The 57,671-nt window shown below is 45.7% G+C and carries 52 protein-coding genes and 1 pseudogene; 29 read left to right on the forward strand and 24 right to left on the reverse strand.

Translation table 11 applies throughout. From position 1 onward, the window contains the following. The first annotated feature begins 52 nt into the window (after positions 1–52). Positions 53–250, forward strand: a complete 198-nt coding sequence (locus PEB0122_RS02010; protein WP_075869502.1) for a YgaP family membrane protein — start codon at positions 53–55, stop codon at positions 248–250. 43 nt (positions 251–293) lie between these two features. On the opposite strand, the gene PEB0122_RS02015 is transcribed toward PEB0122_RS02010, so the two are convergent. The 8 genes from PEB0122_RS02015 to PEB0122_RS02045 form a co-directional block, all read right to left on the reverse strand. Then, positions 294–872, reverse strand: coding sequence for a hypothetical protein (locus PEB0122_RS02015; RefSeq protein ID WP_075869501.1), 579 nt, complete (start codon positions 870–872; stop codon positions 294–296). A gap of 271 nt (positions 873–1,143) precedes the next feature. After that, positions 1,144–1,296, reverse strand: coding sequence for a hypothetical protein (locus PEB0122_RS11785; protein WP_178391763.1), 153 nt, complete (start codon positions 1,294–1,296; stop codon positions 1,144–1,146). A gap of 121 nt (positions 1,297–1,417) precedes the next feature. Then, positions 1,418–4,384, reverse strand: coding sequence for a DNA polymerase I (gene polA, locus PEB0122_RS02020; RefSeq protein WP_404801495.1), 2,967 nt, complete (start codon positions 4,382–4,384; stop codon positions 1,418–1,420). A gap of 619 nt (positions 4,385–5,003) precedes the next feature. Further along, positions 5,004–5,705, reverse strand: coding sequence for a DNA polymerase III subunit epsilon (gene dnaQ / locus PEB0122_RS02025; protein WP_075869500.1), 702 nt, complete (start codon positions 5,703–5,705; stop codon positions 5,004–5,006). 340 nt (positions 5,706–6,045) lie between these two features. Next, positions 6,046–6,633, reverse strand: a complete 588-nt coding sequence (gene coaE, locus PEB0122_RS02030) for a dephospho-CoA kinase (protein WP_075915358.1) — start codon at positions 6,631–6,633, stop codon at positions 6,046–6,048. After that, on the reverse strand, positions 6,634–7,491 hold the full coding sequence (locus tag PEB0122_RS02035; protein WP_075915359.1) for a shikimate dehydrogenase: 858 nt from the start codon (positions 7,489–7,491) through the stop codon (positions 6,634–6,636). It abuts the gene before it with no gap. A gap of 1 nt (position 7,492) precedes the next feature. After that, positions 7,493–8,089: a Maf family nucleotide pyrophosphatase gene (locus PEB0122_RS02040; protein WP_075915360.1), complete on the reverse strand. Its 597-nt coding sequence runs from the start codon at positions 8,087–8,089 to the stop codon at positions 7,493–7,495. A 20-nt stretch (positions 8,090–8,109) separates the two neighbouring features. Beyond that, a complete protein-coding gene (locus PEB0122_RS02045; RefSeq protein ID WP_075915687.1) occupies positions 8,110–8,931 on the reverse strand; it encodes a pyruvate, water dikinase regulatory protein in 822 nt (273 codons plus the stop codon). 413 nt (positions 8,932–9,344) lie between these two features. On the opposite strand from PEB0122_RS02045, the gene hemE reads away from it, so the two are divergent. From hemE to PEB0122_RS02085, 8 genes are all read left to right on the forward strand, one after another. Continuing rightward, on the forward strand, positions 9,345–10,370 hold the full coding sequence (hemE, locus tag PEB0122_RS02050; RefSeq protein WP_075915361.1) for a uroporphyrinogen decarboxylase: 1,026 nt from the start codon (positions 9,345–9,347) through the stop codon (positions 10,368–10,370). Continuing rightward, a complete protein-coding gene (hemJ, locus tag PEB0122_RS02055; protein WP_075915362.1) occupies positions 10,367–10,912 on the forward strand; it encodes a protoporphyrinogen oxidase HemJ in 546 nt (181 codons plus the stop codon). Before hemE ends, hemJ begins: the two co-directional genes overlap by 4 nt. A 142-nt stretch (positions 10,913–11,054) precedes the next feature. Continuing rightward, positions 11,055–12,320 carry a transcription termination factor Rho gene (gene rho / locus PEB0122_RS02060; RefSeq protein WP_075869915.1) on the forward strand — a complete coding sequence of 422 codons (1,266 nt, stop codon included), beginning with the start codon at positions 11,055–11,057 and terminating at the stop codon, positions 12,318–12,320. Positions 12,321–12,635: 315 nt separating this feature from the next. Beyond that, a complete protein-coding gene (gene mnmE, locus PEB0122_RS02065) occupies positions 12,636–13,943 on the forward strand; it encodes a tRNA uridine-5-carboxymethylaminomethyl(34) synthesis GTPase MnmE (RefSeq protein ID WP_075915363.1) in 1,308 nt (435 codons plus the stop codon). 229 nt (positions 13,944–14,172) lie between these two features. After that, positions 14,173–16,044 carry a tRNA uridine-5-carboxymethylaminomethyl(34) synthesis enzyme MnmG gene (gene mnmG, locus PEB0122_RS02070; RefSeq protein ID WP_075915689.1) on the forward strand — a complete coding sequence of 624 codons (1,872 nt, stop codon included), beginning with the start codon at positions 14,173–14,175 and terminating at the stop codon, positions 16,042–16,044. Next, positions 16,044–16,691, forward strand: a complete 648-nt coding sequence (gene rsmG, locus PEB0122_RS02075; protein ID WP_075915364.1) for a 16S rRNA (guanine(527)-N(7))-methyltransferase RsmG — start codon at positions 16,044–16,046, stop codon at positions 16,689–16,691. The genes mnmG and rsmG overlap by 1 nt, the downstream gene beginning before the upstream one ends. A 5-nt stretch (positions 16,692–16,696) precedes the next feature. Beyond that, on the forward strand, positions 16,697–17,491 hold the full coding sequence (locus PEB0122_RS02080; RefSeq protein ID WP_075915365.1) for a ParA family protein: 795 nt from the start codon (positions 16,697–16,699) through the stop codon (positions 17,489–17,491). A 35-nt stretch (positions 17,492–17,526) separates the two neighbouring features. Further along, positions 17,527–18,402: a ParB/RepB/Spo0J family partition protein gene (locus PEB0122_RS02085; RefSeq protein ID WP_075869491.1), complete on the forward strand. Its 876-nt coding sequence runs from the start codon at positions 17,527–17,529 to the stop codon at positions 18,400–18,402. A 508-nt stretch (positions 18,403–18,910) separates the two neighbouring features. Here the strand turns inward: PEB0122_RS02085 and PEB0122_RS02090 are convergent. The 6 genes and pseudogenes from PEB0122_RS02090 to dapF form a co-directional block, all read right to left on the reverse strand. Then, positions 18,911–19,396: a hypothetical protein gene (locus PEB0122_RS02090; RefSeq protein WP_075915366.1), complete on the reverse strand. Its 486-nt coding sequence runs from the start codon at positions 19,394–19,396 to the stop codon at positions 18,911–18,913. Continuing rightward, a complete protein-coding gene (gene gloB, locus PEB0122_RS02095) occupies positions 19,397–20,158 on the reverse strand; it encodes a hydroxyacylglutathione hydrolase (RefSeq protein WP_075915367.1) in 762 nt (253 codons plus the stop codon). A 34-nt stretch (positions 20,159–20,192) separates the two neighbouring features. After that, a complete protein-coding gene (locus PEB0122_RS02100; protein ID WP_075869488.1) occupies positions 20,193–20,867 on the reverse strand; it encodes a septation protein A in 675 nt (224 codons plus the stop codon). Next, positions 20,864–21,793 (reverse strand): annotated as a pseudogene (gene ftsY, locus PEB0122_RS02105) (signal recognition particle-docking protein FtsY); the annotation flags it as partial. The pseudogene ftsY and the gene PEB0122_RS02100, both read right to left, overlap by 4 nt. 432 nt (positions 21,794–22,225) lie before the next feature. Next, entirely contained in the window at positions 22,226–23,509 is a 1,284-nt protein-coding gene (mtaB, locus tag PEB0122_RS02110) for a tRNA (N(6)-L-threonylcarbamoyladenosine(37)-C(2))-methylthiotransferase MtaB (protein ID WP_075869486.1), read from the reverse strand. After that, positions 23,509–24,354 carry a diaminopimelate epimerase gene (dapF, locus tag PEB0122_RS02115; protein ID WP_075915692.1) on the reverse strand — a complete coding sequence of 282 codons (846 nt, stop codon included), beginning with the start codon at positions 24,352–24,354 and terminating at the stop codon, positions 23,509–23,511. Before dapF ends, mtaB begins: the two co-directional genes overlap by 1 nt. 499 nt (positions 24,355–24,853) lie before the next feature. Here dapF and PEB0122_RS02120 point away from each other — a divergent pair, with 499 nt between their 5' ends. The 10 genes from PEB0122_RS02120 to lpdA all read left to right on the forward strand — a co-directional run bounded on the left by PEB0122_RS02120 (position 24,854) and on the right by lpdA (position 36,997). Beyond that, positions 24,854–25,399 carry an AprI/Inh family metalloprotease inhibitor gene (locus PEB0122_RS02120; RefSeq protein ID WP_075869484.1) on the forward strand — a complete coding sequence of 182 codons (546 nt, stop codon included), beginning with the start codon at positions 24,854–24,856 and terminating at the stop codon, positions 25,397–25,399. Between the two features lie 67 nt (positions 25,400–25,466). Next, positions 25,467–26,609, forward strand: coding sequence for a cell division protein ZapE (gene zapE, locus PEB0122_RS02125; protein WP_075915369.1), 1,143 nt, complete (start codon positions 25,467–25,469; stop codon positions 26,607–26,609). A gap of 337 nt (positions 26,610–26,946) precedes the next feature. Next, positions 26,947–27,909, forward strand: a complete 963-nt coding sequence (mdh, locus tag PEB0122_RS02130) for a malate dehydrogenase (protein ID WP_075913772.1) — start codon at positions 26,947–26,949, stop codon at positions 27,907–27,909. 92 nt (positions 27,910–28,001) lie between these two features. After that, the gene (sucC, locus tag PEB0122_RS02135) at positions 28,002–29,198 is read left to right on the forward strand and encodes an ADP-forming succinate--CoA ligase subunit beta (protein ID WP_075869481.1); all 1,197 of its coding nucleotides are present in this window, start codon (positions 28,002–28,004) and stop codon (positions 29,196–29,198) included. A gap of 4 nt (positions 29,199–29,202) precedes the next feature. Beyond that, positions 29,203–30,105 (forward strand): succinate--CoA ligase subunit alpha, encoded by a 903-nt coding sequence (gene sucD / locus PEB0122_RS02140; protein WP_075869480.1) that lies wholly within the window; start codon positions 29,203–29,205, stop codon positions 30,103–30,105. A 134-nt stretch (positions 30,106–30,239) separates the two neighbouring features. Next, the gene (locus PEB0122_RS02145) at positions 30,240–33,236 is read left to right on the forward strand and encodes a 2-oxoglutarate dehydrogenase E1 component (protein ID WP_075915370.1); all 2,997 of its coding nucleotides are present in this window, start codon (positions 30,240–30,242) and stop codon (positions 33,234–33,236) included. Positions 33,237–33,269: 33 nt separating this feature from the next. Next, positions 33,270–34,490, forward strand: coding sequence for a 2-oxoglutarate dehydrogenase complex dihydrolipoyllysine-residue succinyltransferase (gene odhB / locus PEB0122_RS02150; RefSeq protein WP_075915371.1), 1,221 nt, complete (start codon positions 33,270–33,272; stop codon positions 34,488–34,490). A 16-nt stretch (positions 34,491–34,506) separates the two neighbouring features. Then, on the forward strand, positions 34,507–34,902 hold the full coding sequence (locus tag PEB0122_RS02155; RefSeq protein WP_075915372.1) for an MAPEG family protein: 396 nt from the start codon (positions 34,507–34,509) through the stop codon (positions 34,900–34,902). Positions 34,903–34,905: 3 nt separating this feature from the next. After that, positions 34,906–35,544, forward strand: a complete 639-nt coding sequence (locus PEB0122_RS02160; RefSeq protein ID WP_075915694.1) for a LysE family translocator — start codon at positions 34,906–34,908, stop codon at positions 35,542–35,544. 46 nt (positions 35,545–35,590) lie between these two features. Then, positions 35,591–36,997 carry a dihydrolipoyl dehydrogenase gene (lpdA, locus tag PEB0122_RS02165; RefSeq protein ID WP_075915373.1) on the forward strand — a complete coding sequence of 469 codons (1,407 nt, stop codon included), beginning with the start codon at positions 35,591–35,593 and terminating at the stop codon, positions 36,995–36,997. 376 nt (positions 36,998–37,373) lie between these two features. Here lpdA and PEB0122_RS02170 read toward each other — a convergent pair whose 3' ends face one another. From PEB0122_RS02170 to PEB0122_RS02180, 3 genes are read right to left on the reverse strand one after another with little or no spacing between them, the layout of a single operon-like run. Beyond that, a complete protein-coding gene (locus tag PEB0122_RS02170) occupies positions 37,374–38,498 on the reverse strand; it encodes a TraB/GumN family protein (RefSeq protein ID WP_143238781.1) in 1,125 nt (374 codons plus the stop codon). Between the two features lie 40 nt (positions 38,499–38,538). After that, positions 38,539–39,777, reverse strand: coding sequence for a saccharopine dehydrogenase family protein (locus PEB0122_RS02175; protein ID WP_075915375.1), 1,239 nt, complete (start codon positions 39,775–39,777; stop codon positions 38,539–38,541). Between the two features lie 57 nt (positions 39,778–39,834). Next, the gene (locus PEB0122_RS02180; RefSeq protein ID WP_075915376.1) at positions 39,835–40,932 is read right to left on the reverse strand and encodes a carboxynorspermidine decarboxylase; all 1,098 of its coding nucleotides are present in this window, start codon (positions 40,930–40,932) and stop codon (positions 39,835–39,837) included. Positions 40,933–41,107: 175 nt separating this feature from the next. Between PEB0122_RS02180 and PEB0122_RS02185 the strand changes: the two genes are divergently transcribed. The 7 genes from PEB0122_RS02185 to mnhG all read left to right on the forward strand — a co-directional run bounded on the left by PEB0122_RS02185 (position 41,108) and on the right by mnhG (position 47,898). After that, a complete protein-coding gene (locus PEB0122_RS02185) occupies positions 41,108–41,566 on the forward strand; it encodes a BA14K family protein (protein WP_075915377.1) in 459 nt (152 codons plus the stop codon). Between the two features lie 214 nt (positions 41,567–41,780). Beyond that, entirely contained in the window at positions 41,781–44,702 is a 2,922-nt protein-coding gene (locus PEB0122_RS02190; RefSeq protein ID WP_075915696.1) for a monovalent cation/H+ antiporter subunit A, read from the forward strand. Then, the gene (locus tag PEB0122_RS02195; RefSeq protein WP_075869471.1) at positions 44,702–45,043 is read left to right on the forward strand and encodes a Na+/H+ antiporter subunit C; all 342 of its coding nucleotides are present in this window, start codon (positions 44,702–44,704) and stop codon (positions 45,041–45,043) included. Before PEB0122_RS02190 ends, PEB0122_RS02195 begins: the two co-directional genes overlap by 1 nt. Further along, complete coding sequence (locus tag PEB0122_RS02200; RefSeq protein WP_075915698.1) at positions 45,043–46,719, forward strand: monovalent cation/H+ antiporter subunit D; 1,677 nt, start codon at positions 45,043–45,045, stop codon at positions 46,717–46,719. Before PEB0122_RS02195 ends, PEB0122_RS02200 begins: the two co-directional genes overlap by 1 nt. Then, positions 46,716–47,207, forward strand: coding sequence for a Na+/H+ antiporter subunit E (locus PEB0122_RS02205; protein WP_075915378.1), 492 nt, complete (start codon positions 46,716–46,718; stop codon positions 47,205–47,207). Before PEB0122_RS02200 ends, PEB0122_RS02205 begins: the two co-directional genes overlap by 4 nt. After that, positions 47,204–47,485 carry a K+/H+ antiporter subunit F gene (locus PEB0122_RS02210; RefSeq protein WP_075869469.1) on the forward strand — a complete coding sequence of 94 codons (282 nt, stop codon included), beginning with the start codon at positions 47,204–47,206 and terminating at the stop codon, positions 47,483–47,485. Before PEB0122_RS02205 ends, PEB0122_RS02210 begins: the two co-directional genes overlap by 4 nt. Then, positions 47,482–47,898 (forward strand): monovalent cation/H(+) antiporter subunit G, encoded by a 417-nt coding sequence (gene mnhG, locus PEB0122_RS02215; RefSeq protein ID WP_075869468.1) that lies wholly within the window; start codon positions 47,482–47,484, stop codon positions 47,896–47,898. Before PEB0122_RS02210 ends, mnhG begins: the two co-directional genes overlap by 4 nt. 286 nt (positions 47,899–48,184) lie before the next feature. Here the strand turns inward: mnhG and PEB0122_RS02220 are convergent, their stop codons facing one another. Together PEB0122_RS02220 and hisC are read right to left on the reverse strand one after the other, a co-directional pair. Further along, positions 48,185–49,129 (reverse strand): prephenate/arogenate dehydrogenase family protein, encoded by a 945-nt coding sequence (locus tag PEB0122_RS02220; RefSeq protein WP_075869467.1) that lies wholly within the window; start codon positions 49,127–49,129, stop codon positions 48,185–48,187. A gap of 4 nt (positions 49,130–49,133) precedes the next feature. Continuing rightward, positions 49,134–50,240 carry a histidinol-phosphate transaminase gene (gene hisC, locus PEB0122_RS02225; protein WP_075869466.1) on the reverse strand — a complete coding sequence of 369 codons (1,107 nt, stop codon included), beginning with the start codon at positions 50,238–50,240 and terminating at the stop codon, positions 49,134–49,136. Between the two features lie 133 nt (positions 50,241–50,373). Here hisC and metX point away from each other — a divergent pair, with 133 nt between their 5' ends. The 3 genes from metX to PEB0122_RS02240 are packed head-to-tail and all read left to right on the forward strand — an operon-like array spanning position 50,374 to position 53,179. Next, entirely contained in the window at positions 50,374–51,558 is a 1,185-nt protein-coding gene (metX, locus tag PEB0122_RS02230; protein ID WP_075915379.1) for a homoserine O-acetyltransferase MetX, read from the forward strand. Next, positions 51,555–52,187 carry a methionine biosynthesis protein MetW gene (metW, locus tag PEB0122_RS02235; RefSeq protein WP_075915380.1) on the forward strand — a complete coding sequence of 211 codons (633 nt, stop codon included), beginning with the start codon at positions 51,555–51,557 and terminating at the stop codon, positions 52,185–52,187. Before metX ends, metW begins: the two co-directional genes overlap by 4 nt. After that, positions 52,184–53,179, forward strand: a complete 996-nt coding sequence (locus PEB0122_RS02240) for a phosphotransferase enzyme family protein (protein WP_083650167.1) — start codon at positions 52,184–52,186, stop codon at positions 53,177–53,179. Before metW ends, PEB0122_RS02240 begins: the two co-directional genes overlap by 4 nt. On the opposite strand, the gene modC is transcribed toward PEB0122_RS02240, so the two are convergent. The 5 genes from modC to PEB0122_RS02265 form a co-directional block, all read right to left on the reverse strand. Then, a complete protein-coding gene (gene modC, locus PEB0122_RS02245) occupies positions 53,142–54,233 on the reverse strand; it encodes a molybdenum ABC transporter ATP-binding protein (RefSeq protein WP_075915381.1) in 1,092 nt (363 codons plus the stop codon). The two genes, PEB0122_RS02240 and modC, sit on opposite strands and share 38 nt — an antisense overlap. Further along, complete coding sequence (gene modB / locus PEB0122_RS02250) at positions 54,230–54,916, reverse strand: molybdate ABC transporter permease subunit (RefSeq protein WP_075869462.1); 687 nt, start codon at positions 54,914–54,916, stop codon at positions 54,230–54,232. Before modB ends, modC begins: the two co-directional genes overlap by 4 nt. Before the next feature lie 5 nt (positions 54,917–54,921). Continuing rightward, entirely contained in the window at positions 54,922–55,671 is a 750-nt protein-coding gene (gene modA / locus PEB0122_RS02255) for a molybdate ABC transporter substrate-binding protein (protein WP_075915382.1), read from the reverse strand. Between the two features lie 9 nt (positions 55,672–55,680). After that, positions 55,681–56,472, reverse strand: a complete 792-nt coding sequence (locus tag PEB0122_RS02260; protein WP_075915383.1) for a TOBE domain-containing protein — start codon at positions 56,470–56,472, stop codon at positions 55,681–55,683. A 133-nt stretch (positions 56,473–56,605) separates the two neighbouring features. Next, positions 56,606–57,550 carry a 2-hydroxyacid dehydrogenase gene (locus PEB0122_RS02265; RefSeq protein WP_075915384.1) on the reverse strand — a complete coding sequence of 315 codons (945 nt, stop codon included), beginning with the start codon at positions 57,548–57,550 and terminating at the stop codon, positions 56,606–56,608. Positions 57,551–57,671: the final 121 nt, after the last annotated feature.

A 57,671-nucleotide genomic window follows, 5' to 3' on the forward strand; every position in this document is an offset into this window, starting at 1 on the left:
TCCTTATGCAGGCCTAAATCTACAAAAGAACTAAATTGGAAAGGCTTCTCGGATGGCACAAAATCTTGGTAGCGTTGATCGCATTATCCGTATCATTATCGGTATTGTTCTACTTTCTCTTATTTTCTTTCTTGATAGCGGCGCACGCTGGTTTGGCTTGATCGGCCTTATTCCACTTATCACCGCAATTATCGGTTTTTGCCCGCTTTACAAGATATTCGGCCTATCAAGCTGCCCATTGAAACACTGAGATTTCTTTAAATAAGCAAGATTGGACCGGAAACTTCTCACCCTCAACGGGTCTCATGTTCCAAAAGAGCGGGCATTTGGTCAAGGCTCGGATAAGTAATCAACATCATTCCGGCAATAAAGCTTAACGCGAAAATAAGTGTTGCAACGATGATACCTGTTGCACCATTCATGAATGCCGGCGTGCCAAGCGGGTTCCGGCTGATCTTTTTTTCTTCTCTGTCTTCCGGATTATCATCAAGCGTGACAATGAATAAACCGAGATTGAGAAGCGGTATAACCAGAAGCCAGGCAGCGCCTTTTTTCCCGAATCCGTCACGCGCGCGGGACACAGAAAGATACATCGTAAGATAGCCGAACAGGAAAGGCGCCACGGCTGCGAATAAAGCCATAAATACCGGTGGCAATGCACCGTTCAATCTGAACAATACCAAATTGATTGCATAACTTAACAAAACATAGCCCAAGAAAGCACATGCAAACATAAAAAGATAAGGAATACGATAAAGCGTTTTGGGGCTGATATTGGTAAAATAGGCAAGCACAGCACCAAACAGGAAAGCAAGCACGAGTCCTTGCAAAGAAAGAACGAATCCTTGAATAGAAAAAACGTAGCTCAACATTTCTATCACTTCTTTCTTCTGTGATACTTTGTGAAATAATCAAACTCTGCCGGATTTACGTGGCTTTCAAATTCCTGTTCAATTGAAGAAGCGCCTTGCTTCTTGAAAAACCAGAATGCGAGAAAGGCATATCTGCACTATTCCACGCAATTTTCCCACATAAAAAATTTGCCTGAACAAAGAGGTTGTAACCATAAAACTTATTATGGTTACAAAACATAATCGTCTTACGCTTTAAAAATCAATAAATGCTTTTGCGTTGCTCCTGATATTAATGACGATCGACCGAAACGCCATTTTTATCAATTGTCATTTCGACGCCGGATGGTTTTTGCTGTTGTTTCTGTTGGTAAGTTTTATAACCCAAGCCCGCAACAACAACGATAAGCACGCCGATAATAAGAAAAAGGAAATTCCGATTCATAAAATTGCTCCCTACTCAAAGTAATAGGGAGCAATATGGAGCAATAATTTCCATTTCAAGTGCAGCATAATTCGGTTTTCAATTCAGAATAACCTGAATAACACTTTCATTGAAGCTTCTTTTAATGTGCTTCGTCCCAATTTTTAGCAGCGCGCGCATCGACTTTAAGAGGCACAGATAAGGACAGAGCTGGCATAGTCGCATTCTCCATCACATTTTTTACAAGAGCGGTGGTTTTTTCAACTTCGTTTTCAGGCAATTCGAAAATCAGTTCATCATGAACCTGCAATAACATTTTAGCCGACAAGCCGGCTTCCTTCAGCGCGTCATCCATTTTTATCATCGCACGGCGGATAATATCGGCGGCGGCCCCCTGAATTGGTGCGTTGATTGCAGCTCTCTCGTTGAAAGCCCGCACTTGTGCGCTTTTGGAATTGATATCCGGATAATGTGCACGCCGTCCGAAAATTGTCTCTACAAAACCATGCTCGTGCGCAAAAGCTTTGGTCTTTTCCATATAATCTTTAATGCCCGGAAAACGTTCGAAATAGGTGCGGATATATTGGGCTGCCTCCTCGCGCGGAATCGATAATTGGTTGGCAAGTCCGAAGGCGGAAATGCCATAGATAATGCCGAAATTGATCGCTTTGGCACGGCGGCGAACTTCCGGTGGCATACCCTCGATCGGCACACCGAACATTTCCGATGCCGTCATTGCATGAATATCAAGGCCGTCTGCAAATGCTTTTTTCAAAGCTTTGATATCGGCGACATGGGCAAGAACACGCAGCTCAATCTGACTGTAATCGGCAGACAGTAGCAAATTTCCGGGACCGGCTATAAAAGCCGCACGGATTTTTCTTCCCTCCGGTGTGCGAACCGGAATATTTTGCAAATTCGGGTCTGACGAGGCAAGTCGCCCGGTTGACGTTGCAGCCATTGAATAATTCGTATGAACGCGCCCCGTATTAGGTAAAATATAATTCGGAAGTGCATCGGTATAAGTCGATTTCAATTTTGTGAGCTGGCGCCAATCAACAATCTTGCGGGGTAATTCATGCCCCTCTGCTGCCAGATCTTCAAGAACCTGAGCCGATGTTGACCATTGGCCGGTTTTGGTTTTCGAGCCTCCGGGCAAACCCATTTTGCCGAATAAAATTTCTCCCAGTTGCTTGGGCGACCCGATATTGAATTTTTCTCCGGCAAGTTGATAGATTTCATCTTCCAAAGCGGCTGCCGATTGGGCAAGCTCACCGGATAATCGTGACAATAATTGCCGGTCAACCAGAACGCCGCGTTCTTCCATGCGGGCAAGAACGGTCACCAAAGGCCGCTCCAGACGCTCATAAACGCGGGTAACACCGCGGGCGACAATTTGTGGTTTTAAAACCCGCCAAAGTCGCAATGTAACATCCGCATCCTCGGCTGCATACTGCGTTGCCCGCTTCAAATCGACGGCAGCAAAACCGGTTGCCGTTTTTCCACTTCCGGCAACCTCTTTGAATGTAATCGGCTTGTGCCCCAACCAGCGCTCGGAAAGTGCGTCCATTCCATGGGTCAATGTTCCTGCATCCAGAACATAGGAAAGCAACATCGTATCGTCGAATGACCGTATTGTGATATGATACTGTCGCATCACCAGCCAATCATATTTCATATTTTGCGCAATTTTAAGAATCGCGGGATTTTCCAATACCGGTTTCAATAAAGCGACCGCTTTTTGTGTATCAATTTGTCCCTTAAGGCGGCCGCCACCCAATAAATCATTGCCACCATCGACATGATTAAGTGGCACATAGGCCGCTTCACCGGGATTAAGACCAATAGAAAAGCCGACAAGTTCCGCTTGCATCGGGTCAAGCGAGGTCGTTTCGGTATCGAATGCAAAGAACCCTTGCCCCTTTGCCCGGTCGAGCCATTGTTTCAGTTCGGCTTCGTCCGTTATCGTGTGATAAGCGGTCGTATCTATTTTTTCTGTGAGTGCTTCTTTTTTACGTTTTTCTGCCAGAAGCTGCGGGGTGTTTTCCGCTTGTGAATCATCAGAATCACTTTCTTGTTCTTGTCGAGCATTACCACCAACTTCCGGCGCTCCGCCAACATCGGAACCTTCCTCAAGATCCGGTCCATGGGCACTTTTGCCCCATTCGACATCAAGCTCCACCGGCTCGATCAAAGCCGCATCACAATTGGTCGCTTCTGCAACACGACGCGTCAAAGAATTGAATTCCATTGCCTTTAAAAAGCCGATAAGGCGCGGTCCATCAGTTGGTTCCAACAGGAGACCGTCAAGACCGATTTCAAGCGGAACATCGGTTTTTAATGTTACAAGCTGACGCGCCAATCTCGCCTGATCGGCAAACTCGATAATATTTTCACGACGTTTTTTTTGTTTGATATCGCCGGCATGAGCCAACAGCGTATCGAGATCACCAAATTCTCCAAGGAGCTGTGCTGCCGTTTTCGGGCCAATACCCGGCACACCGGGGACATTATCGGTGGAATCACCGGTAAGCGATTGCAAATCAATCATCTTTTCAGGTGGAACGCCCCATTTTTCAATAACTTCCGCAATGCCGATCGGGCGGTCTTTCATACCATCATACATCCCGACCTGTTGATTGACGAGTTGCATGAGATCCTTGTCGGAAGAAATGATTGTCGTTTTCGCACCGCTTCGGGTGGCCGCAGAAGCATAGGTTGCAATAATATCATCTGCCTCATAACCCTCTTTTTCAATGCATGGCAGATTGAAAGCGCGGGTAGCCTGCCTGATAAGGCTGAATTGGGGAATAAGATCATCAGGTGGGGTAGGGCGGTTTGCTTTATATTCGGGATATATCTTTTTACGAAATGTTTCCGACGAATAATCAAAAATCACAGCAAAATGCGTGGGCACGACGCCAACTGCAGTATCACGCGCATCGCACAACAATTTCCAGAGCATATTGCAAAAACCGGCCAGTGCGCCAACCGGTAAACCGTCTTTTTTTCGTGTTAATGGCGGCAAAGCGTGATAGGCGCGAAAAATATAACTTGAACCGTCAACGAGAAAAAGGTGATCATTTTTTTGCATCGTCAATCCTGACATCGAATTTTGAAAACATTATATAAGTTAAAAAGCACATTGAACACGAAAAGCCCATCAGCAAACAATAGAAAATGTGGTGCGAGCAAAATTTATCGTTAGGCTCTTATAGGTTCTTTTCACGCATTTGTTACAAAATGTTAATATAGTTGCCCTTGAAAAGCCATTTTTAAATTCTTTTATATGATCTATCGACACTGCGTCGATATGTCCGGTGTTCCGGCTTTGTCCCCCGCCGTTTACCGGATACAACAGTCTACTTTCCCTCTCCGGACTGTTGAGTGAGTGCAGTAAAAAAGGCCGTTGTGGTTTCCCCCTCTCCACAACGGTCTATTTTTAAAAAAACTTCCCGAAGATAAATTCCGAAGACATTGATCAAATCGACTTGCAATGAAGCGCAATTCTACGAGGGGATGCATTTAAAAATCATCATCCGAGTTTGAATGTCGAGTTTAAAGTCGAAATCTACTTTTTCCCAGATTTTTAAACACGATATCCCTCAATCATGAACCCCAAATAGTCCTAATGTCGGGTATATTCTTCATTGAAGATTTTACGAAAACCAACCCGTTTGGCTACAGGATGTTTCAGTTTATCCCATCGTCCGATTTTTCCCGTTGGTTCAATTTTTGATGTGGCTCCACATGGCTTTTTCGCCAATTTTTGCAAGCAAAGCATCATGGGCCGCTTTATCTTCTTCGCTCAAACGGCTTGGCAATGGTTCAGGGCGAGCTTTGAGAACAATTTTCTTCTGATCCTCGTTTTCATTGGATTTGCTATCGGTATTAGCTCCGTCAAATCCCAGAGCACCCTGTTTGCCGCCGATAAGTTCGATATAAACATCGGCGAGAATTTCAGAGTCAAGCAAAGCTCCATGCAGCGTCCTGCGTGAATTATCAATGCCGAAGCGTTTGCACAAAGCATCCAGAGAATTCGGGCCCATCGGAAATTTCCGACGAGCCATCGCCAATGTATCGATAATACGATCAACACTGATAAGCGGTTTATGAATACGCCCCAATTCCGCATTCAAAAAACCAAGGTCGAAGTTTGCATTGTGGGCAATCAATGTTGCGCCTTCGATAAAGGAGAGAAAATCATCGGCTATTTCTTCAAATTTCGGCTCGTCCTTGAGGCGCTCATTGGTAAGTCCGTGAACTGCTACAACCTCATCAGGGATGATTACGCCTTGCGGATTGAGATAGACGTGAAAAGTTTTATCGGTAAGATAGCGATCAACCATCTCCACACAACCAATTTCGACAATACGGTCTGTTTCTTTGTGAAGGCCTGTTGTTTCAGTATCAAAAATAATTTCTCTCATAAAAATTTGCTCTCATCTACTCTTTAACGTGCATTAATTTGCATTGGCCTTTTTTAAACGAATGGTCACTTCAAACCGGATTGTTTCATATTTTTCTAGCGTTTCGGGGAGACAATAAACAACAAATAACGTTTCCAATGACTATATTCGCTCACCTCTCCGGAAGAGTGGCAATCCAAAATAATCGACGCAAAAAACATTTTGATGACTCTTACATCTTATATCTGAAAGAAATTATGGATAATCCGGATATAACGGCGCAAAAATCCGCCGATAACCTCGTCATTTCAATTTTACAAAAACTCACCAAAAAATACTATTATTTTTATGGACAGGCGGTCTACTTGCCAATCAAACGGGAAATCAGATGTTTTACCTGTTGTCTGGCATCATCAAGACTCTTGCCCGTATCAATAATGAAATCCGCACGCCGACGCTTTTCTTCATCTGATATCTGGCGTGACAAAATACGGTCGAGCTTCTCATCATCCCAGCCGCTGCGGGCAAGTACACGTTGCCGCTGGATTCCGGTTGGTGCCGAAACAACTGCTATCTTGTCAACCCGTCCTTGAGGCCCTTTTTCAAATAATAAAGGAATATCGAGAACCACCAGCGGATCACCCCGATCGCGGTGCATTTTTACAAAATCTTTTTCTTTTTTGCGTACCAGCGGGTGAATAAACTTTTCCAAAAGGACAAGTTTTGCCGGATCCCTGACAATTGTTTTCGATAATTTTGAACGATCTATCCGGCCATCTGTCAAACAATCGGGGAAAATACGGCTTAAATTTTCAATAACCTCTTTATTTTCGTAAAGTTCATGGACAGCCCTATCAGCATTATAAACAGGAATGCCGGCTTCCTCGAAAAAGCCGGCTGTCGTCGTTTTTCCCATGCCGATAGAACCTGTAAGCCCGAGGATAATCATTTAATGGCCCATTCTACCCAGAATTTCTTGTCGTAATTCGTTGTCAACAACAGGTCTTATTCCAAACCACCGTTCAAACCCCGGTACAGCCTGATGAAGCAACATTCCGATTCCATCGACATAATTGAGGTTTCTAGCTTTGGCTTCCAAGAGAATCGGCGTCATCAAAGGAGTATAAACAATATCTGTCACCAGGACCGACGGCTTTGCCTGATCAAGGTGAATAAACGGTTCGCTGTCTTTCACTACAAGATTATTTGTCATTCCCAAAGATGTCGTATTGACGATTAAATCCGCCAGAGGAACGAGATCATCTATTTCGCTCCAATTGCGTGCTTTTACCTGATTGCCAAAATAACCGGCAAGCTTGTCGGCACGGGATTTCGTCCGGTTTACAAGATAAATGTTCTCAAAACCGCGTTGTTCAAGCGTATAAATAATTGCGCGCGCTGCACCTCCGGCGCCGATGACAAGCGCCGCATTTCCACCCCAACCGGGAGCAAAATCGTTAAGATTGGCTTCAAAACCATAACCATCGGTATTGCTTGCACAAAGTGTGTTATTCTCGAACCATAATGTATTGGCGGCTCCTATCCTTGTTGCAGCGTGATCTTTTTTTTCAGAAAGGCGAAAGGCTTCTTCCTTATGAGGAAGGGTAACATTGCCGCCGCAAAAACCTTTTTTTTGCAGCGAACTGATAAATGTTTCAAAATTTTCCGGCTTTACCTCGACTGCATCATAAGTTCCGGCCAAGTTATATTTTTTGAGCCAAAAGCGATGAATTTGCGGTGAAAGCGAATGTCCGACCGGATAACCGGTTACAAAAGCATGGGGTATTTCTGTTGTTATGTTTTTCATCTTATCGAATGATGATTCCTGTCTCGCGTAATTTCTGCAACAATAATAAGAGGGGTAAACCGATAATGGTAAAATAATCACCATCTATTTTATCAAATAGCTGGATACCCAAGCCTTCAACCTGATAGGCACCGACACTTGATTGAACATCTTCTCCTGCTTTATCGATATAATAATCAATAAATTCGGGAGATAATGACCGGACTGTCATTTTTGTCGTTGAAAGCCCGACCCAATCGGCTTTACCAGCTTTTGCCAGAGCGATGCCGCTATGGAGATAATGTGTTTTACTTGATAAAGAGAAAAGACGATCACGCACTCCCTCAAGATTTGCCACTTTATGAAGTGCATTTCCTTCAAGCTCCAGTGTTTGATCGCATCCGATAACAAGCGCATCCGGAAACCGGCTGGAAACATCTTCAGCCTTTTTCATTGCCAGTTTTTTAGCAAGTTCCTGAGGCGTGATTTTACCTAAAGTTTTTTCGAGCTCGCGCTCATCTATTTTTGCTCCTTCAACATCGAATTCGAGGCCGGCATTTTCCAAAATCGATTTTCTGAATGGGCTTAAAGATGCGAGAATAAGCGGTTTATGAGACATAGTTTTTCTTTTTATGAAGTTCAGATTTGATGATCGCGCAGGTAAAGTTCGAGAATCGCAGTTGCTGTTTCTTCAATAGAACGGCGTGTAACATCAATAACCGGCCAATTGTTGCGCTGAAAAATCTGTTTTGCATTATTGAGTTCCTGCGTGATGCTTGCCCTGTCAATATAGCTTTCGATTGTGAGACCCCCGCCAATATTGCGACTTTGCCGCACCTGACTTATCCTGTCAGCAGAAGCAATAAGACCGACAATCAATGGCTTTTTTGATAGGAAAAGCTCACTTGGCGGTGAAACACCGGGAACCAATGGAACATTGGCTGTTTTGATACCACGATTGGCAAGATAAATACTTGTCGGCGTTTTTGATGTTCTCGAAACCCCGACGAGAATCACATCGGCATCTTGTAGCCCATCGGGTAGTTGGCCGTCATCATGTTCCATTGTGTAATCCAGTGCCTCGATGCGTTTGAAATAATTTGCATTAAGCTCGTGCTGGGCACTGGCGCGCCGGTTTGCCGGCAATCGCAAAAATGAATGGAACGCTTTGAAAACCGGATCAAGAACAGAAACTGAAGGAACATCCATTTTTTCACATGCCGAATGCAGTAGATGCGCCATTTTTTCGTCGACAATTGTGTAAAGCACAATTCCAGGTTCCCGATTGATCTGGCCGATCACTTCCTGCAACTGGGCTTCGTTGCGAATAAGTGGATAGACGTGTTCGATAGCGTTAGCTTCGACATATTGAGAGGCGACTGCACGCCCTGCCGAGAGGAGAGTCTCTCCGGTTGCATCAGAAATCATATATAAATGAAAGTCCAATTTTTGTTTTGCCACAGGATTCACAGGCCCTTGTTGATAGATGTGCAAAGAAACGAGCATTTTGTGCACACCAAAAAAATCAGAGGATAAGTCTATAATGTTATACACAAGCCAATGCGTTGTGGGAAATTCAAATTCAGACTTATGAATTATGGGGAAAACTCTTATTCATTTAAATTGAACGGGTTTTTGACAATTCATCATAAAAACCGCGAATCCATTTGATTCTATAAATCATTTTTTATCTTTTACGATGAATAGACGGGCGTTGGAAAACGCCATTTCCTGATTTTAAAAAATATCGCCAAATCTGTGGATAAAATAAGGTTAATAAATAATTAACAGAAAACACAGACTCTAAGAATCAGAATCCCGATTCAAAATAATTTCTTTCTTGAAACCTCCCTTTGGAAAAGCCAACATAAGCCATGACAAAAAAAGTTCTTGAAGTTCTAAGTGGTAAAACACTTTCTCCACCACCAATCTGGTTGATGAGACAAGCCGGAAGGTTTTTACCGGAATATTGCGAAGTCAGGGAAAAAGCAGGGAGCTTTCTTGATCTTTGCTATAACCCCAAACTTGCTTTTGAAGTCACAATGCAACCGGTCAGACGATTCGGCTTTGATGCAGCAATTCTGTTTTCGGATATACTCGTCGTTCCCCATGCTTTAGGCAGAAATCTACGTTTTGAAGAAAAGAAGGGACCGATTCTTGATCCTCTATCGGTAAACGAAATAGAAAATTTAAATGTCGAAAGGGCTCAGGAAAGACTAGCCCCAAGTTTTGAAACTTTATCTCTTCTCAAAACCGCTTTACCTCGTGACACAACGCTTATCGGTTTTTGTGGAGCTCCATGGACCGTTGCAACCTATATGATTGCTGGACACGGCACTTCAGATCAGGCTCCTGCCAGACTGTTCGGATTTAGCCACACCGAAGCTATGAAAACACTTCTCGAAATTCTTGCAGATGTTTCGGCAGATTATCTTATCAATCAGGTAAAATCGGGAGCCGAAGTTCTACAGATTTTTGATTCCTGGGCAGGTGTTCTGGATGAAGAAAGTTTTGATAGCTATGTCATTTATCCAATAAACCGGATGGTTCAGCGTATCAGAAAAGTTTTTCCGGAAGTTCCTATAATAGGTTTTCCGAAAGGTGCAGGTACCCTTTATGAAAATTTTGCCAGGAAAACGGGTGTTACAGCTCTTGGACTTGATTGGTCTGTGCCTCTTTCATTTGCTAAAAAATTGCAACAAATAACACCGGTTCAGGGAAATCTTGATCCATTGCGACTGGTTTCGGGTGGTGTCGCGCTCGAAAAAGGAATAGAGACTATTCTGGAGAATCTGGGGCAGGGCCCGTTGGTTTTTAATCTGGGGCATGGAATAACACCACAGACACCTATCAAAAACGTCGAAAGACTGGTCAAACTGGTGAGGAATTTTAACAAATGACAAATTCTAAAACGCACATGACAACAGGAACAATCTGGCTTCGCGCCATCATTTCAATACTGATTGTTGTGGTTGTTTTATGGGCATTGTTTCACGTGAATCCGGAACAATATCCGGATGCAACGTTGTGGATCAAATCTTTCCATGTGATCTCTATCATCTGCTGGATGGCGGGGATGTTTTATTTACCGCGCCTTTTTGTCTACCATTGTCGGGCCGAAACCGGTTCAAAGCAATCCGAAACGTTCAAAATAATGGAACGGCGGTTGTTGCGGGCAATTATCAATCCTGCGATGATCGCGTCGTGGATAACCGGGCTCTGGTTGGCATGGGAAGTTTATGCATTACAGGGTGGCTGGCTACATCTGAAACTTCTCGTCGTTGTTATACTTTCTGGCTATCACGGATTGTTATCACGCGGGGTTCGCCATTTTGCCGAAGATAGAAATAATATTTCGGAAAAGACCTGGCGTGTTTTAAACGAGGTACCAACAGTGCTGATGATCATCGCTGTAATTGATGTCATTGTAAAACCGTTCTGAATGAAAATGGCTTGATTTCTTAATACAAGGGGGGTAGATGGAATTTACCCTCCTTTCTTATTTTCCAAAGTTTCTGAACAAGGCGCTTTTTCGAGGAAAATAATTTTTCCATAAATATAAGAGTTTATATTGGATGCAGAATATTCAACAGATGAAACTACAAGAGCTGAAAAGTAAAACTCCGGTTGAACTTGTCGCTTTTGCCGAAACGCTTGAGGTAGAAAACGCTTCATTAATGCGCAAACAGGAACTGATGTTCGCCATTTTGAAGAAACTTGCCCTTCAGGATGTTGAAATTATCGGTGAAGGTGTTCTGGAAGTTTTGCTCGACGGTTTCGGGTTTTTACGCTCGGCCGATGCCAATTATCTTCCGGGGCCAGATGATATTTATTTGTCACCATCCCAAATCCGGCGGTTTTCATTAAAAACCGGCGATACTGTGGAGGGACCGATACGCAGCCCTAAAGAAGGCGAGCGTTATTTTGCTCTGTTAAAAATCAATACAATCAATTTTGAAGATCCGGAAAAAATCCGTCACAAAATTCATTTTGATAATTTGACACCTCTCTATCCGAACGAGAGGTTGAAAATGGAGTTAAGTGACCCGACAAATAAAGATATGTCGGCAAGGGTCATTGATCTCATCTCTCCTTTGGGTAAGGGGCAGCGTGCACTGATTGTTGCACCACCAAGAACCGGTAAAACAGTTCTCCTACAGAACATTGCCCATTCAATTACGGCCAATCATCCGGAATGTTTCCTGATTGTGTTGCTTATTGACGAACGTCCGGAAGAAGTTACCGATATGCAACGTTCGGTCAAAGGTGAAGTTGTTTCGTCTACATTCGACGAGCCGGCATCACGACACGTTCAGGTTGCTGAAATGGTCATTGAAAAGGCAAAGCGCCTTGTTGAACAGGGGCGCGATGTCGTCATTCTTCTTGATTCGATCACCCGTCTTGGTCGTGCCTATAACACAGTCGTTCCTTCATCGGGAAAAGTATTGACCGGTGGCGTTGACGCAAACGCGTTGCAACGACCCAAGCGTTTTTTTGGTGCGGCCCGTAATATTGAAGAAGGCGGTTCGCTCACAATTATTGCCACGGCTTTGATTGATACAGGAAGCCGTATGGATGAAGTCATTTTTGAAGAGTTCAAGGGAACAGGTAACTCTGAAATCGTGCTTGACCGGAAAGTGGCTGACAAGCGAATTTTCCCGGCAATGGATATTTTGAAATCCGGAACCCGCAAGGAAGATCTATTGGTTTCCCGTCAGGATTTGCAAAAAATATTTGTTTTGCGTCGCATTCTCGCTCCAATGGGCACAACCGATGCAATCGAATTTTTGATCGACAAATTGAAACAGACGAAAACCAATGCGGAATTTTTCGATTCAATGAATACTTAATTGGGGAATACCTAATTTGGAAACACCTGATCGGGATGGTTACACCTCGGATAATATCGGGGATAATGCCTGACGGGTGTTTTAAAAAAATTGATGTAACAGTTTTTTCCGTCCGGAGAGTTTCTCGGACGGTTTTTTATTTTTGGTCCGGCCAAATAACATCTTGAGACAAAGTTGAACAAAGTTATGCAAAAAATGGATGGTCTCTTCTACTTCAAATGCCTTATAGAACATTTGTCGAACTTTAGAACTTTTGGCCGTTTAAAATGAAGCGGGAGAGATTGGAAGACCTATTCCACAACGAGGATGACGACTATGGATACGATTTTTGCTTTATCAAGTGGAAAGCTTCCCTCCGGAGTAGCGGTTATCCGCGTTTCGGGAAATATGACTAAAGCAATCGTCAAGACGTTGCTCGGTCGAATTCCGACGCCCCGCGTTATGACATATGGAAAGCTGGTATCCCAAGACGATGATTTTCTCGATAGTGCATTAACGGTGTTTTTTCCTTCTCCTCATAGTTTTACCGGTGAAGATTGTGCAGAATTTCATCTTCACGGGGGCAAAGCCGTCGTTGAACGGTTTTTGAACGAACTTGCGAAGTTCGATTCATGTCGTTTGGCAGAACCGGGTGAATTTTCGAGACGCGCGTTTTTTAATGGTAAGCTCGATTTAACGGAAGCCGAGGGATTGGCTGATCTCATTGAAGCAGAAACCGAAAGCCAAAGGCGACTAGCCATCATGGGGGCAAGCGGTAAACTTGCGACGCTTTATCGGCAATGGCGAAGCGATCTTATTAAAGCTCGCGCCATGATAGAGGCAGAGCTTGATTTTTCCGACGAAGAAGACGTTCCGGGTTCTGTGAGTGACATTGTTTGGAATAATTTACGAGCTTTAAGCCATTCGATCGCGGATTTTATTGAAAAGAGTGAACGTGTCGCATCCATGCGCGATGGTATAAAAATTGTCATTGCTGGTGCCCCAAACGCTGGAAAATCTAGTATTATCAATAGGTTATCAGGTTTTGATGTCGCCATTGTTACCGACGAAGCAGGCACAACCCGCGATGCTTTGGAGACGCGTATTGTGATTGATGGCTATCCGATTTTGCTAACCGATACGGCCGGATTGCGAGAAACGGATAACAAAGTTGAAAAACTCGGTATTGAAGTCGCTTATGATCGAGTGAAGGATGCTGATCTTGTTTTGGTTGTTGATGATTTGGCACATCCGCTTCCGATAGAGCTTCCCGAAACCGATGCAGAAATTTGGCATATCGGAAATAAATGTGATTTGGTAAATGGTTCACCAGAAGAATGGCCAATCCAGTTTTCGACAAAAACCGGTGAAGGATTTGATTCTTTTGTAAAAGCGATTGCTTCGTTCTGCTCGAATTTTTCATATGACGTCGGAGAAGTGGTCACTGCTCGCAAAAGGCAATTAACATTGTTGAAAACTGCTGTCTCCGAGATAGACAATGCGGTTCAACATTCAAACCGCGATTTGTCATTGAGAGCCGAACATTTGCGGTTGGCTGCGGATTCGCTTGGTAGAATTACCGGTGATATTGATGTTGAAGACATTTTGGATGTTATTTTTTCGCAGTTTTGTATAGGAAAATAGGTTGTCTTGTACGGTTGATGACTTTTTCCAAAAAATTGATTCACGTGAAACAGTAAAGTGATGATTCACATGAAACAGAGGTTGAATTATATGTTCAATCTTCGAAAATAATGATTCACGTGAAACATTCTATGTGTTAGACAGATTGTTAAATTGATGTACCATCCAAGAAGGTACAGTTCTTTTGTTTCACGTGAAACGTTATAATTTTAACGGTGTTAATATAAAATTGGCTGATAAATTCGATGTAATTGTTGTCGGGGGCGGACACGCCGGATGTGAAGCTGCTGGTGCGGCTGCACGTACCGGTGCAAAAACCGCGCTGGTCACCTACCATTTTGCTTCAATCGGAACGATGTCATGTAATCCGGCAATTGGTGGTCTTGGAAAAGGTCATCTTGTGAGAGAAATTGATGCACTTGACGGACTGATGGGACGGGCGGCAGACGAAGCCGGAATACAGTTCCGACTGCTTAACAGGAGAAAAGGACCGGCGGTAAGGGGACCACGCACACAGGCGGATCGGAAGCTCTATAAAAAAGCCATGCAGGCGTTAATTACGGAGCAGCCCAATCTTACGGTTATAGAAGATGAAGTCATTGATCTTATTGTAAAAAATGACGCAGTTTCAGGCGTTGTTTGTAAAACTCATGGACAAATTGAAGCCGGTGCTGTTGTCTTGACAACGGGTACATTTTTGCGTGGACTTATTCATATAGGTGAAAAAACATGGCCAGCCGGAAGAATGGGCGAAGAACCCAGTAATCTTCTGGGAGAACATCTAGAACAATATGGTATCCACTTGGGACGGTTGAAAACCGGTACTCCTTCACGCTTAAGTAAAAAAACGATTGATTGGGACAATCTTCCAAAGCAGAGTGCTGACGAGGATCCTGTACCGTTTTCTTTTTTGACAGAAACAATTAGTCAACCGCAAATAGATTGTGCTGTTACAAGAACCAACCACAAAACCCACCAAATTATAAAAGATAATATTCATCGTTCGGCAATGTATTCGGGTGCGATCAAAGGCATAGGACCGAGATATTGTCCCTCGATTGAAGATAAAATTGTAAAATTCGGCGAGCGTGACGGACACCAGATATTTCTGGAACCGGAAGGATTGGATGATGATACGGTTTATCCGAACGGTATATCGACATCTCTGCCGGAAGAGGTTCAACTCGATTTTATCAAAACCATTGAAGGGTTGGAACACGCAAAGGTTTTGCAACCGGGTTATGCAATCGAATATGATTTTGTCGACCCGCGGCAACTTTATGCAACGTTGGAATTAAAAGCGCTTCCAGGTCTTTTTCTGGCCGGCCAGATCAATGGAACAACAGGTTACGAAGAAGCAGGGGCACAAGGTTTGCTTGCCGGACTGAACGCTGCAAACAAAGCTTCAGGTAAGGAACAGGTTACGATCAGCCGGTCAACCGCCTATATCGGGGTTATGGTGGATGATCTGATTACACGTGGCGTCAGTGAACCTTACCGTATGTTCACCTCTCGTGCCGAATTCCGTTTGTCTTTAAGAGCAGATAATGCTGATGAAAGATTGACACCTTTGGGATTAAAATGGGGAATTGTCGGCTCGTTACGGCAACAGGCTTTTCAACATAAACAGGATTTGTTGAAAACAGCCCGTGACCTTTGTCAATCGATAACAATCACACCAAATGAGGCCACTGAAAAAGGATTGCAAATAAAACACGACGGAATTCGCCGGAATGTTTATGATTTGCTTTCTTATCCAGAAATGTCACTTTCCCGTTTGAGTGAAATTTGGCCATCGATTAACGAGATTGATAAAAAAACAGCTGAAACACTCGAGATTGAGGCCCAATATGCGGTTTATCTTGAGCGACAAGCTCAAGACATTGCTAATCTTCAGCGTGATGAACAACTCCGTATTCCAGCAGAACTCGACATTGATGTGATTTCCGGCCTTTCCAATGAACTGAAAGGAAAAATCCGTGCCCGTGCTCCCCGATCAATAGCCGAAGCACAAAAAATCGATGGCATGACACCAGCAGCTCTGTCTCTTATTATTACCCATATTCAACGTTTACACCGCGAAAATCGGAGAAGCGCCTGATGACCGAATGGGCAGAAGAAAAATATCAATCAATACTGCAAATTGTGCCTACGGTTTCACGTGAAACAGCGGGAGCTTTGATGGCTTTTGAAGAAGCAGTTAAAAAGTGGCAATCCCATATCAATTTAATCGCAAATGCTACTTTGCCCGAACTCTGGACACGGCATATTCTTGATAGTGCACAACTCGCAAAATTCAAACCACAAGCAAAAAACTGGTGTGATATTGGTTCGGGTGGCGGTTTTCCCGGAATTGTTATCGCAATTCTTTTGAAAGAACAAAGCGGTTTTCACATCGACCTTGTCGAAAGCAATAACAAAAAAGCCGCTTTTTTAAGAAGTGTGAGCGCCGAGTTCAATTTGCCTACAACAGTTCATACCAGCCGCATTGAAACAAGTTACATACACATTAACAAACCGAAAATTATCACGTCACGCGCCTTGGCATCGCTTGAAAAGCTTTTTGAACTGACACAACCCTGGTTTGAGCAAGGCGCAACCGCCCTATTCCAGAAGGGCCGTGATTATAAGAAAGAAATAGCCGAAGCAGAGAAGAACTGGAAATTCGATTTTGAAGTTCATCAAAGCAAGATTGATAAGCAGTCAGTTATTCTCGAAATTAGCAAGATCGATTCACGTAAGGGGTGAGAGAAATGAGCGACACACGTATTATCGCCATTGCAAATCAGAAAGGCGGAGTTGGCAAAACAACAACAGCTATCAATCTTGCTACTGCGCTTGCGGCAATTGGCGAAACCGTATTGGTGATGGATATTGACCCACAGGGTAACGCCAGCACCGGACTGGGAATAGATCGTAACAAACGCCCGCTATCGTCTTATGATGTTATCGTTTCGGGTGCATCGGTCAATGACGCCGCATTAGAAACAGAAGTGCCAAACCTTTATGTTGTGCCTTCGACACTCGATCTTCTCGGAATCGAGATGGAAATTGCCCCGGCAACTGACCGTATTCAGCGGTTACAAAAGGCCTTGCGAAAAAACCCTATGGTGACCGAGAAATTTTCATATATTCTGATTGATTGTCCCCCTTCCCTCAATCTTTTGACACTTAATGCAATGGGCGCAGCCGATTCCGTTCTTGTGCCTCTACAATGCGAATTTTTGGCACTTGAAGGCTTGAGCCAATTGTTGGAAACGGTAAAACAGGTTCGTGGTTCACTTAATCCTGCACTGGAAATACAGGGTATTGTGCTTACCATGTATGACGGCCGCAATAATCTTTCCAATCAGGTTGTGGAGGATGTACGGTCCTTTATGGGGGACAAAGTCTATCAAACTGTTATACCGCGCAATGTTCGTGTGTCGGAGGCGCCCTCCTTCGGTAAACCGGCTTTGCTTTATGATCTGAAATGTGCAGGCAGTCAGGCCTATTTGCAACTTGCTTCCGAAGTCATTCAACGCGAACGCCAGTTGCGCGCCGCTTGAATTTTTTAACCTATTGAATAATCAAGGAAATAAATATGAGTGACGATCAATCGAAAAAACGGCTTGGACGTGGTCTCGCGGCTCTTATCGGCGATGTTGATCTTGGTATTGATAAACCTGTCACTACCCGGAAGACATCACCGGAACGTCAGGTTCCAATCGAATTTATTTCCCGTAATCCGCAAAATCCGCGGCGCCACTTTACCGAGACCGAGCTTGATGACCTTGCCCAATCCATCCGTGAACATGGCGTGGTTCAGCCGGTTGTCGTACGTCCCTCACCCGACCACCCGAACCGGTTTGAATTGATCGCCGGTGAACGTCGCTGGCGTGCTGCCCAGCGGGCAAACCTCAATGAGATACCGGTTATTATTCGTGACGTCGATGACCGCACGGCTTTGGAACTTGCCATTATTGAAAATGTTCAAAGAACCGATCTTAATCCACTGGAAGAAGGCATGGGCTATCAGCAGCTGATCGATGAACATGATTATACCCAAGCCGATCTTGCACAGGTAATTGGCAAGAGTCGCAGCCATGTTGCTAACACATTGAGATTACTGAAACTTCCGGCCAAAGTGCAACAATTCATCAATGATGGACAGTTGTCGGCCGGGCACGCCCGCTGTCTGATAACAGTCGAAGACCCTCTGGCTTTAGCAGAAAAAATTATCCGTGACGGCCTATCCGTTCGTCAGGCTGAAGCTTTGGCAAACGGGCAATCAAATGGAAAAACAAAAAAACGCACACCGACCGAAAAGGATGCCGATACCAAGTCGCTGGAAAAACTACTTGCCGATGTCATAGGCATGAAAGTTGCCATCAAACACGGCAAAAAAGGCGGGGATGTTAAAATTCATTATTCTTCGCTGGAACAGCTCGACGATATTTGCAGGCGTTTACAGAATTAGAAGCGCTTGCCGTCAATCTCTCACCCCGATTGATCGGGAGACACGATCCTCGACGTTATCCAGCTTTCAAAAAGAGAGTAGCCGCATCTATTTTCGTGTTTTGCGATGTCTTTTCCTTTTCAGAGACTCAGCAAAACCGGTCTTACCGGCGTGAAAACTCTTTGTAAGTTTGCTTATAAAACTGACACGCTGTTTATCCGGATTTTAGTAAAATAATGAAGTGGCGATAACATAGAACGCAAATCGAAAAATATTTAAGTAAAATCGTATAACTATCTCGCATCATATTATATAAAAACACATCTACAGAATGTAAATATTTATATTTTTTAAAGTATTGTTAAAAATCACGTTGTCATAAATTATAACAATCTTATGTTATTTCTTAATAAAAATATTTTTCTTTAAGTATAAAAGCTTTGACTAACTGCGCGGCGAAAAAGCGTAGGGAGGTGTTGCACCAACCTGTGTTATCGAGTTTATCTGATTTAACGGTAGGCAATAAATTCTATTGTTCGAGAACCTTACGAATACGATCGGCGAATTGTTTTCCGAATTCGAGATTTTCTTTTGATACTGTTGTGCTATCGTCAAATATTGCATCCTGATCTTCAAGCGAGGATGCAGCAGCAAGGCTTGCTTGTAATGCCAGATAACCGACAACATAATCTTTCGGTTCGAGCGCGTTTTTTTTCAAAATGTTCATGACGCGCTCATCTTTTGAAATGGTTTTAATGAGCCCGTCAATACTACCATCATTACCGGTTTCGGATTCCGAAAGCCTGATCGTGGACTCCGACATTTCCTTTTGGACATTTTCCATCTTTACCAGAAAAGCTTCATTCAAAGGATATTCCGCTATAATCTTCGGATTACCCGTCGGAGAGAGATAGAATTCGTTTTGCTTGTCATCCTGCTTTGGAGCATCTTTGCCAAAAGCGGCAACCGGAAAGACAATCAAACAAAGGGCAATGACAAATCGCTTGATAAACATTCAGAAATGGTCCTTGCGTTTTCTTAATTCGGCAAAAACAGCGACATCCGAAGCATTTTCCATCTTCAATGTGCGGCGTATATCGGGGTTATTGCAGCGCAAAAAGGGATTTGCCGCTTTTTCGCTTTTGATCGAACTCGGGAGTGAGGTTTCTCCAACTGCGATAAGCCTGTCAACAGCAGCAGCCCGATTGATAAGCGCGACATTATCCGGATCGACCGAGCGTGCGAACCGCGCATTTTCTTTGGTGTATTCATGGCCGCAATAAAGCTTGGTATCGTCAGGAAGAGCTTTTAGCTTTTCGAGCGAAGAAAACATCATCTCGGCTGTTCCTTCAAACAGTCTCCCGCAGCCCAGAGAAAATAACGTATCACCGGTGAAAACCAGTTTGTCTTCAGGAAAATAATAGCAGACGGAGCCAAGCGTATGACCGGGGGTTTCAAGCACTTTCACATCGAATTTTGCGAATTTACAGCCTGATTGTTCATTGACCCCTTCATCAAGTCCACCAATTTTGTCGGCTTCACGTTCCGGCCCGATGATTTTCGTGCCATAAACGGCTTTAAGTGCCGCAATTCCCTCGATGTGGTCCATATGATGATGGGTAATGAAAAGAACATCAAGCTTATAACCTTTTTGGTCAAGCTTTTCACGGATTGCCTTTGCGTCCGGCGCATCAATAGCTGCAGTCAGCCCGCTTGCCTCGTCATGAAGCAGCACTCCGAAATTATCACTGCGGCAAATGAACTGTGTAATTTCCATTGTTTCAATCCCATCGGTTTTTGAAATTCTCGACTTATTCGTCAAGCTTTGTCTGTTTCACACCTATCGGCGAGGTTGCATGTTTCATAACAATCGGCATTTGCGCAATCATAAAGATAATAGTGATCGGCATGACACCGAAGACCTTGAATGTCGTCCAGAAATCATTGCTGAAATTGCGCCATACCAATTCGTTCAACACGGCAAGAAAAATAAAAAACCAGGCCCAGCGACGCGTTAAAATTTTCCATCCCTCATCATCAAGTTGAAAGGCAGAATCAAGCACATAGCCGAGAAGCGATTTATTGAATGCCAGACCACCAAACAGGATAAGGCCGAAGAGTGTGTTGATAATTGTCGGCTTCATCTTGATGAATGTATCATTATGAAGCCAAAGCGTTAAAGCCCCGAAAATCAACACAAAGACGCCGGAAATAAGCGGCATGATCGGGAGTTTTCGTGCAATAATCCATGAGGCAACGAGTGCAATAACAATGGCAACCATGAAAATTGCCGTGGCAGGAAAAATCGGTTTTTCAAATCCCTGAAACAGGCCGACATGTTTGATAAGCCATTCGCCCTTGTAATTGGCAAAGAAAAACACCACCAGTGGCCCCATTTCCAGAATGAGTTTGAGCGCCGGTGACATATGGAGCTCTTTTACCGCTTTGGTATCTTCCGGATCGGGTTCAAAAAGTGAATTGGTCATTCGTGTTTTCCTGCTATTGCTTCGGCAAAGTCCGAAGCTGCGAAGGGCTCGAGGTCATCAATACCCTCTCCTACCCCGATAAAATATACCGGTAACTTGTATTTTGCCGCAATGGCAACAAGGATGCCGCCGCGCGCTGTTCCATCAAGTTTTGTCATGACAAGGCCGTTCACACCGGCAACGTTGCGGAATATTTCCACCTGGTTTAGCGCATTCTGGCCGGTTGTGGCATCAAGTGTTTGCAAAACAGTGTGTGGGGCATCCGGATCATGCTTGCTTAAAACACGCACAATTTTGGCAAGCTCGTCCATAAGTTCGGTTTTATTCTGCAAACGTCCTGCCGTGTCAATGATAAGAACATCACTTCCGGCAGCTTTAGCTTTTTCATAAGCGTCATAGGCAAGGCTTGCCGCATCGGCACCGAGTTTGGTCGAAACAACCGGTGCATTGACCCTGTCTCCCCAGATATGGAGTTGTTCGATAGCAGCCGCACGAAAAGTATCACCAGCCGCCAGCATCACTTTTAATCCGCCGGCGGTTAGCTTGGCTGCCAATTTTCCGATTGTTGTGGTTTTTCCGGTTCCATTCACACCGACAACCAATATGACATGCGGCTTATGGCTCAAGTCAAGTTCAAGCGGGCGGGCAACCGGCTCAAGTACTTTTTTGATCTCGTCACTCATGATCGTGCGTACTTCGTCGGTTGATATATCTTTGCCATAGCGGCTTGATGCAAGGGTATCGGTGATACGGAGAGCGGTTTCAAGACCAAGATCGGCTTGAATGAGTACATCTTCCAGATCTTGCAATGTCGCTTCGTCAAGTTTGCGCTTGGTAAAAATGGAACTGATGGAATCACCAAGTTGGCGGGAAGAACGGGCCAAGCCCGATTTCAACCGTTCAAACCATGACATTTTTTTGGGTTCATGGAGCGGTAAATCCGGCTTGACGACCTTGTTTTCGGTTCTCGTCACCTTGTCGGTAATTGTTACGGTTTTGTGAGCCGAAGTGTTTGTTTCGGCCTCTGTTGTCTCTATCGTTTGTGAACCGACAAATTCCGCTTCTGGAACTTGTGGTTTTTTTGAAGGTTGCCTTTCCTCCTTTTTCTTTTCGGCTAAAGCGGGTTCTAAATTTTCTGATGAAGTGTCTGGCCGCTCTTTTTTCGCTTTGACCGGTTCGTTGTTTTCAGTGTTGGTGGCTTCGCTCTGTTTTTTTTCCTGAGCTGCCTTATAGGCTTCAAAGGGTGACAAAGCGGGCGTTGCCGCTTCTTTTTTCACATCATTGTCTGAATCCGTTTTCGGGTTCGAGCCAAAAGAAAAAACTTTTTTAAATAAACCTTTAGCCATAAAAATCCCCGGTCAGGCAGCGTTACGTTCGTCGAGCTTGGCAATAAGTTTGTCGCCATCCTGGCCGACAATGTGGCCTTTAACGATGGTTCCGGCAATTGCACCGTCGATTTTGGTCAGTGTGAAATCCTCCGTGCGGCCGATTCCATCATGTTCGACAAGAATCATGTGTTCGGTGTTTTGTAAATGCTTGAGATGGTCGTTATAGGCTTTTTGCCCCTTTTGCCTCAGTTTTTCTGCTCTCAGTTTGACAATATGCCGATCAACCTGTGGCATACGGGCAGCCGGTGTGCCTTCCCGCGGGCTATAGGGAAAGACATGAAGATGTGTCAGTTTACAATCATCAACGAGCGCCAATGTATTTTCAAACATCGCATCGGTTTCTGTCGGAAAACCGGCGATAAGATCGGCGCCATAAACCATTTCGGGACGCTTGTCGCGTAAATCGTTGCAAAACCGGATTGATTGATCGCGTAAATGGCGCCGTTTCATGCGTTTCAAAATCATATTGTCACCAGCCTGAAGTGAAAGGTGCAAATGCGGCATTAACCGTGGTTCATAAGCCAGTAATTCCATCAATTCATCATCGACTTCTACCGAGTCTATTGAAGAGAGGCGCAAACGCGCAAGATCGGGAACGTTTTTCAAAATTGAATGAACAAGTTTGCCGAGAGTTGCCTTTCCGGGAAGATCAGGTCCATAGCTTGTAAGATCAACGCCGGTGAGGACAACTTCCTGATAGCCGTTTCCGTTAAGGCGTTTTATCTGTTCGACGACTGCACCCATTGGAACGGAGCGTGACGGCCCCCTTCCATAAGGAATAATGCAAAATGTGCAGCGATGGTCACAACCGTTTTGCACTTGCACAAAAGCCCGCGAATGCCCTTCTATCGAGTCAACCATATGGGGCGCATTTTCTTTCACGTCCATGATGTCGTTGACTTTGAGTTTTTCGTAATTGTTGACACCGAAATCCGGAAGCTGACGATAGGAATGGGCATGCAGTTTTTCTTCATTCCCCAAAACCAGATCAACTTCGTCCATATCGGCAAAATTCTGGCCCATAGTTTGGGCGGCACAGCCTGTTACAATGATACGTGCAAGCGGGTTTTCGCGCCTCGCTTTGCGAATTGCCTGTTTTGCCTGACGAACGGCTTCGGCCGTGACAGCGCATGTATTGAAGATAAATGCGCCGTTTTCCAACTTATCAAGACCGGCTTCAGCACTTTCTTTGCGCATGACCTCAGATTCAAATGCATTAAGTCGACAGCCGAAGGTGACAATTTCAGTTGCCATTATGAAATCCTTTGATATTCGCCCGAAACCGGATCGAACTTTCCGCTAAACTCGAATTCCGTCGGTCCCGTCATGATGATATGGTTGTCTTTATCCCATAAAATGTCGAGTTTCCCACCTGGTAGAGTTACAGTCACATGCCTTTTTGTGAGTGCACGTCTTGATGCGGCAACAGTTGCGGCACAGGAAGCGGTGCCACAAGCGCGTGTAAGGCCTGCTCCCCTTTCCCATGTCCGCAAAGTCAAAGAAGTGGGCGATGTGACGTGCGCAATCGAAATATTGCAACGTTCGGGGAAAAACGGGTCATGTTCAAGTTCGGGACCATATTTATCAAGGGCTATTTTCTCGATATCATCGCCAACGAAAAATATTGCATGTGGGTTTCCCATGGAAACCAGCGAGGCATCATGAAGTAGCCCGCGACCGATATCGGCGTGGTTTGTGTCGGCAATGGCATGTGACACCGGTATTTCCTGCCATTCAAGATGCGGAATTCCCATATCGACCGATACCAAACCGTTTTCACGGCGCTTTGCCCTGACAATACCGGCAACCGTATCCAGTTTGAAATTGTCGCCCAGATTTTGCTTATAGAGCCATTCAACAACGCAACGTGTACCGTTTCCGCAGGCCTGAGCTTTGGATCCATCCGAGTTCCATATGACAATGTGGTAATCACTACCGGATTTAATTGGCTTATGAACCGCCATTATCTGGTCGAAAGCCGTATCGCGTTTTTTAGAAAGAGCGATAGCAGCTTTTGGTGTTATGTCTGTTTTGGTCTCGCGCATATCGGCAACAATTATTTCATTGCCGAGACCATTCATTTTTTCAAAAGGGATCATATTTGCCATCTACCTGATGTTTATTACGATAATATGGCTGAAAATCCAAAAAAATTCCAGCGCAAGCACGATCAACAATCGGAATAGTTCAGCGACTAATAAAAACCGGAGATTGATGAAAATCCAACTATTGATCAGAATATTGGAGAATTTTGAAAATGATCGCCATTTTCAGCGTTTACGAACTGATTTCCGATTTAATTTAGCGCCATTTCTAAAATTCTCTATTTAAGGTAAATAAATTCCGGTCATGTTTGTGTTTAAAAATAACATTTAAAAACAATATGTTAAACAATAATTTTATGGGCAAAAGTTTTTACTCAGGAAATCGAAGCTGCATCCGGTCCCCTCTTTTGTTCATCAATCATGAAGAAGAGCAGATGTTTTTCTTTTTTTCTCACACTTTTTTGCTATGTATAGTCTTTAAGTAAAATTTAACCATCGTGCCTTTCGTCTGTACGGTATCACTGCGCAATCATGCGATGAGGAAAGTAGGAATATGACAGTCTCGAGGAATTCACTTCTGGTATTGACAGTTATGGCAACAATGCTTGCCGGTTGTGCGAATTCACGATTCGGCAACAATGGTGGTGGCGAACCGCCGCAGGTGGTTATGCCGGGGCCGCCAAGTTCGGGTGGTGTCAGCCAGTCCGAGTTGCCGCCGCCGGATAATTTTCCGGCAGCACCCAATAATAGCGTGAGTAGCAGTGCCCCACAGCAACAACAGACCGAAGTAGCCAGTCTTCAGCCGCCTGCAAACGCTTCGGATTTGACTCCCGGAGCGATTGCCGGTGTCTGGAAAGCTTCGGTTGGCGGGCTGAATTGTCAGATTGCAACACCGCAGACAAAATATGGCCAAGGCTATCGCGCGGGACCGTTGCATTGTCCGGAAGCCTTCTCGAAAGTTGCGTCATGGGCAGTGAGTGGCAAACAGCTGAATTTCTATGACGGCGCCGGAAGTGCTGTCGCTACGCTTTATTCTGCCGGTCCTAGCCGGTTCGAAGGCAATACAGTGAACGGTCAGGCGGTTATTTTAAGCCGCTAATAAAATTGGAAGAGGTCGCAGTCATCAGGCCTCTTTTATTTTCTTCAGCACAAGAAGGGGCTTGTCGATGGGAGCAATGCGTGAGCGCTATGATGCTTTGGTTGAAAACGGTGAAATCGACCGTGATGAAGCGCAAATTACCCTGATCTCGCATTTCGACCGGCTTCTTGACGAGCTTGCTGTTAAGCGTATGTCGCAGAAAAGCTCTCCACTCGGCTGGCTTTTCGGCAAACACAGGGATAACCGAACCGGTGTGCGTGGCCTATATGTTTATGGCGAAGTTGGCCGTGGCAAAACCATGCTTATGGATTTGTTTTTTTCCTGTCTGCCCGATGGTGACAAAAGGCGCGCCCATTTCAATGATTTTATGGCCGATGTGCATGATCGTATAAATCGTCATCGGCAGGCATTGACGCGTGGCGAAACCAAACAGAACGATCCTATTCCCCCCGTCGCGACAAGCCTTGCCAAAGAAGCCAAAGTTCTCTGTTTTGACGAGTTTACTGTGACCGACATTGCCGATGCAATGGTTCTTTCAAGACTCTTTACCGCTCTTTTCAAGGAAGGTGTAACACTGATTGCAACGTCCAATGTTGCGCCTGATAATCTTTATAAAAACGGTCTCAATCGGCAGCTATTCTTGCCTTTTATCAAGATTCTCGAAGATAATGTCGAGGTTTTTAACCTTGATGCAGATACCGATTACCGGCTGGAAAAAGCCGATCGCAAGCCTGTCTATATTACTCCTCTCGGCCATATTGCGCAGGAAAAGATGGACGCTGCATGGGCACTCGTCGAACAAGGAAACACCGCCAAGCCGGATGTTGTCGAAGTTCGCGGACATCCCGTTCAAGTGCCACGTGCAGTAAATAATGCGGCCCGTTTCGACTATATTGATCTTTGCTCCATTCCGCTGGCTGCTGCCGATTATCTCGCCTTGTCGGACCGTTATCATACATTTTTCATTGATAATGTGCCGATTATGGATGATGAACACCGAAACGAGACAAAACGCTTCATTCTGCTGATTGATACGCTTTACGATCGCCACATCCGGCTGTTTATTTCGGCTGCTGCAACTCCCGATAAACTCTATCAGGGAACAAACCAAACCACAGAGACATTCGAGTTCGAACGGACTTCATCACGTCTTTTTGAAATGCAAAGTGAGGAATATTTGGCCAATTGGAATGAAAAACAGGTCAAATAAAGCCTAAAAACCAGTAAACACGCATAAATTGTGTCAATTTGACGCATAAAAGTGAAGAAAAATTGACGTTTACGTAAAGTGAATTCAATATAACCGATTGAATTTATTAGCTTTAGATAATTCTATTGTAATTTTCTACGATTCAGCCTATCGACGATAAAGGTGTAGATCTCATGACTGCGGTTCGTCGCAGCTAAAATCTATACGGGAGTATTAACAAACCCGATTTTTTATTTGGCTTTTCAAGCCGTAATAAAATTGAGGGGCGTTTGGATCATGTCGGCGAGGAGCAAATTCCGCTTTATATTCCGACACTATTTTTAGGGAAGAAACCAGAATGGCACGCAATAAAATAGCACTCATCGGTTCAGGAATGATCGGGGGCACATTGGCACACTTGATTGGATTGAAAGAACTTGGCGATGTTGTCTTGTTCGATATTGCAGAGGGTGTGCCGCAGGGTAAAGGTCTTGATATTGCCGAATCTTCGCCAGTTGAAGGTTTCGACGCAAAATATACAGGCGCCAATGACTATGCAGCAATCGAGGGCGCAAACGTCATTATCGTTACAGCAGGTGTTCCCCGTAAGCCCGGAATGAGCCGTGACGATCTTCTTGGTATCAACCTCAAAGTTATGGAACAGGTCGGTGCCGGAATTAAGAAATATGCCCCTGATGCATTTGTTATCTGCATCACCAATCCGCTTGATGCGATGGTTTGGGCACTGCAAAAATTTTCAGGCCTTCCGGCAAACAAGGTTGTCGGCATGGCCGGAGTTCTCGACTCCGCACGTTTCCGCTATTTTTTGGCAGAAGAATTCAAAGTTTCGGTTGACGATGTGACAGCCTTCGTTCTTGGCGGTCATGGTGATTCGATGGTGCCGCTTGCCCGTTATTCGACAGTTGCCGGCATTCCTTTGCCGGATCTCGTCAAAATGGGTTGGACAACCGAAGCAAAGCTCGAAAAAATTATTCAGCGTACCCGCGATGGTGGTGCAGAAATCGTTGGTTTGTTGAAAACCGGTTCGGCTTATTATGCTCCGGCAGCTTCGGCTATTTCGATGGCAGAAGCCTATCTGAAAGATAAAAAGCGTGTTGTACCGGTTGCTGCGCATCTTTCCGGCCAGTACGGCGTTAAAGACACATATGTTGGCGTTCCTGTTGTTTTGGGTGCTGGCGGTGTCGAACGCGTTATCGAAATTGAACTTGATAAGAAAGAAAAGGAAGCTTTCGATAAATCTGTTCATGCTGTTCATGGCCTTTGTGAAGCCTGCGTAAAACTTGCACCAAACTTGAAATAAGTGGGGGTCACCCCACTTTTTCATTCACATAAGTCGGATATACCGATTTTCCGGGACCGGACTTTCGGCCCACAATAGAAAAGGAAAAATGAATGAATATCCATGAATATCAGGCCAAGCGTCTGCTTCATGAATATGGCGCACCGATAGCAAACGGTGTTGCTGTCTATTCTGTAGAGCAGGCAGAGGAATGGGCAAAAAAATTGCCCGGACCGCTTTATGTCGTTAAAAGCCAGATTCACGCTGGTGGGCGCGGCAAGGGTAAGTTTAAAGAACTTGGTCCCGATGCTAAAGGTGGCGTCCGTCTTGCAAAATCGGTTGAAGAAGTTGTTGCCAATGTCAAAGAAATGCTTGGCAAAACACTCGTCACCAAGCAGACAGGACCGGCCGGAAAACAGGTAAATCGTCTTTATATTGAAGATGGTGCTGATATTGAACGCGAACTTTATCTGTCACTTCTCGTTGACCGTACGGTCGGAGAGGTTGCTTTTGTCGTTTCGACAGAAGGCGGTATGGATATTGAAACCGTTGCACATGATACACCTGAAAAAATTCTCACCCTCCCGATTGATCCGGATAAGGGCGTTACCGCTGAAGACAGCGCAAAACTTTGCGATGCTCTGAAGCTTGATGGTGTTGCTCGTGAAGACGGATTGAAACTTTTCCCGATTCTTTACAAAGCTTTTGTCGAAAAAGACATGAGCCTTCTTGAAATCAACCCGTTGATCGTCATGAAAAACGGTCATTTGCGGTTGTTGGACTCGAAGGTATCGTTCGACAATAATGCACTTTTCCGTCACCCCGACATTGTCGAGTTGCGGGATACTTCAGAGGAAGACCCGAAGGAAATCGAAGCTTCCAAACACGATCTTGCCTATATTGCTCTTGATGGCAATATCGGTTGCATGGTCAATGGCGCAGGCCTTGCCATGGCAACGATGGATATCATCAAGCTTTATGGTGGAGAGCCGGCAAACTTTCTTGATGTTGGTGGTGGTGCTTCCAAAGAGCGCGTGACTGCCGCTTTCAAGATTATTACAGCCGATCCCCATGTACAGGGCATATTGGTAAATATTTTCGGTGGCATCATGCGTTGTGATGTTATTGCCGAAGGTGTTCTGGCTGCGGTCAAGGAAGTCGGTTTGAAAGTGCCTCTGGTTATTCGTCTTGAAGGCACGAATGTTGATAAGGGCAAAGCTCTTATCAATGAAAGTGGTCTGAATGTAATCTCGGCGGATGATCTTGACGATGCCGCCAAGAAAATTGTCGCAGCCGTGAAGGGAGCTTGAAGTCATGTCGATTCTTATCAACAAGGATACCAAAGTTCTCGTACAGGGTTTGACCGGCAAAACCGGTACCTTCCATACCGAACAGGCACTTGCCTATCATGGGACCAAAATGGTCGGTGGCGTTAACCCGAAAAAGGGCGGCGAAACCTGGCATGGTGCCAATGGTGAAGAATTGCCTATTTTTGCAACTGTTGCCGAAGGCAAGGACAAAACGGGAGCCGATGCATCGGTTATCTATGTTCCGCCGGCAGGTGCTGCTGCTGCAATCATGGAAGCTATTGATGCCGAAATTGGCCTTATTGTTTGTATCACGGAAGGTATTCCGGTTCTTGATATGGTCAAGGTCAAGGCAAAATTGAGAAAATCGAAGTCGCGCCTTATCGGCCCAAACTGCCCCGGTGTTCTTACACCCGATGAATGCAAAATTGGCATTATGCCGGGATCGATTTTCAAGAAAGGTTCGGTCGGTGTTGTGTCGCGCTCGGGCACTTTGACCTATGAAGCTGTTTATCAGACAACAGTCGAAGGTTTGGGCCAAACAACAGCCGTCGGCATTGGTGGCGATCCGGTCAAGGGTACCGAATTTATTGACGTACTTGAGATGTTCCTTGCAGATGATGAAACCAAGTCGATCGTTATGATCGGTGAGATCGGTGGTTCTGCAGAGGAAGATGCTTCCCAATTTCTGATCGATGAAGCCAAGAAGGGGCGCAAAAAACCGGTTGTCGGTTTTATTGCCGGTCGTACAGCGCCCAAGGGCCGCACAATGGGGCATGCCGGTGCTGTAATTTCCGGTGGCAAAGGAGGAGCCGAAGACAAGATCGCTGCTATGGAAGCAGCCGGTATTCGGGTTTCTCCGTCACCTGCGCAAATCGGCAAGACGCTCGTTGAGGTTCTTAAAGGATAATTACAAAAAAGCCACTCGGGCGACTGGTTCGGGTGGCTTGATTTTTTTAACAGAAGCGAATGCTTCTTCAACACCAATTCGTAGGGTGTTCCCGCGGATATTAAGGAGACGGAACAGGTGTTCCGGCAGAATATATGGCAAGGCAGGACCAGACAAACGATCTTTTTGAACAAACTTCGTTTTTATATGGTGGCAATGCTGATTATATAGATCAGCTTTATGCCGAGTATGAGAAAAACCCCGCCGGCGTTGATCCGCAATGGCGTGAATTTTTCGATAATTTAAAAGACAATAAAGAAGATGTGCTGAAAAATGCTGAAGGCGCATCCTGGCAGCGTGACAATTGGCCGGTAAAGCCGGTAGGCGAGCTGGTATCAGCTCTGGACGGTGATTGGTCCGCTGTTGAAAAACATATGGGCGACAAGCTCAAAGGCAAAGCAGCAGAAGCAGCCAAAAAAGGCGGTTCGGCTGTAAGCAATGCCGATATCATTCAGGCAACCCGCGATTCAGTGCGCGCGATTATGATGATCCGCGCCTATCGTATGCGCGGCCATCTTCATGCAAAACTTGATCCGTTACAATTGCGTGAAGCACCGGAAGATTATAACGAATTGTCGCCTGAAACCTATGGTTTCACAACGGCTGACTATGATCGCAAGATATTTATCGACAATGTTCTCGGGCTTGAATATGCAACAATCCCGCAGATGTTGGAGATATTGAAAAACACCTATTGCAATACAATTGGTGTCGAGTTCATGCATATTTCCGATCCGGCAGAAAAAAGCTGGATTCAGGAACGCATTGAAGGCCCGAACAATTGGGTGTCGTTCACGCCTGAAGGTAAAAAGGCTATTGTTCATAAGCTTGTAGAAGCCGAAGGTTTCGAGAAGTTTCTAGATACAAAATATAAAGGAACCAAGCGTTTCGGCCTTGATGGCGGTGAATCGCTTATTCCGGCTCTTGAACAGATCATCAAGCGCGGTGGTGCTCTTGGTGTGGAAGAGATCGTTTTCGGTATGGCTCACCGCGGACGTCTTAACGTTCTTTCGCAGGTGCTCTCCAAGCCCCATCGCGCGATCTTCCATGAATTCAAAGGTGGCTCATATAAGCCTGACGATGTTGAAGGTTCAGGCGATGTGAAATACCATTTGGGTACATCTTCCGATCGTGAGTTCGATGGCAACAAGGTGCATTTGTCACTTCTTGCCAACCCGTCCCACCTCGAAATTGTCGACCCTGTTGTGATCGGTAAAACCCGTGCAAAACAGGATTTGCTTGCCGGTCCAAGCCGCAGTGATCTTGTTCCGCTCAGCGAGCGGGCAAAAGTTATGCCGGTTCTTATCCATGGTGATGCAGCATTTGCCGGTCAAGGTGTTATTCAGGAAACATTGGGTCTTTCGGGACTGAAAGGTTTCCGTGTTGCCGGCTCTATCCACTTCATCATCAACAACCAGATCGGCTTTACCACCAATCCGCGTTTTGGTCGCTCGACACCTTATCCGTCAGATATTGCCAAGATGATCGACGCGCCGATTTTCCACGTCAATGGCGATGATCCGGAAGCAGTTGTTTATGTTGCCAAGGTTGCAACAGAATTCCGCATGATTTTCCATAAACCGGTTGTTATCGACATGTTCTGCTATCGCCGGTTTGGTCACAATGAAGGTGATGAACCTTCCTTCACGCAGCCATTGATGTATAAAGCCATTCGTGGTCATAAAACCACTTTGGAACTTTATGGCGAGAAGCTGGAAAAAGAAGGCCTTATCAAAGCTGAAGAACTCGACCAGCAAAAGCGCGAGTGGCACGACAAACTTGAAAAAGAATTTGAAGCAGCCACTTCCTATAAGCCCAACAAGGCCGATTGGCTTGATGGTACATGGACAGGCTTGAAAGCCGCCGATAATGCCGATGACCAACGTCGCGGTGCAACCGGTGTGCCAATCAAGACACTGAAAGAAATTGGCGAACGTCTGGTTGACATTCCCGCCGATTTTCATGTTCACAAAACCATTAAGCGTTTCCTTGATAACCGTGCGAAAATGTTTGCAACAGGTGAAGGAATCGATTGGGCGACCGGTGAAGCTTTGGCTTTCGGTTCACTCGTTATCGAAGGTGCACCGGTTCGTCTTTCCGGTGAAGATGTCGAACGTGGCACATTCAGCCAGCGTCATTCGGTTCTTTACGATCAGGAAAACGAAAACCGTTATATCCCGTTAAATAATCTCAAAAAGGGTCAGGCCATTTATGAGCCTGTCAACTCGATGCTTTCGGAAGAAGGTGTATTGGGATTTGAATATGGATATTCACTGGCACAACCGCTCGGCTTGAACTTGTGGGAAGCCCAATTCGGTGACTTTGCGAATGGTGCACAGGTTCTTTTTGACCAGTTCATTTCCTCTGGCGAGCGCAAATGGTTGCGTATGAGTGGCCTTGTCTGCCTGTTGCCACATGGATTTGAAGGTCAGGGACCGGAACACTCTTCAGCCCGCCTTGAACGTTATCTGCAACTATGTGCAGAAGATAATATGCAGGTTGCCAATTGTACGACACCGGCAAATTACTTCCACATTTTGCGCCGTCAGATCAAACGCGATTTCCGTAAACCGCTGATCTTGATGACACCGAAATCCTTGTTGCGTCACAAACGCGCCATTTCTTCGTTGAGCGATATGGGAGCCGATACAACGTTCCATCGCTTGTTGCTTGATGACGCCCAACAGCTCAAGGATCAGGCAATCAAGTTGCAGAAAGACAACAAGATCCGTCGTGTCGTTCTCTGCTCCGGCAAGGTCTATTATGACCTTTACGAAGAGCGCGAAAAACGCGGAATCGATGATGTCTATCTGTTGCGTGTTGAACAGCTTTACCCGTTCCCGGCAAAAGCCTTGATCACTGTTCTTTCCCGCTTCTTGCAAGCGGAAATCGTCTGGTGTCAGGAAGAGCCGAAAAATATGGGTGCCTGGTCATTTATTGAACCGTATCTTGAATGGGTACTGGCTCATATCGGCGCGAAATATCCTCGTGCCCGTTATGCCGGTCGTCCTGCAAGTGCTTCGCCTGCAACCGGGCTTATGTCGCAACATCTTCAACAGCTTGCCGCGTTCCTTGAAGACGCGTTGGCTTAATTCTCAAATCACTCTGACGTATGGAAAAAAATTATGGCTAATGAAATCCGTGTTCCTACTCTGGGCGAGTCCGTTACTGAAGCAACCATTGGGAAATGGTTCAAAAAAGTTGGCGATGCTGTCGCTATGGACGAGCCCTTGGTTGAACTTGAAACTGATAAAGTAACAGTCGAGGTTCCCTCGCCTGTCGCAGGAAAATTGACAGAAATTGTTGCCAACGAAGGTGACAATGTCGAAGTTGGCGCGCTTCTCGGCTCGATTGAGGCTGGAGCTGCCGGCAATGTTGCTCCGCAGCCAAAGCCTGCCCAACCGGCACCGAGCGCTCCTGCACCACAACCGGCAGTAAGTGCACCTGCAGCCGCTTCCGGCTCGATGCAGCCTGCTCCTTCAGCAGCCAAGCTCATGGCTGAAAACAATTTGTCAGCCGGTCAGGTTGATGGTTCGGGCAAGCGTGGTCAGGTCCTCAAAGGCGACGTTCTTGATGCTCTTGCAAAAGGCATTTCGGCCGCTGCTCCGGTTGCTGCACCGCGCGCAGCTTCCCAGCCGCAAGATGCAGCACGTGAAGAACGTGTCCGCATGACAAAATTGCGCCAGACCATTGCCCGTCGTTTGAAAGACGCACAAAACACCATGGCAATGCTCACCACTTTCAACGAAGTGGACATGTCGGCTATTATGGACTTGCGTAAACGCTACAAGGAAATGTTCGAGAAGAAACATGGCGTCAAACTCGGCTTCATGGGCTTCTTCACCAAGGCTGTTTGCCACGCATTGAAAGAAGTTCCCGCTGTTAATGCCGAAATCGACGGTACCGACATTATTTACAAAAATTATGTCAATGCCGGTATTGCTGTTGGTACAGCCAAAGGCCTTGTTGTTCCGGTTGTTCGTGACGCAGACCAGCTTTCAATTGCTGGGATCGAAAAAGAAATCGGTCGCCTTGGACGTCTCGCACGTGACGGCAAGCTCGCTGTCGCCGATATGCAGGGTGGCACATTCACCATCACCAATGGTGGCGTTTATGGTTCATTGATGTCCACACCTATCCTCAATGCTCCTCAATCGGGTATTCTGGGTATGCATGCCATCAAGGAACGTGCTGTCGTTGTCAATGGCGAGGTTGTTGCCCGTCCGATGATGTATCTCGCTCTCTCTTATGACCACCGTATCGTTGATGGTCAGGAAGCTGTTACATTCCTCGTTCGCGTTAAAGAATGCCTTGAAGATCCGGAACGTCTCGTTATCGATCTTTAAAATAGGATAGTCGCAAATGAATGCACCAGCAGCATTATTGGCCATAAGCGTCATATTGTTGTTGGTGCATATTTTTTTGCAGGCTTTTCTCGCAACACGTGAATTGGGACGAAGCTGGAACGCCGGACCAAGAGATGGCGGTGAGGCGCCAAAATCGGTTTATGCCGGTCGGGCAATGCGTGCGAGCGTCAATTTCCGTGAAACTTATCCGGCATTTCTGGCATTGATGTTGCTTGGTGATTTTGCCCCAAATAACATTATGTTGACCGTGGCAGGTGGATCCATATGGGTCATAGCAAGGATTATCTATATTCCGCTTTACCTCTTGGGCATCCCCTACATCCGTAGCATCGTCTGGCTAATTTCCATCCTCGGATTGGTCATCATGCTTGTCGCCGCTTTCTGGAGTTAGATGATGGCTCCTTATTTTGTCGAATGGTCAACATTGATGGCGGTATTCGCAATTGCGGCAATAACGCCGGGAGCCGATTTCGCATTGATTTTGCGCCAATCGTTGGTTCATGGGCGTGAGGCCGCTTTTGCGACAGCTTTCGGCATCGGCGCGGCTCTGCTCTTTCACGTAAGTTACACGATTCTGGGACTTGGATTGCTCATTTCGAAATCCCTTATTCTGTTTAATGTCGTTAAGTGGCTCGGTGTTCTCTATCTTCTCTATATCGGCATTAAAAGCATTACCTCGCGCGGTATTGCGGGTGAAAAAAACGAAAACGGAAAAAGTAGGAAAACACGGCAAAATTTGAAAAAAGCATTTTTTGCCGGATTTACCGTCAATGCTCTTAACCCCAAAGCGGTGTTTTTCTTTCTTTCGATTTTCTCGACATTTGTCGCACCGGTAACGCCTATAGCAGTTAAGTTTTGCTATGGTCTATCGATGTCGGCACTTCTTATAGGATGGTTCGTTTTGGTTGGCATTTTTATGACGACCCCTGCCATTCGCTCATTATATCAACGCGCCGCCAAATGGATTGATCGCCTTTGCGGAGCTGTTTTCATCGCATTCAGTATCAGGCTTATGTTTCAGAAAGCCTCGTAAGTTTTAAAATTTTCAGGTCTCTGCGGCCGTAACGAAAGGAAAAAGAATGTCTTATGATGTCGTCGTAATTGGAGCAGGTCCCGGTGGATATGTTGCAGCAATCAAGGCTGCACAACTCGGGCTAAAAACCGCAATCGTGGAAAAGCGCGATACATTGGGTGGTACATGTCTTAATGTCGGCTGTATTCCTTCCAAAGCGCTGCTCTATGCTTCCGAAATTTTTGCCTCGGCTCAACACGGTTTCGAGGCTTTGGGTGTTTCGGTTTCCAAACCCAAACTCGACCTTGCCGGCATGATGGCCCACAAGCAGAAAACCGTTGATGGTAACACAAGCGGTGTCGCTTTTCTGATGAAGAAAAACAAGATTGACACCGTTTACGGCACGGCCAGAATTCTTGGTGCAGGCAAAGTCGAAGTTGCTGCCAAAGATGGCTCGAAACAGACTCTTGAGACCAAAAATATCATCATCGCAACAGGTTCCGACGTTGCCGGTATTCCGGGAATGAAGATCGATATCGATGAAAAAGTTATTGTTTCCTCAACCGGTGCTTTGTCGCTTCCCAAAGTACCTCATCACATGGTTGTTGTCGGCGCCGGTGTGATCGGTTCTGAGCTTGGTTCGGTCTGGAGCCGGCTTGGTGCAAAGGTAACAGTCGTCGAATTTCTCGACAAGGTTCTGGGGCCGATGGATGGCGAAGTGTCCAAGCAGTTCCAGAAACTCATGGAAAAACAAGGTATCGAATATAAACTCGGCGCAAAAGTAACCGGCGTTGAAAAAACCGCATCTGGTGCAAAAGTTACCTTTGAACCTGTTAAAGGTGGTTCGGCTGAAACTCTTGAAGCCGATATTGTTCTCGTTGCTACTGGTCGTCGTCCTTATACCGAAGGACTTGGTCTCAAAGAGGCCGGTGTAGCACTGGACGAACGTGGTCGGGTGAATATCGATTCACATTGGCAAACAAATATTGCCGGAATTTACGCAATTGGCGATGTTGTCAAAGGTCCGATGCTTGCCCATAAAGCGGAAGACGAAGGTGTTGCTCTGGCTGAAATTCTTGCCGGTCAAAAAGGCCATGTCAATTATGATGTGATCCCGAGTGTCGTTTATACAGAACCGGAAGTCGCATCTGTCGGTAAAACCGAAGAAGAGCTTAAAGCAGCCGGCATTGAATATCGCGTTGGCAAATTCCCCTTTTCTGCCAATGGTCGTGCCCGCGCTATGTTGAAGACTGACGGATTTGTCAAAATCCTTGCTTGCGCCAAGACCGACAAGGTTCTGGGCGGCCATATCCTTGGCTTCGGTGCTGGTGAAATGATTCACGAAATTGCTGTTTTGATGGAATTTGGCGGCTCATCGGAAGATCTGGCACGGACCTGCCATGCTCATCCGACAATGTCGGAAGCTGTGAAAGAGGCTGCATTGGCCGCTTTTTCAAAACCGATCAATATGTAAGCGATTTAACATATTATTCAAAAAGGCTGCCTTCGGGTGGCCTTTTTATTGCAATCAAACCGGATTTATATGGTCACTCCGGAATTTTCAGGTCAGACTGGAATGGGAATGTCGATTTTATTTCATAGTCGGGATTTAATCACGAAAATACGTCGATACTATCCATATTGATGAATGCGATGGCAAAACTTTGCTTTGAGTTTTTTCGCTTAAAGAAGCCATTGTTGGTTTAATAGAAATGACAGGACTGGAAAAAGGGAAAAAGCGTTATCCGGTACACGTCGTAATCAGATGCGTGAGACGGCAATTTCTCGCCTTCATAAGCGTATCATGCCGTTAGCAAAAAACTTTTGCGGATTTGTTGCTTTTAAAATTATCAAAGTTTTATCGGGCTGACATGATAGCCATGTTTTCGTAATTGTTCGACAAGGCCACTATCGTCAACCATATGTGCTGCACCAACCGCGATGAAACTGTTTCCTTGTTCAATCAAAGGAAGCGCGCGTTCAGACATGCGTAAGTTGCGTTTTGTCATCAGGATATCTTTGAAAATTTCCTGGTCTTTTTTGCTGATCGTTGTTTTGAACAGAGTATCAAGAACGAGAATTTCGCCAATACGACTTTGTTTATAAAGTTGCGTTTCGGTATAAAACATATCGGCGTAAAATTTGGGGTTGTCGAGGTAATCTTCGATTGACCTTGCCTGAAAACTTATAGGTAGTTTTTCAATTGCAGATAATTGTTCATCAACTGTTTCAAGACCGATGACCTGTTTTCCAAGTTTTTTGGCGTTTTGCCCGATTTCTACATCAAGTGCACGGTATCCATAGGCTTCCCGACGCGCCTCGCAGGCCGGTAGGCTCAATGTCATCCAGATGAACCATGGTTTGTTATTGGCAATAAGTTGAAAAGGTAGACCGTGGGTTTCAAATGCGGTTTTAAGCTTATGGAATTCTTGCCGCGAAAGTCCATCCTTGAAACTCTCGCCTTTTTTGGCAGTCAGAAAATCGGGTGAGGCAGCAAGTTTTGCTGCCATTGCTTTACCGTTATCATCCGCCGCTTCACTCAACTCGAGGACAATACGGTCTGCATTTTCGAGTGCTGTTTTGACCTTTGGAGCGAGATTGACAATTTCCGGATCGGTCACATGCATTGTGCCGAAAAGATAGGATGGCTTGGTCCCTTCTTTTTCAACCTTCCAGAATCGTGCATTGCCATTTTTTATTTTTTTTGCACGGCTCAAAAATTTCCGGTTTTCTTCTTTTGAAAGTTTTTTGGTTAAATCCTCACCCGAGCAGACAGGTGGCTCCGCCTGTTTTTTTTGTTCAAGCAGTGCTTTCGGTAAAAATTTTTCAAAAAATTTTGGCTGTGGAGGTGTCGCGTCTTCACTCAATGCCGGTGAAGAAAGGTAAAAAGTGCCGGCAAAAAGAGCAAAAAGAAAAGCAAAACGTTTCGACAATCTCGCGATCGTTTTGAAATATATTCGGCTTTTTTTTTGCATCACAGCCTTCCGCTTTGTCGGCACTTTTCAGTCATTAAAGCTATAAAACAAGCTTTTTATCTTCTTTTCCTTCACGAATTCTGGTGGGAAGTCCCATTTCATCAAGTCTTTTCAGGAACGGTTCCGGTGGCAATTCTTCCACATTGGCCATGGTTTTTACATCCCAATCGCCAAGTGCCACCAATATGGCAGCGGCGACAGCCGGAACCCCTGCCGTGTAGGAAATTGCTTGTGAACCTGTTTCGAGATAGGCTTCTCTGTGGTCGGCGATATTATAGATAAACACCTCGCGGTGTTTGCCATCTTTTTCACCTTTGACGAGATCGCCGATGCAGGTTTTACCGGTATAATCAGGTGCGAGCGAAGATGGGTCCGGCAAAACAGCTTTGACCACTTTAAGCGGAACAACTTCCAAACCTTCAGCGGTTTTTATGGGTTGTTCGGATAAAAGCCCAAGATTTTTCAACACATTGAATACGGTAATATAGCGTTCGCCGAACCCCATCCAGAAGCGGATATTCGGCACATCAAGATTTTTTGACAAAGAATGGATTTCGTCATGACCGGTCATATAGGTGTTGCGCCGACCGACAACCGGCAAATCCCATTCGTGCCCGATTTCAAACATTTTGTTTGAAACCCATTTGCTGTTTTGCCATGACCAGACCTGACCGGTAAATTCACGAAAATTGATTTCCGGGTCGAAATTGGTGGCAAACCAGCGCCCGTGACTACCGGCATTGATATCGATAATATCAATATCGCTGATTTTGTCGAAATAGTCCTGATGGGCAAGCGCTGCATAAGCGTTGACCACACCGGGGTCAAATCCTGCTCCCAGAATTGCGGTCACTTTATGCGATTCACATTCTTCGCGGCGTGGCCATTCATAATTGCCATACCAGGGAGGCGTCTCGCATATTTTTAGCGGATCTTCATGAATAGCTGTGTCGATATAGGCTGCACCGGTCTCAATACAGGCCGACAGAACGGACATATTAAGAAAAGCTGAGCCGACATTGATAACAATCTGGCTTTTTGTTTTACGAATAAGATCTGCCGTCGATTTTACATCCATTGCGTCGAGATGGTGCGTTTCGAACACACCTTTTACCTTCATGGATTTTTTCTCTTTGACGGATGCAATGATCGACTCGCATTTTTGCAGTGTTCGTGATGCGATATGAAGATCACCGAGAATATCGTTATGTTGGGCGCATTTGTGAGCAACCACCTGAGCCACTCCGCCTGCGCCAATAATCAGGATATTCTTTTTCATTCCCGGTTTGTCTCCTAAATTTTGCTTTCAAAACCCTTGTTAAATCTGGAGCCTTTTTCAAGAAAGGCTTTCACAATAGTCTTTATACCCGAATTCACGTTGAACACGAATGGTTCCATCCAATTCTTTTATCGCAATAGCGGGCATATTAAGACCATTGAACCAATTTTTTTTCACCATTGTGTAACCGGCCGCATCTTCTATCGACAAATGGTCGCCTACTTTCAATTTTTCAGGAAAACGGAATGTTCCGAAAATATCTCCGGCAAGGCATGATTTGCCACAAACCATAATTTCATGAGGTCCCTGATTTGGCGAAATTTTCGCTTTTTCCCGATAAACAAGAAGATCAAGCATATGAGCTTCGATGGAACTGTCAACGATCGCAAGATCCTTGCCATTATGCATTGTGTCAAGAACGGTAACTTCAAGTGTTGCGCTATTGGTAATAGAAGCTTCACCCGGTTCAAGATAAACCGTAACCCCGTATTTATCCGAGAAACGCTTGAGCCTGTCGGCGAAAGCTTCAAGCGGATAATCTTTACCGGTAAAATAGATGCCGCCGCCAAGGCTGATCCATTGAACGTGGTGAAAAAGTTGACCAAATTTTCGTTCTATATCGGAAAGCATCCGGTCAAACAAAGCAAAGTCGCCATTCTCGCAGTTATAGTGAATCATGAAACCGTTTACGAGCGGCAAAACCGCTTCGATCTTTTCGTAACTTGTTTCGCCAAGACGACTGAAAGGGCGGGCAGGGTCGGCAAGATCGAAGCCGGAACAGCTCATTCCCGGGTTTAGCCGCAAACCTCTTTCGATATGTTCAGACTTTTTTGCAAATCTGTGAAGCTGGTTGATGGAATTGAATATGATTGTATCGGCATAAGTGATCGCTTCATCAATTTCATAGTCGGCCCAGGCGACAGAATAGGCATGGGTTTCTTTGCCGAATTTTTCTTTTCCCAGACGCAGTTCGTAAAGCGATGATGACGTGGTGCCATCCATATAGCGCGCCATAAAATCGAAAACGCCCCATGTTGCAAAACATTTCAATGCCAAAAGCGATTTGGCACCTGAGAGTTCACGCAACCGGGCGATTATTTCCATATTACGCATCAACTTCGATTTATCGACAAGGTAATAGGGCGTTTGAAGCATTTTTTAATCCTGCAATATTCGGTTTTTCCGACGGCTATCAAAGCCTCGACCACATATAGAAACACATTTCTATAAGAGCAAATATGTTCTTCATTAACTATAGCAAAAAAGAGTGCAGTTTTCTCGATTTGATGTCTGCTATAGTCCTGATGTGTCGTTCTGGGAAGGATTCTTAATGCGTAAATTCAATAAACCTTTTTGCTTGTTTGTCGGACTGCCAGTGATCGGTCTTGTCGCCGCTTTTTCTTCATTTGCTGCTGATCTCAATGAAAATCTTGTGGTTGCGCAAAACGCCAAAACAACAGAATCCTCTGCCATTACAAACACGAGCCGTGGCGAATTGAACGGTTTCAAAGGCTATCGCCATCACCGTACCGGTTATAAAAAGCATACTGATGGCTGGTGGTATCCGGAAGCAGCATTTGAACCGGGAGCACATGCCGACAGCACCAATGTGAAACCTAAAAAACCGTCACAAAAATCCAAAAAAGAAGATGACAAGCCATGGCTTATCAAAAACCATGTCGATTTTTGTTTATCAAAATATAAGTCCTATACAAGTTCCGATAACAGCTATCAGCCTTTTGACGGTCCGCGAAAACAGTGTGTATCGCGTTATTATAGTCCGAAATGAAAATCGTCCGATTGATGACAATCGGACGACATAAACGCCCCATTCCGGTGAAATGAGAAAAATTTAAAAAAAACGGCAAAATTTTCTGGGTTAGGCCATTGAAAGGGCTTGCGTGTGAGGCTTTAAAACATCCAATATAGAATTAGGTGATACCGATTCATTTTCGGTGACCTATATAGAAACGAGGCCCGAAAAACAGGATGGTGTGCAGATAATGACAACACGGGAAGCAATCTTGATATTGCTGGTAATACTTCCCTTTGTCGGTAGTGCCATTATCGGTTTTTTTCGTTCTACAGCAAAAAATAATGAAGCATGGTTTGTCGGTGCAATCGCACTTATGGCACTGTTTTCTACAATCATGCTTTATCCGGCTGTTTCTGCCGACAATGTTATAAGACTTGATATTATCTGGCTGCCGCAATGGGGGTTGAACTTCACTTTGCGGATGGACGGCTTTTCATGGCTGTTTTCACTTCTTATAACAGGTATCGGCCTACTCGTGGTCGTCTATGCCCGTTATTATATGAATCCGGCTGATCCGGTGCCGCGGTTTTTTTCATTTCTGCTTGCCTTTATGGGCTCGATGCTTGGAATGGTGTTGTCGGGCAACATTGTTCTCCTCGTTATTTTCTGGGAACTCACCAGCATTTTCTCGTTTTTGCTGATTGGCTACTGGTACCATAATGCAAGTGCACGTGATGGTGCGCGCATGGCCCTGACTGTGACGGGATTTGGCGGCTTTGCGCTTCTTGTCGGTATGTTGATTATCGGCCACATTGTCGGCAGCTACGATCTTGATGTGGTGTTAAATTCTGGTTCGCTCATCAAAGCGAGTCCGCTTTATATTCCGGCACTTGTCTGCGTGCTTCTGGGAGCATTGACAAAAAGCGCACAATTTCCGTTCCATTTCTGGCTTCCTAATGCAATGGCTGCGCCGACACCGGTTTCTGCCTATCTTCATTCGGCAACAATGGTCAAAGCCGGTGTGTTTCTTATGGTGCGGTTCTGGCCGGTATTGTCGGGGACAGAAGCATGGTTCTGGATTATCGGGCTTTGCGGTTTGATTACGCTTTTGATCGGTGCCTATTTTGCAATGTTCCAACAGGACCTTAAAGGTCTGCTTGCCTATTCGACAATCAGCCATCTGGGGTTGATAACCACGCTCTTAAGTCTTGCAAGCCCGCTTGCTTGCGTTGCAGCAATTTTCCATATCGTCAACCATGCTATCTTCAAGGCATCGTTATTTATGGCAGCGGGCATTATTGACCATGAAACGGGAACGCGCGATATGCGCAAATTGTCGGGGCTTTTCCGTTATATGCCGTTTACCGGAACATTGGCGCTGGTTGCAAGTGCTGCCATGGCAGGGGTGCCGCTTCTCAATGGCTTCATATCGAAGGAAATGTTTTTTGCCGAAGCGGTTGAAGTCCACATGGAATCCTGGCTTGACAAGATTACGCCTTATCTCGCAACGTTAGCGGGATTATTGAGTGTTACCTATTCTGTGCGTTTTATTCATGGGGTATTTTTTGGCGGAAAACCGCATGATTTACCAAAAATTCCGCATGAACCTCCGCATTTCATGCGTTTTCCAATCGAGTTGTTGGTATTTTTGTGTCTTCTCATCGGTATATTTCCGAAATTTGCAATCGGTGGCATTTTGGGCACTGCCGTTCATTCGGTATTGGGGGGCGAGACGCCGCATTATGATCTCGCTTTGTGGCATGGCGTTAATACCCCGCTTGTCATGAGCCTCATTGCTTTGATAGGCGGGCTTGTACTTTATATTCTCACGCGCAAATATCTGAAATCATGTGAAGGTGGCCCGCCATTTTTCAGACATTTGAAGGGGCAGCGTATTTTTGAACGCGTATTGGTAACAATATCCTGGAAATGGGCGCGTTCGGCCGAGGCTTTCCTTTCCACGCGTCGCCTGCAAGTAGAGGTGCGCTGGATTGTTCTTGCGCCAATCGTTGCACTCTTATTGTTGATCGCCGGCAATCAATGGATTGATGCGGGTGCGTTGCCGCTTTTCCCGCTTGATCTGCCATTTTTAATTATCTGGCTGATCGGGGGTGTTTGCGCAATATTGGTTGCATGGCAGGCAAAATTCCACCGCTTCGCTTCACTTATGCTTCTGGGCGTTACAGGGCTTATGACATGCGCCACATTCTTGTGGCTTTCAGCCCCCGATCTTGCCTTGACACAACTGGTTGTTGAGGTTGTCACAACTGTTCTTCTGCTTTTGGGGCTCAGATGGTTGCCCAAACGCTTGCAGGCTCCCGATCCTATGCCGAGCGGTTTTACGCCATGGTTGAGAAGAGGCCGCGATTTCCTTATTGCTGTCGTTGGCGGTGGTGGGCTTGCCTGGCTCTCTTATTGTGTGATGACCCGTCCCCAAGGCCAAACGATTTCAGACTTTTTCCTCACCCATTCCTATTCCAATGCCGGTGGCCGCAATGTCGTTAATGTGCTTCTTGTTGATTTTCGTGGCTTTGACACAATGGGTGAAATAACGGTGCTTGGCATTGTCGCGCTCACCGTTTTTGCCCTTTTGAGGCGTTTTCGTCCCGCAGTTGAAAGTATCGAGGCACCGGCGCAACAAAAGCTTCAATCAGCTTTTGACAAATCGAGACCCGACCGCGAGGTTGGTGATACCGTTTCCGATTACCTTGTTATTCCACGCATCATCATGCATTGGCTTTTTCCGGTTATTATGGCCTTTGCGGTCTATCTTTTCATGCGCGGGCATGATTTGCCTGGTGGCGGTTTCGCCGGCGGTGTCACTATGGCCATCGGATTTATTCTGCAATATGTGGCTTCGGGAACGCGGTGGGTGGAAAGTCATCTTAAAGTTTTACCGCTGCGCTGGATCGGATTCGGTATTCTTCTGGCTTTGGTAACAGGCATCGGCTCGTGGTTCTTCGGCTATCCCTTTCTTACCTCCTATTTTCAATATACGAAGATTCCTTTTATCGGACAAATGCCGACAGCCACAGCTATGGCGTTCGACCTCGGTGTTTTTTCACTCGTTGTCGGTGCAACTGTGCTGATGCTCATTGCGATAGCGCACCAATCAATCCGGCATTATCGCATTGGTAAACGCACAACCCGTAAAGAGGAGGAACACTGATGGAAATTGTTCTTTCTTTGGGGATTGGTGTGCTCGCCGGTTCGGGAATCTGGCTTCTTTTGCGGCCAAGAACCTATCAGGTCATTCTAGGGCTTTCACTTATTTCCTATGCGGTCAACCTGTTCATTTTTTCAATGGCACGTCCCCGCTCGAACGCGGCACCGATCGTTGATCCCTCCAATCCTGTCAATCCGGCAAATTACGCCGATCCGATACCGCAAGCGCTGGTTCTCACAGCCATTGTTATCGGTTTCGCGACAACCGCATTATTCCTTGTTATTCTGCTGGTTTCACGTGGGTTAACCGGTTCGGACCATGTCGATGGGAGGGAAAATAAATGATCGAAAATTTTCTCCGCCATCTCGTTATTCTGCCTATTCTTCTGCCCGTTGCGACTGCGGCACTTCTGCTTTTTTATGATGAAAGACGCCGCAAACTCAAATTATGGATAAGCCTTTCATCGATAGGACTACTCGTTCTTGTTTCTATCGGATTGATCGGGCGGGCTATTGATGTCTCCCCCCATGCAGAGGTTTATAACCTCGGCAATTGGCAAGCGCCTTTCGGAATAGTTCTGGTGCTTGACCGGTTAAGTGCGGTCATGGTCTTTCTGGCAACTCTTCTTGCGGCTGCTTCATTGGTGTTTTCGGTCGCCCATTGGCATAAAGCCGGTCCCCACTTCCATTCTCTCATGCAATTTATGATTGCCGGTGTAAACGGTGCTTTCCTGACCGGAGACCTGTTCAATCTGTTTGTGTTTTTTGAAGTTATGTTGACAGCATCTTACGGGCTTGCCCTTCACGGTAGCGGGCAGGCGAGAGTGCGCGCCGGCATGCATTATGTTGTGGTCAATCTTATTGCTTCATCGTTTTTTTTGATTGGTGCGGCGCTTATTTACGGTGTCTGCGGAACATTGAATATGGCCGATCTTTCATTGAAACTTCAAACGCTCAAATCGCCCGATCGTATTATTTTCGAGTCCGGCGCGGCAATTCTTGGAATTGCTTTTCTGGTCAAAGCCGGTATGTGGCCACTCAACTTCTGGCTGACACCGACTTATAGTGCTGCGGCTGCACCGGTTGGAGCCACATTTGCTATTTTAAGCAAGGTCGGCATTTATGTTGTTTTGCGGCTCACCTTGTTGGTTTTCGGGACTGATGGCGGAACTTTAACCGGTTTTGGCAATGACATATTGTTTTATGGCGGGCTTGCAACTTTAATATTCGGTTTTATCGGAGTGCTTGCAAGTCAGGCTCTGGGACGGCTTGCTTCTTATAGCGTTCTGGTGTCGTCGGGAACGCTGCTTGCCGCTATCGGAACCGGTAATGCTTCGCTCACCGCTGGCGCGCTTTTCTATATTGTTTCCTCCACTTTGTCGCTTGCAGCATTTTTCCTGCTCGTCGAACTTGTCGAACGCAGTCAGGACACAGCCGCCAATGTTCTTGCGGTAACAATGGAAGTTTATGGCGAAGACGAGGAAGATGAAGAGGATGAAGTTGGCACTTATATTCCGGCAACGCTTGCAATTCTTGGAGCATGTTTCGGAATAACGGCTATTCTCATTATCGGTATGCCTCCATTTTCGGGGTTTGTCGCAAAATTCATGATGATTACCGGTGTTTTCAATCCGGATGGACTAAATGGCGATGGTTACCAACCAAGTGCGCGGGATTGGACTTTTGTCGCTCTTCTCATCTTTTCGGGGTTTGCCGCACTTATCGCCATGACGAGAACCGGTATCCGCACTTTCTGGGCTTCAATTGAAGGTAAAGTGCCACGCGTGCAAGTAATAGAATTTGCGCCCGTTGCGGGTTTGCTCGGCTTGTGTCTTCTATTGACCATTGCTGCCGGTCCGGTAGCAAGCTATCTCGGAAAAGCCGCTGAAGAACTGCATCATCCGCAAAATTATATCGACAGTGTTTTGCCGCAGGAAACCGTAGCAGTGAGCCCGATCCCGTCACAAGAACTAACAGCGGGACTTATCGATAATGTTGACGCTGAAAGGGGTATGAAATGAAACGCATAATCCCCTATCCATTGTTGACCTTGTCGCTTCTTGTCATGTGGATGATTTTGAACGGCTTTACCTTGGGGCAGGGTCTCATCGGCATTGTCGTCGGAATTGCGGGAGGCTTTCTGATGCGGTTATTAAAACCGCAGAAGGTACATATCCATAATTGGGGCTCGGTTATAAGGTTGTTTTTTCGCGTAACGATCGATATCGTCAAGTCGAATTATGATGTTGCTCTCTATGTGCTTTTTAGCGGTGCAAAACGGAAACAATCCGGTTTCATCACGGTTCCGCTTGAACTTAAAAACCATACAGCACTTGCTGTATTATCCTGTATTATGACTGCAACACCCGGGACTGCCTGGATTGCCTATCATAGCAAAGATAGCAGTCTTCTTGTCCATATTCTTGATCTTGATATGGATAATGAAGATTATTGGAGAGATTTTATTAAAAACCGTTATGAAAGTCTGCTTCTGGAGATATTCCAATGAGTATTGTTATTCTTTATTGGGGCATCAATATTGCGCAATTGTTTCTGGGACTTGCGATGATCTTGTCGTTTATTCGCCTGATCCGTGGACCACGCGCTCAGGACAGAATTTTGGGTCTTGATGCACTTTATACGGCTACTTTAATGTTGTTTGTCACTTTTGGTATGCGCACCGGCACAACAATATATTTCGATTCCGCATTGGTGATCGGCCTTTTGGGCTTTGTTTCAAGTTCGGCTTTGGCCAAATTTCTGATGCGCGGGGAAGTGATCGAATGATTGAAGACTTTCCTCTCTGGCTTTCTATTGTCATTGTGTTTTTCCTGCTTTTAGGCTCGGGGTTGACATTGATCGGCGCCATCGGTCTTAATCGCGCCAAAAGCTTTTATGAACGTTTACATATGCCAACGCTCGGAACAAGCTGGGGTGTCAGTGGCATTATCATTGCCTCGATCATCTATTCAACGGTAAGCGGTCACAAACTCATTTCCCATTCTATATTGCTTGCAATATTTATTATCGTAACAACTCCGGTCACCCTGATGTTGTTATCGCGGGCAGCCATGCAGCGCGATCAATCCTCCAATTCAACCGAATTGCCGGAAAAAATGCGCTATCAAAAGATTGACGATTCTTTGCCGACGCCGCAAGAGCTTCTCGAAAAAACGCCGAGCCTTGATGATTTCAAATAATGACAAATGGTGAAATGGCTCAACGACTGTAGAGGCGAAACGGCACATTGATTAAGCCGATATAATCGAGCCGACTCTGGCACAAAAGAAATCCGTATTAACAAGAAGGCGCCCTATTTTCTTCGTCAAATATGGGCAATCATTGCTTATCGCTTGTTGCTTTTTGTTTTGAAAGCCAGTTGAGCTAGACGAATATGAACTGCTCGTTTCAGACAAATCCGGTTATAAGAGATAGTTAAAAGAAGCGCGTTTAATTTTGGCAAACACGCTTCTTTGTGAAGTCCGGTTATTTTTTTAAATCTTCGGGGTGTTTGCGAGCAACCTGACGACCGAAATCGGGTGCATCAACTTCCTGCCCCGCATCAATAATGCCGCGTCTTACGGCACGTGTACGCGTGAAAAGATCAAATAGAGCTTGCCCATCTCCCCAGCGGATTGCGCGTTGGAGCGAAGCAAGGTCTTCACTGAAGCGTCCGAGCATTTCAATGATAGCGTCTTTATTGTTCAGGCAAATGTCGCGCCACATGGTCGGGTCGGAAGAGGCAAGGCGGGTAAAATCACGAAAACCGGAAGCCGAATAGGCAATGACTTCGGAATTGGTGACTTTTTCAAGGTCGCTTGCCGTGCCGACAATGTTATAGGCAATAAGATGTGGCAAATGCGATGTAATTGCCAGAACCAGATCGTGATGTTCGGGATCCATTCTGTCAACTTTTGCACCACAGGCTTCCCAGAATTGGGTCAATTTGGCGATTGCTTTTTCATCCGTATCAGGAAGCGGTGTCAAAATGCACCAGCGATTGATGAAAAGGTCGGCAAAACCGGCATCGGGACCGGAAAATTCGGTACCGGCAATAGGGTGACCAGGGATAAAAATGACATTATCGGGCAATTCCGGTTTCATCTGGCGGATAACCGATGCTTTGGTAGAACCGACATCGGTAACAATGGCACCGGGTTTTAAATGCGGTGCAATTTCCTTTGCAACCTGACCGGATGAACCGACCGGCACCGAAACAATAACGAGATCGGCATCTTCAACCGCTTTGCCATTGTCGGTTGTATAGCTGTCACCCAGTTTAAGTTCGCGTGCCCGTTCAAGCGTCGTTCCTGTGCGGGTGGAAATGGCGATATGATCGGCCAATTTTTTTTCCCGAATAACGCGGGCAAGAGAAGAGCCGATAAGACCGATACCGATAAGGGCGATTTTTTTAAATTTCACTTCAGACATTTTTCTACTTCAAAAAATTTTTCAATGTGGCGATAACGCCGCGATTTGCTTCTTCGGATCCAATGGAAAGGCGCAACGCGTTCGGAAATCCGTATCCGGTAACGCGGCGCAAAATATACCCGTTGGCTTTCAGATAATCATCAGCCTGAGCGGCCGATTTTTCCTTGTCTGCCGGAAAATGGATGAGCAGAAAATTGGTGACAGAAGGCGTAACCTTAAGCCCCAAAGCCTCGATTTCATGTGTGAGCCAGGAACGCCATTTTGAATTATAGGCTATAGCATTCTGGATATAGGCTCTGTCGCGAAAAGCAACACTTGCTGCGGCTTGTGCCGGTACACTGACATTGAAAGCTCCGCGAATACGGTTAACCGCATCAATGACATGAAGGGGCGCATACATCCACCCCACACGCAAACCGGCAAGCCCGTAAATTTTTGAAAATGTGCGTGTCATGACAACATTTTCGTTGGCAGAAACAAGTTCTACGCCGGTATCGTAATCATCCTCGGTGACAAATTCGGCATAGGCACCGTCAAGGACTAAAAGCACATTTTTAGGCAGCCCTGCATGAAGCCTTTTGACCTCGGTTGCTGTCAGATAGGTGCCCGTCGGATTACCGGGATTGGCGATGAAAACGATTTTTGTTCTTTCTGTTACTGCGTCAAGAATGGCATCAATATCAATTCGGCAATCTTTTTCTTTCACAATAACAGGTTTTGCACCGGTACCTCTGATTTGTATTTCGTAAACACCGAAGCCGTGCTCGGTCATAATACCTTCATCACCGGCTGTAAGATAGGTATTGGCTAACAGCCCCAACAAATCATCCGATCCGTTTCCCGCCATCAGATTGCTTCTTGCAAGCCCTGTCACTTCCGAAATGGCTTCAAGAAGCGGTGTGGCCGAACCATCCGGATAGAGTTCAAGATGTGCTGCTGCCTGCCGATAAGCATCAATTGCTGCCGGGCAAGGACCAAGCGGCGACTCGTTCGAAGAAAGTTTAAAAACTTTCTTCGTATTTTTTACCTCGCTTGATCCGGGAACGTAAGCTGCAATATCCAGAATACCTTTTCTAGGCTGTGGACGGTCAACAATAACATCTTTTTTCATCGATATTTATCCGGTCTGGTAGTTTAATATTTAAGGAAATACCCTTGCTTTCATCTGAAGTCGAGAGAAAATCTTGACATTTATCAGAGGAGACGACTAGCTATTATTTTTCTTTCTAGACGGTGCAACCGATATGACACAAACAAGATCGACCGGAAAATCTTCCGGCGCGAAAAATTCCCAAGCCGATTTTCCTGATAGTAAAGTAGCGCTGTTCGGGCCAGACGAGCCGCTACAGCTTGATAGCGGCGTTGTTTTGTCGCCGTTCCAGATTGCCTATCAGGACTATGGCACATTGAATGAAGACAAAAGCAATGCCATTTTAATTTGCCATGCCCTCACCGGCGATCAACATGTTGCCAACACCCATCCGGTGACCGGAAAACCCGGTTGGTGGGATATATTGGTAGGCCCCGGTAAAATTATTGATACCGAACGCTATTATGTGATCTGTTCTAATGTTTTAGGGGGATGTCTCGGCTCTACCGGTCCGGCATCGAAAAATCCGAAAACGGGAAAACCCTATGCACTCGATTTTCCTGTTATCACGATAGGAGATATGGTGCGCGCACAGGCAATGCTTGTTGAAAAACTGGGAATCAAGACATTGTTTTGTGTGGTTGGTGGTTCCATGGGCGGAATGCAGGCATTGCAATGGGCTGCAGCTTATAAGGAAAAAGTTTTTTCATCCGTCATTCTTGCGACCGGTGCGCGCCATTCGGCACAAAATATCGCTTTTGATGAAATTGGCAGACAAGCCGTTATGGCCGATCCCAACTGGTTGGGCGGGCGGTATCTCGAAGCAGGAAAACGACCGACAAAAGGTTTGGCTGTTGCTAGAATGACAGCCCATATCACTTATCTTTCGGAAGCGGCACTTCATCGCAAATTCGGGCGGAATTTACAAAATAGAGACCAGATAACATTCGGTTTTGATGCCGATTTCCAGATAGAAAGCTATTTGCGTCATCAGGGTATGACATTTGTCGAACGCTTTGATGCCAACAGCTATCTTTATTTGACACGTGCCATGGATTATTTTGATCTTCAAGCCGAATATGGGGGCCATTTGGCCGATGCCTTCAGGGGCTCGCGCGGGCGGTTCTTTGTCGCTTCATTTTCCAGCGATTGGCTGTTCACCACCGAGCAATGTCGCACCTTTGTCCACGCACTCAACGCTGCAGGGGCACGGGTTTCTTTTGTTGAAATCAAAACCGATAAAGGTCATGACGCTTTTCTGCTTGATGAACCGGTGATGTTTTCTGCCATTCACAGTTTCCTGACAGCGGCTGCAGAACAGAGGGGATTGACGGCATGAGCGAGAATGACGAATTATTGTCGGCGTTAAAATCCCGTACCGATTTTGAAGTGATCGCCAATTTTATAAGGTCGGGTGCCCGTGTTCTTGATGTCGGTTGCGGCGATGGCAGTCTGCTTTATCTGTTGCAAACGCGGCGCAATGTTGATGGGCGCGGTGTGGAATTGTCGCAACAAGGTGTCGATCAATGTTTGCTTAAAGGACTTTCTGTCATTCAGGGAGATGCCGATAGCGATCTCGTCTATTATCCGGATTCGTGTTTCGATTATGTTATTCTCTCGCAAACCTTACAGGCAACGCACAATCCGAAGGTCGTGCTTGAACAACTTTTACGCATTGGCGAGAGGGCTGTTGTCTCCATTCCCAATTTCGGTTATTGGCGCGCCCGCGCTCATCTGCTTTTTCTTGGCCGTATGCCGGTTACCAAAGAGCTTCCCTATAGCTGGTATGATACGCCGAATATCCATTTTTGCACGATTGAGGATTTTGTTGATCTCGTTAAAGAAATAGGAGCGGAAATAGAAGAAGCGGTGGTATTGAATCGGCAGGGAAAGCCCGTCAAACGCAAACTGCCTTGGGGGGCCTGGAATTTGTTCGGGCAACAGGCAGTGTTTCTGTTACATAGATGATAATTGAAGCCGAAAACAATCTTCCGATTTTGATAAAGGATAATCTTGCTTGTTGGGATATTCCTGAGAGTGCCCGCATCGACCTCCTTACCATATCGGAAAATGCGACTTTTCGGGTAACTTTCGGGAACGAGACAAGAATTATCCGGATTTATCGGCCGTCCTATCATCAAAATGATGAAATCTTATCCGAACTCCTTTGGCTTGAGGCAATCGAGCAATCCGGCATTGTGACAGTTCCACATCTTTTCATTTCCCGTTTTGGAAAATTGTTTGTCGAAGCGGGCATTTTCAGACTTGCCTGTTTTTCTTTTATACAGGGACAAGAGCCTCAAGCTGATAAGGCGCTTGTGCACCGGTTTTTTGAACTTGGCAAAATTTCCTCCAAACTGCATCGCCAATCCATGAATTGGGTGAGGCCGGAAAGCTTCATTCGTAAACATTGGTCCTATGAAACAATGATCGGGCGAAATGCTATCTGGGGAAATTGGCGAGAGGCTGAAAATCTTTCATCTCAGGATCGTGAAATTCTTGAAAACTGCGATAGAACGCTCGAATATTTTTCTTCAACTTTTCCGAAAGATAAAGCCCATTACGGTCTTATCCATGGCGATTTGCGGCTTGCAAATCTATTGATTGACGGCGAAAAACTCGCCGTAATCGATTTTGATGATTGCGGCTTTTCATGGTTCGGATTGGATCTAGCCAACTCATTGAGCTTTATAGAAGATAATCCGTTTGTGCCAAGCTATATCAATGCATGGCTTCAAGGCTATGGCGAGGTGATGCCGGTAAACCGGGAAATGGCAGATATGATTGTCCATCTCGTTATGATGCGCCGTTTGCAACTGACTGCATGGCTTGAAACGCACAATCAAACGCCAACAGCCGAAAAACTTCGCAAAACTTTTTTGAAAGGCACGGTTGAACTTGCGAGAGCTTATCTTGAAAAAGTTAGCCCTCTTGCTGGTCGATCAGGGCAACGCCTTTAATTTGGGTATAAACATCCATTCCTTCCCTAAGCCCTAATATTTGCCATGAATGGCGTGTGAGGCGTGAAAGAAAATGCGCTCCCTTTCCATTATCACCCAATTCCAGTTTGACCAGAACTTCAAAATGCCCCTGTTCCCGCATTGTTAGAATGCGCGCCGGCATCACATTGAGTATCGAGCTTTTCAGCGGTTTTTCGACAGCAAGGCTTACATCATTGGCCGCAATACGAATGCGCATTTTTTTCCCCCTTACCAAAGGTGCAGACGGGGCAATGAACGTGCCACCCGGTACATCCACTTCGACAAGGCCGGTATTTTCGTTGTAGGATTTGACATAACCGTCAAGATTGACGGCGGCTTCGCGAGTATTGGCAAGCGGCAGATCGGGATTTGCTTCGATTTCTCTCAAACTGCCAGAGGCAATAACTTTGCCACTATCCATCAACACCAATGTGTCGGCCAACCGTTCGACTTCGTAAATATCATGGGTGATATAGATGATTGGCATTGAAAGACGGTCACGCAAACCAATCAAAAAGGGAAGAATTTCATCTCTCGACCGTTTGTCGAGTGCCGATATCGGCTCATCCATAAGGAGAATCTTGGGATGCGACAGGAGAGCACGGCCAATCGCCACACGTTGACGTTCGCCACCGGAGAGATTGTGCGGCGCACGATCAATAAGGTGGGCAATATTCAAAAATTCCACAACTTCGTCGAAAGTCGGCGAGAGATTGTTTTCGCCTTTTGCCATAGCAAAGGTAAGGTTCTTTCTGACAGACAAATGCGGAAACAAACTGGCTTCCTGAAAAACATAGCCGAGGGGACGTTTATAAACGGGAACGAAGCCGGTTTCATTTTGCCAGCATTCGCTGCCGATCTCGACTTTTCCCGAAAAACGGTTAAGTCCGGCAATGCCGCGTAAAACGGAAGTTTTCCCGCATCCGGAAGGGCCGTAAAGCGCAATGACGCCGCGAAGCGGTGCGTGAAACGTGCAATCGAGCATAAAATTGCCCAGCGTCCCTTTAAGATCAACAGAAATGGTTCCACTCATAATGTTCGTGCCTGCATGAATTTCTGCAAGAGTGAAACAGTAAGAATGATGCAAAATGAAAAGATAACCATAATGATTGATAGAACATTGGCTTCATGCATCTGACCGGCTTCGACATAGCTCATAATGGTGGTCGAGATCACGGCCGTCTTACCCGGCAGGTTTCCACCGATCATTTGAACAACACCGAATTCGCCAACAGTATGGGCAAAACCCAAAACTGCGGCAGTCATAAAACCAGGGCTCGCAATCGGAAGGGCTACTTTCCAGAATGCTTTCCATGGTGACGCACGCAACGTTGCTGCAACTTCCATCGGCCGCCTTCCCATAGCCTCGAATGAATTGCGAATGGGCTGAACAACAAAGGGCATGGAATAAATGACCGAGCCGATGACCAGCCCTTCAAAGGTGAAGGCAAATTTATCCATGCCGAACCATGGTGCAATAAAGCCACCTGGTCCATTAGGCCCCAGAAATACCAGAAGATAAAAGCCCAGAACCGTTGGTGGCAAAACCAAAGGTATGGAGATAATGGATGCGACAATTTCTTTTCCATAGGTTTTGGATCGCGACAGCCACAAAGCAATCGGCGTTCCGATAGCCATCAGAAAAAATGTGGTTACCGTCGCCAATTCGGCCGTCAGCTTGATCGCGGTCCATGTCTCATTGGAAAGTAGCATCATGCTTTCTACTTTGTTTCCGGCAAAGCGTAGCCATATTTTTTGATAATGGTTGCTGCTTCCGGACCTTTGAGGAAGCTCACAAAAGCCTTTGCCGCTTCATTATTTTCACCGGTTTTCAAAAGCACGGCATCCTGACGGATCGGGTTATAGTCGTTTTGTGGAACAATCCATTTCGAGCCGCCTTTTTCATTGATAATCTGCGAAAGTGCAACAAAACCGATTTCGGCATTTCCGGTTTTGACAAACTGGTAGGCTTGCGAAATATTTTGCCCTTCGACAAGTTTGTCCTTGATTTTGTCGTGGACTTTTAGCGCATCCATTGTCTCGACAGCCGCCTTGCCATAAGGAGCCGCATCAGGATTGCAGAAGGAAATGTGGGTAATCTTGCTATCCGTCAAAGTTTCAGGACCCTTTACAAGGTCGTCTTTTGCACTCCACAGCACCAATGTGCCGATTGCATAGGTAAATTCTGTTCCTTTGACACCATAGCCTTCTTCAACGGCTTTGGTCGGCCTTTCGGTATCGGCTGCAAGAAATACCTCGAAAGGAGCGCCATTCTTTATTTGTGTATAGAAATTACCGGTGGCACCGAATGAAAGTGTTGCCGTGTGTCCGGTCTTTTCTTTGAATTGTTCGGCAATTTCCTTGACGGGTTCGGTAAAATTGGCGGCCACCGCAACAACGGTTTCACCGGCATGGGCAAAGGTTACACTTGCCAGCAACAGACCTATCGATAAAGCGAGTTTGGATTTCATTGCTTTCTCCTAACATGTTGCAATAATGATGTTTTCAGCCTTGATAAGCGCAAGAACAGGTTGATTGGCCTTAAGTCCATGAAGTGCGGGGTCGTCCGGTCTCATCGTTGCAATGAGTATTTTGTCCTCACCAATTTCAACGTTAAGCTCGACACTTTTTTTGCCAATCGTTATCGATTCCAGAATTCCCGGAATCCGGTTTTGTTCAGAAAAATTGTCCTTGTCTTCAAAAGGTACGACCCTCACAAAGGGTGCTTTGATAAGAGCTGCAACCTGACGCCCCTTAACAAGTCCAAGCCGTTCGACACTTTTTTCAGTAATTTCGGCTTTGATGTCGATTTTTCGGGAAATACTGATGGTTACAAATGCGGCTGGCGGCGCACTTTTGATGGATAAAATGTGGCCCGATAAAACATTGCGTGCCGATGTTCTCATCATGAAACCTTGTAAAAGCCCTGTCGAACTCAAACCTATTTCCGACAAATTTTCGGAGGCTTGCTTCATCATTGTGGCAAGTCCGGTTTCAAGATGGTGAAAAGTTTCGATGAGTTTTAACGCTTCTGGTGTCAGGGTGGCACCACCGCCATTTTTCCCGCCGATATTCTTTTTCAAAAGCGGTTTTGCAACGAGGTTTTGCATGGCGCCAATGCCATCCCATGCCGCCTTGTAGCTAAGCCCGACAGAACGGGCGGCGGCAGAAATCGAACCTTCACGGCCGACAGCCTCGAGAAGCTTGATGCGCTCGCGCCCGACCGAGCCGATATGATCTTCTGTGAAAGATAAGGTTGCTTTGACCGACATAAATATACCATTCTGTTATATAGATTAACTATATAACGATCATGACGAAAGCAAGGTTTCCGCACCAATTTTTCTAAAGCCGGTTTTTGGTGGTTTTTCTGGTGTTTTATCGAACAACTATTTGAGTGGCCGTTTAATAGCCGCGCATCCGGTTGACTGTAGGCGGCAATTTTCCGGTTTTTCGCCAATTCGCTATATTTTTTACCACTATTTTTGCGGCACTTTCTTTGTTTGTTGGCGCCGAGATATGGGGAAGCACGGTTATATTTTGATTCTGCCATAAGGGCGAATCGGGCGGCAAAGGTTCCTGATCGAAAACGTCAAGAACCGCGTGATCGAGCTCACGTTTATCAAGAGCGTCAACAAGAGCGTTGGTATCAATAACAGGCCCTCTGGAAAAATTGATCAGGCTTGCTCCTTTTTTCATATGGGCAAATTCGTTCTTTCCGAGAAGCCCTATTGTTTCATTGGTGAGCGGTATAAGCAGAACGACAATATCGCTTGTTTCAATCAGCCGCATAAAACCGGCATTTCCACTCAAACATGTGACATTGTCGAGCGTTTTTTGGCTCTTTGACCAACCATTTATCTGAAATCCGGTAAGTGTTAGCAATTTCGCCGCAGCTCTTCCCAATTCACCTAAACCGAGAAGGCCGATTTTCCATTGTGAGGCAGGCTTATAGCTATGTGGTTGCCAGAGGCGTTCCTGTTGCTGGCGATGATAGCACGGCATATCGCGGGTTAAATAAAGCGTCCATGCAAGAACAGCTTCGGCCATGGCTTCGGTTAAAGCGGGATCAACGAGCCGGACAATCGGTGGCGCATTTTCGGGTAATTCCTTCACCATCCGTTCGACACCTGCCCATAGGCTTTGTATCCATTTCAGATTTGTGAGTTTTTTCAATTGGTCGGGATCAGGGTTTGCAACAATGGCAAGTTCGATTGCGCCATAATCTTCCGGTTTCAAATCGTTGAAATCTACAATCTTTTCATCGCCTAAATTTTCGGACAGGATTTTTAACCAGTTATCCCTTTCGGTTTGTTCACTACGGCTGACAAAAGCAATCGGTTCTGCCATCAGTTATTTTCCTTATGAAAAAAGCGGCACGAAATGATTGGCCGCGACATCTCTGCTATTGCTGCTCTGTCAAATCTGCCTTAAGTTTAGCCAAAATTCCATAGTGATTTTTAAACGCGGA

This window comes from Ditibartonella apis, from assembly GCF_001952075.1.
Lineage (GTDB): Bacteria > Pseudomonadota > Alphaproteobacteria > Rhizobiales > Rhizobiaceae > Bartonella > Bartonella apis.

Excerpts from the sequence above, each read along its gene's own strand:
- PEB0122_RS02260 (WP_075915383.1), bottom strand. The coding sequence starts at position 56,472 with ATGTCGGTCAAAGCAACCTTATCTTTCACAGAAGATCATATCGGCTCG.
- PEB0122_RS02195 (WP_075869471.1), top strand. The coding sequence starts at position 44,702 with ATGGAAATTGTTCTTTCTTTGGGGATTGGTGTGCTCGCCGGTTCGGGA.
- dapF (WP_075915692.1), bottom strand. The coding sequence starts at position 24,354 with ATGATCCCTTTTGAAAAAATGAATGGTCTCGGCAATGAAATAATTGTT.
- dnaQ (WP_075869500.1), bottom strand. The coding sequence starts at position 5,705 with ATGAGAGAAATTATTTTTGATACTGAAACAACAGGCCTTCACAAAGAA.
- mtaB (WP_075869486.1), bottom strand. The coding sequence starts at position 23,509 with ATGGCAACTGAAATTGTCACCTTCGGCTGTCGACTTAATGCATTTGAA.
- metX (WP_075915379.1), top strand. The coding sequence starts at position 50,374 with ATGACACAAACAAGATCGACCGGAAAATCTTCCGGCGCGAAAAATTCC.
- PEB0122_RS02190 (WP_075915696.1), top strand. The coding sequence starts at position 41,781 with ATGACAACACGGGAAGCAATCTTGATATTGCTGGTAATACTTCCCTTT.
- PEB0122_RS02160 (WP_075915694.1), top strand. The coding sequence starts at position 34,906 with ATGGCTCCTTATTTTGTCGAATGGTCAACATTGATGGCGGTATTCGCA.
- PEB0122_RS02205 (WP_075915378.1), top strand. The coding sequence starts at position 46,716 with ATGAAACGCATAATCCCCTATCCATTGTTGACCTTGTCGCTTCTTGTC.
- PEB0122_RS02015 (WP_075869501.1), bottom strand. The coding sequence starts at position 872 with ATGTTGAGCTACGTTTTTTCTATTCAAGGATTCGTTCTTTCTTTGCAA.
- metW (WP_075915380.1), top strand. The coding sequence starts at position 51,555 with ATGAGCGAGAATGACGAATTATTGTCGGCGTTAAAATCCCGTACCGAT.
- modA (WP_075915382.1), bottom strand. The coding sequence starts at position 55,671 with ATGAAATCCAAACTCGCTTTATCGATAGGTCTGTTGCTGGCAAGTGTA.
- modB (WP_075869462.1), bottom strand. The coding sequence starts at position 54,916 with ATGATGCTACTTTCCAATGAGACATGGACCGCGATCAAGCTGACGGCC.
- PEB0122_RS02010 (WP_075869502.1), top strand. The coding sequence starts at position 53 with ATGGCACAAAATCTTGGTAGCGTTGATCGCATTATCCGTATCATTATC.
- PEB0122_RS02265 (WP_075915384.1), bottom strand. The coding sequence starts at position 57,550 with ATGGCAGAACCGATTGCTTTTGTCAGCCGTAGTGAACAAACCGAAAGG.
- coaE (WP_075915358.1), bottom strand. The coding sequence starts at position 6,633 with ATGATTATCCTCGGGCTTACAGGTTCTATCGGCATGGGAAAAACGACG.
- PEB0122_RS02085 (WP_075869491.1), top strand. The coding sequence starts at position 17,527 with ATGAGTGACGATCAATCGAAAAAACGGCTTGGACGTGGTCTCGCGGCT.
- PEB0122_RS02100 (WP_075869488.1), bottom strand. The coding sequence starts at position 20,867 with ATGACCAATTCACTTTTTGAACCCGATCCGGAAGATACCAAAGCGGTA.
- odhB (WP_075915371.1), top strand. The coding sequence starts at position 33,270 with ATGGCTAATGAAATCCGTGTTCCTACTCTGGGCGAGTCCGTTACTGAA.
- PEB0122_RS02170 (WP_143238781.1), bottom strand. The coding sequence starts at position 38,498 with ATGCAAAAAAAAAGCCGAATATATTTCAAAACGATCGCGAGATTGTCG.
- PEB0122_RS02120 (WP_075869484.1), top strand. The coding sequence starts at position 24,854 with ATGACAGTCTCGAGGAATTCACTTCTGGTATTGACAGTTATGGCAACA.
- mnhG (WP_075869468.1), top strand. The coding sequence starts at position 47,482 with ATGATTGAAGACTTTCCTCTCTGGCTTTCTATTGTCATTGTGTTTTTC.
- PEB0122_RS02240 (WP_083650167.1), top strand. The coding sequence starts at position 52,184 with ATGATAATTGAAGCCGAAAACAATCTTCCGATTTTGATAAAGGATAAT.
- PEB0122_RS02040 (WP_075915360.1), bottom strand. The coding sequence starts at position 8,089 with ATGTCTCATAAACCGCTTATTCTCGCATCTTTAAGCCCATTCAGAAAA.
- PEB0122_RS02175 (WP_075915375.1), bottom strand. The coding sequence starts at position 39,777 with ATGAAAAAGAATATCCTGATTATTGGCGCAGGCGGAGTGGCTCAGGTG.
- PEB0122_RS02145 (WP_075915370.1), top strand. The coding sequence starts at position 30,240 with ATGGCAAGGCAGGACCAGACAAACGATCTTTTTGAACAAACTTCGTTT.
- zapE (WP_075915369.1), top strand. The coding sequence starts at position 25,467 with ATGGGAGCAATGCGTGAGCGCTATGATGCTTTGGTTGAAAACGGTGAA.
- hisC (WP_075869466.1), bottom strand. The coding sequence starts at position 50,240 with ATGAAAAAAGATGTTATTGTTGACCGTCCACAGCCTAGAAAAGGTATT.
- polA (WP_404801495.1), bottom strand. The coding sequence starts at position 4,384 with ATGTCAGGATTGACGATGCAAAAAAATGATCACCTTTTTCTCGTTGAC.
- hemJ (WP_075915362.1), top strand. The coding sequence starts at position 10,367 with ATGACAAATTCTAAAACGCACATGACAACAGGAACAATCTGGCTTCGC.
- modC (WP_075915381.1), bottom strand. The coding sequence starts at position 54,233 with ATGAGTGGAACCATTTCTGTTGATCTTAAAGGGACGCTGGGCAATTTT.
- PEB0122_RS02210 (WP_075869469.1), top strand. The coding sequence starts at position 47,204 with ATGAGTATTGTTATTCTTTATTGGGGCATCAATATTGCGCAATTGTTT.
- mdh (WP_075913772.1), top strand. The coding sequence starts at position 26,947 with ATGGCACGCAATAAAATAGCACTCATCGGTTCAGGAATGATCGGGGGC.
- PEB0122_RS02080 (WP_075915365.1), top strand. The coding sequence starts at position 16,697 with ATGAGCGACACACGTATTATCGCCATTGCAAATCAGAAAGGCGGAGTT.
- mnmE (WP_075915363.1), top strand. The coding sequence starts at position 12,636 with ATGGATACGATTTTTGCTTTATCAAGTGGAAAGCTTCCCTCCGGAGTA.
- gloB (WP_075915367.1), bottom strand. The coding sequence starts at position 20,158 with ATGGAAATTACACAGTTCATTTGCCGCAGTGATAATTTCGGAGTGCTG.
- rsmG (WP_075915364.1), top strand. The coding sequence starts at position 16,044 with ATGACCGAATGGGCAGAAGAAAAATATCAATCAATACTGCAAATTGTG.
- PEB0122_RS02035 (WP_075915359.1), bottom strand. The coding sequence starts at position 7,491 with ATGAAAAACATAACAACAGAAATACCCCATGCTTTTGTAACCGGTTAT.
- sucC (WP_075869481.1), top strand. The coding sequence starts at position 28,002 with ATGAATATCCATGAATATCAGGCCAAGCGTCTGCTTCATGAATATGGC.
- PEB0122_RS02185 (WP_075915377.1), top strand. The coding sequence starts at position 41,108 with ATGCGTAAATTCAATAAACCTTTTTGCTTGTTTGTCGGACTGCCAGTG.
- hemE (WP_075915361.1), top strand. The coding sequence starts at position 9,345 with ATGACAAAAAAAGTTCTTGAAGTTCTAAGTGGTAAAACACTTTCTCCA.
- lpdA (WP_075915373.1), top strand. The coding sequence starts at position 35,591 with ATGTCTTATGATGTCGTCGTAATTGGAGCAGGTCCCGGTGGATATGTT.
- PEB0122_RS02220 (WP_075869467.1), bottom strand. The coding sequence starts at position 49,129 with ATGTCTGAAGTGAAATTTAAAAAAATCGCCCTTATCGGTATCGGTCTT.
- sucD (WP_075869480.1), top strand. The coding sequence starts at position 29,203 with ATGTCGATTCTTATCAACAAGGATACCAAAGTTCTCGTACAGGGTTTG.
- PEB0122_RS02090 (WP_075915366.1), bottom strand. The coding sequence starts at position 19,396 with ATGTTTATCAAGCGATTTGTCATTGCCCTTTGTTTGATTGTCTTTCCG.
- PEB0122_RS02180 (WP_075915376.1), bottom strand. The coding sequence starts at position 40,932 with ATGCTTCAAACGCCCTATTACCTTGTCGATAAATCGAAGTTGATGCGT.
- PEB0122_RS11785 (WP_178391763.1), bottom strand. The coding sequence starts at position 1,296 with ATGAATCGGAATTTCCTTTTTCTTATTATCGGCGTGCTTATCGTTGTT.
- PEB0122_RS02155 (WP_075915372.1), top strand. The coding sequence starts at position 34,507 with ATGAATGCACCAGCAGCATTATTGGCCATAAGCGTCATATTGTTGTTG.